The sequence below is a fragment of the Yoonia rosea genome (assembly GCF_900156505.1).
Classification (GTDB): Bacteria; Pseudomonadota; Alphaproteobacteria; order Rhodobacterales; family Rhodobacteraceae; genus Yoonia; species Yoonia rosea.
This window is the reverse complement of sequence record NZ_FTPR01000004.1, coordinates 1-57,671: the sequence shown is the minus strand read 5'-3', so window position 1 is coordinate 57,671 and position 57,671 is coordinate 1. Positions and strand designations below refer to the sequence as shown.

The window sequence follows — 57,671 nt, the reverse complement described above, 5'->3', positions numbered from 1 at the left end:
ACGTCGAAAATCAGCGCAGAATTCCGGCCCAATCCGAGCCTGCCGATGGATGACTACGATGCAACGCTGGACTGGGCGCGCAACAATACCGCGTCGATCTATCACCCGACAGGCACCTGCAAGATGGGTCAAGGCAAAGAGTCTGTAGTTGACGCGCGGCTGCGGGTGCACGGGATTGCAGGACTGCGTGTCGCGGATTGTTCGATCATGCCAGAAATTGTATCTGGCAACACAAATGCGCCCGCGATCATGATCGGGGAAAAGGCCTCTGACCTGATCCTGGAAGATGCATAGGAAGACACCTTGAGACCACGGCAATCCATGCAGATGTTTGACTGGATCAACTGGATTGCCATCTTGGCCGTTGGCGTTTTTCTTGGCCTGGCGATTAATGGCCTTGTGGACCTTGCGGCTGTAGGCGCATGGGGCAGTATCGTGGTGATATTGGGGCTATGCGCAGGGGGGCTGGTTTTTTACTTCCTCATCGAGCGCGTGATCAACTTTATTTCCATCGGGCGGTTCTCAGCCCCGCAACAACTCCAAAAGCCGCGCAAGCCGCTGGCACTTTTTTTTGCCCTGCCGATCGGGATCATCATCGGCGTGATCGGAGCACAATTCGGATTGGGCGATCTGCTGCTCTAAGACATGACCGGCAGATTCAAACCGCTGGATTGACACCGCCACTTGTCAACTCAGCCCTTGACCCCTCCTTCGGAATCGCAAACACTATAGATGATGGTTCCCGGTCGCCGAAAATGCGTCTGGGATGAAAAGGGAATACGGTGAGGAAGAGCCAAAGCGCGCCGAATCCGTGACTGCCCCCGCAACTGTGAGCGGCGAGCGACCCCGATGATCACCACTGAGCGCAAGTTCGGGAAGGATCGGGTAAGCAGCGACCCGCGAAGTCAGGAGACCTGCCATCAAAGGGTGCCGAGAGGTGCCGCGAGAAACTCAAACCGGGCGGGGTGTCCGGAGCGGAGAACATGATGGTGAACAAGGCTCTATTGGCCGCACAAACATGCCCTTTCGTCCCCCCGCTTATGCGCGGAGGGCTGCATGGACCGGACAACACAACACCGCATCACGGTCTGCACATCGTGTAGACATAAAGGGACGGAATGCCGCCCCGGATACGAACTTATTGAAAAACTGCGCAAAGCGATTGCCGCAGCGGGCGATAGCATTGCCGAAGACTTTGCCATTTCGGGCGTTGCCTGCATGGCAGGCTGCGACCGCCCCTGTACGGTCGCCTATCATGGCACACAAAAGGCGACCTATCTTTTCGGCGATATCACACCCGAGGATGACATCGACGACCTCGTCGACTTTGCCAAACAATACGCTGTGCTGCACGACGGCTGGTGTTCCTCGGTGGACCGGCCCGGCAAATTGCGCAAATCGACACTGGCCCGGGTGCCAGCCGCAATGATCGCCCTGCAAGACAGCAAGGTGCTTGCGTCATGAGCGGCGCACATCTGAAGGTAACCGACGCAAGCTGGCGCCCCCACCGGCGCATGGACCCCGTTCTGCACCCGACAAGTTTTGAGATCGCTGCAGGCCGTGTGCTTGGCATCGTCGGGCCCAACGGCGCGGGCAAATCCACGCTGTTGCGCCTGCTCTATCGCTACCAAGCGCCCAGCACAGGGAGGGTAGAAATCAACGGTCAAAACATCTGGGCCATGCCCGCCCGTAAAACCGCACAGCATGTCGCCGCCGTTCTGCAAGAACAGGCTGCTGCCTTTGGTCTGAGCGTGCGTGAAATCATCGCGCTCGGGCGCACGCCGCACCGCGAAGGCTATGCCAGCGCAGGCACCCAAGACCGTGCGGTCATCGACGAGGTCATCGCCCTGCTTGATCTGCGAGGGCTTGAACACCGCGATTTCAGTACGCTTTCGGGGGGCGAACGCCAACGTGTCATGGTCGCGCGTGCGCTGGCGCAGCAACCGCAAATCCTGATCCTGGATGAACCGACAAACCACCTTGATATCCGCCACCAACTCGAAGTGCTTGCGCTCATCCGGCAGCTTGATCTGACCATCGTCGTGTCACTGCACGATCTCAACATGGCCGCCAATATCTGCGACGATATTCTTGTGCTGGAAAACGGCCACCCCCGTGGCTTCGGCTCGCCTGACGCTCTGCTGACCGAAACACTGGTCTCTGACACGTTCCGGGTGAATGCCCGCCGCGAAAAGCTCGCACCTAGCGACTCCAGCCACCTGTCCTTTCATCTGCCAACCTAAAGAACCCCACACATGAAATTGTACCTGACAACCGCCATCCTCAGCTTCGCGGCAACCAGCGCCTTTGCCCAAACCACCGTCCAAAGTTGTGAGCGCACGGTGACTTTCGACGCCCCACCAAAAGCCGCCGTGTCCAATGACATCAACCTCACCGAAATGATGCTGGTGCTGGGCCTGACTGACCGCATGGTCGGCTACACAGGCATTTCCGGCTGGAACAAACTTGACGAAACCATGCGCGCAGGGGTCGCTGAACTACCTGAACTCTCCGAACAATACCCCTCCAAGGAGGTGCTGATCGGTGCAGAGGCGGATTTCTACTTTGCGGGTTGGAACTATGGCATGCGTGTGGGTGGCGAAGTGACCCCCGAAACGCTCGCTCCCTTTGGCATCGCGGTGTATGAACTCACGGAAAGCTGCATTCACATCGGCGGAACAGGCGCGCGGACCGCGGCCTCAATGGATGACATGTACAATGACTTGCGCAATCTTGGCGCAGTCTTTGGTGTGTCTGACCGCGCAGAGGCCCTGATCGCTGGCTACCAAGCCGACCTCGCCACCTACCTTGCCGATCTGCCACCCCTGCCCGACGCCCCGCGCGTCTTTGTTTATGACAGCGGCGAGGATGCGCCCTTTACGGCAGGCCGCTATGCCATGCCGAACGCGCTGATCGCAGCGGCGGGTGGTGAGAACATCTTGGATGATCTCGACAAAAGCTGGACCACCGTCGGCTGGGAGGCCGTTGTCGCGGCAAACCCCGAAATTATCGTCATCGTGAATTATGGCGAAGTGACTGCTGCGCAAAAACGCGACTTCTTGGTGTCCAACCCCGCCTTCGCAAACCTTGACGCTGTCAAGAACGACCGTTTTGTCGTGCTTGAGTATGTCGAGGCAACGCCGGGCCCGCGCAACATCGAAGCCGTGAAGACACTCGCTGCAGCATTCCGCATCAATTAACAGATGGATGAGGCGCGCAGACTGACCACTACGCTCAACCCCCAGAAGGCGCGACTTCGGCTGACCTTCGGGCTGGGGTCTGTCTTGCTGTTTCTATCGCTCTCCACGGCGGTCAGTGTCGGTGCGGTTTCGGTCCCGCTTCCGACGGTCTGGGGGATATTGCTGCATAAAGTAATGCCTTTTCTGATCACCCCTGATTGGTCCGCCGGGCGCGAGGCCATCGTCTGGGACATTCGCTTTCCCCGCGCGATCCTGGCCTGTCTGGTTGGCGCCGGCCTCGCCATCGTCGGGGCGAGCCTGCAAGCGGTCACGCGCAATCCGCTGGCCGACCCGCATCTCTTGGGTATCTCTGCTGGCGGGGCGTTCGGCGCGATCCTCGCGCTTTTGCACACAGGGCTTTTCCTCGGCCTGCTCACCGTGCCGCTGATGGCCTTTCTTGGTGCACTCGGCGCTACGCTTCTCGTGCTCGGCGTTGCCCAATTCGCCACTGCCACCTCCGCAGACAGACTGGTGCTGGCTGGCGTCGCGGTATCGTTCATTGTGATGTCCGCCGCGAATGTCCTGATCTTTCTGGGCGATCCTCGCGCTGTTCACACCGTCGTTTTCTGGATGCTCGGCGGCCTCGGTCTCGCCCAATGGAGCCAGTTGATTTATCCGCTGGCGATCCTTCTGGTTTGCGGTGCCTATCTTTGGGCCAACGCTGGCAACCTCAACGCAATGACGATCGGGGATGAGACCGCCGCGACTTTGGGCATTCCCGTCGGCCGGTTTCGCCTGACGATCTTCGTGGTCGGCGCGCTGATCACCGGCGTCATGGTGGCTTTTTCAGGCATCATCGGCTTTGTCGGCCTGATGATCCCCCATATCGTACGCCTGATTGTCGGCGGCGATTACACGCGCGTCCTGCCGGTCTCGGCACTTTTCGGCGCGATTTTTCTGCTTTGGGCAGATATCTTTGCGCGCACGGTCATGGCCCCCGATGACATCCCTATCGGGATCGTCACCGGTTTGATCGGCGGGCTGTTCTTTATCTGGCTACTGCGGCGCAATCCGCTTTAGCCGCATTTGGAATAGCCGCAGGACCCGCAGGTCATGCACCCCTCAACCATGCGCAGGTCGTAGGATCCACACGACGAGCACGCCTTGCCGCGCGGTCCACCGTTGATGGCAACAACGTCCGCCTGCGGATCGGCCTTCAGGCCCATGCCCTCACCTGCCAGAAAACCGGTAGCGACCATGTGTTTTTCAATGACGCCACCAATCGCAGCCAGAATAGACGGCACATATTTACCCTGCATCCAAGCGCCACCACGCGGATCGAATACGGCCTTGAGTTCCTCAACCACGAAAGACACATCGCCACCGCGCCGGAACACCGCCGAGATCATGCGCGTGAGCGCCACGGTCCAGGCAAAGTGTTCCATATTCTTGGAATTGATAAACACCTCGAACGGGCGCCGATGCCCCGCAATCACCAGATCGTTCACGGTGATGTAAATCGCATGCTCGCTATCGGGCCACTTCAGTTTATAGGTCGCGCCCTCCAACTCTTGCGGGCGGTCCAGCGGCTCGGACATGTAGACGACTTCAGCCCCTTCACCCTCTTGCCGGACCTGCGCCGGAACTTCGGACGGTGACGCCTCTTGCGAAACCGACAGGACGGATCCGGTCACATCATTCGGACGGTAGGTGGTGCAGCCTTTGCAGCCCTGATCCCATGCAGCCATGTAGACCTCTTTGAAGTCATCGAAGCTGATATCCTCGGGACAGTTGATTGTCTTGGAGATCGAGCTGTCGATCCACTTCTGTGCCGCCGCCTGCATGCGCACATGATCCAGCGGGGCGAGCGTTTGTGCATTCACAAAATAGTCGGGCAAAGGTGCATCACCTTTCAGATCACGCCACAACTGAACCGCGTAATCCACAACCTCTTCCTCGGTGCGCGAACCGTCTTTTTGGAGAACCTTGCGCGTGTAGGCATAGGCAAACACAGGCTCGATCCCGGACGACACGTTACCTGCATAAAGGCTGATCGTGCCGGTCGGCGCAATCGACGTCAAAAGTGCATTTCTTATGCCATTTTGACGGATTGCATCTTTTACGTCGTCATCCATGTGTTTCATTGCGCCGCTGGCCAGAAACTTCTCCGCATCGAACAGCGGGAAAGACCCTTTTTCTTTCGCAAGCTCAACAGAGGCCAGATAGGCCGCACGCGCAATCTGGTGCATCCATTTATCCGTCTGCGCTGCCGCCTCTTCCGACCCGTAGCGCAGGCCGACCATCAACAGCGCATCGGCCAGACCCGTAACGCCCAGACCAATGCGACGCTTGGCCTTGGCCTCGGCCTGCTGTGCCTCAAGCGGGAACCGCGATGCGTCCACCACATTGTCCATCATCCGCACCGCTGTCGCGACGAGATCGGTCAGAGCACCCTCATCCAGAGTGGCCGCATTTTCAAACGGGTTACTGACCAGACGCGCCATATTGATCGAGCCCAGCAAACATGCCCCGTAAGGCGGCAAAGGTTGCTCGCCGCAGGGGTTTGTTGCCGCAATTGTTTCACAATAATTGAGGTTATTCATCTGGTTGATCCGGTCGATGAAAATCACACCCGGTTCAGCGTAATCATAGGTCGACCGCATGATCGCATCCCACAGATCACGCGCCTGTACCGTGCGGTAGACCTGTCCGCCAAAGACCAGATCCCACGACCCGTCTGCCTTCACCGCATCCATAAACGGATCGGTAATCAGCACGGACATGTTGAACATGCGCAGACGCGCAGGATCGGATTTAGCCGTGATGAAATCTTCTACATCAGGGTGATCGCAGCGCATTGTCGCCATCATCGCGCCGCGGCGCGAACCGGCCGACATAATCGTGCGGCACATCGCATCCCAGACATCCATGAAGGACAGCGGACCAGAAGCATCTGCCGCCACGCCCATCACGCTCGCACCCTTGGGGCGGATCGTCGAGAAATCATAGCCGATCCCGCCGCCCTGCTGCATGGTCAGCGCCGCCTCTTTGAGCATGTCAAAGATGCCCCCCATGCTGTCAGGGACCGTGCCCATGACAAAACAGTTGAACAGCGTTACCGACCGCGCCGTGCCAGCCCCTGCCGTGATCCGGCCCGCAGGCAGATATTTGAAATCCGCTAGCGCGTCGTAGAATTTGCCTTCCCATGCTTTGGGATCAGCCTCAACCGCAGCCAACGCACCGGCAATACGCTTCCATGTGTCTTCGACCGTTTCGTCGATCGGCGTACCGCCCGCATCCTTGAACCGGTACTTCATGTCCCAGATTTGTTCAGCAATAGGGGCGGAAAACGCGGTCATGGCGGGGAATCTCCTCATCGGTACTGGCAAGGCCTGCATCTTACGTGTTGGGTGTTGGGTTGGAAACGACTAAATCAGACCAAAATTGCCGCAGTTGAAAGTACCATATATAGCGGTTGATCTCAAGCGGGCCACCACATAAACCTTTTTTCAGCCAAGCCTTGCCGTGCAGCCTATCCACGTTATCTACCACTTATCCCGGGGGGGATTGATGTCGAAAACCGTCCACATCCTGAAGCTCTCTGTCGGCACCGAAACGGTCGCCGATCTCTCTGCATGGCAGGCAACGGCGCGTGCGCAGACCCAAGACGGGCTGCCACGCCACATCACCCGCATGTGGCCGAAACGGGCTGAAGAGATCCTGAATGACGGTTCGATCTTCTGGGTTATCAAAGGCGTGATCCTTTGCCGTCAGCCCATTGCGCGACTTGATGAATACATCGGCGGCGACGGCATCCGCCGCTGCGCCATCGTATGCAAACCGGGCCTGATCCGCGTCGAGGCCACACCTAAACGCGCCTTTCAGGGCTGGCGGTATCTGACCGTAGACGACGCCCCCCGCGACCTGCCCGAGGGCCGGCAGGACGAAGAGGCCCTGCCACCCGAACTTTCCAAGGCTCTTGCTGCCATCGGTGTCCGCTAGGCAGGCGGCAAACCCTGTGCCATGATCCGTGCAGGAGGAGCCCTGCATGACCATTTTCACAAGTCCATACCCCGACGTCCCTGCGACAGACCTGACGATCACCGAGCGTGTTTTCCAAAACCTTGAAAGCCGCCCCAACGACGTTGTGCTGACAGATGGCCCCAGCGGGCGCAGCATGACCGCCGCCGCATTCATGGATCAGGTCAAGCGCATGGCGGGAGGATTGGCCGCAGCAGGCTTTGGCGCAGGGCATACGGTGGCAATCATGGCCCCCAACATGCCCGAGTATTGCGTGGTCTTTCACGCAGTCGCCTGGGGTGGCGGGACAATCACAACGCTGAACCCGACCTATACCGCGAGCGAGGTCGCGCACCAGATGCGCGATGCCGGTGCCGAACTTCTTTTTACGATCCCCGACTTCATGGAGACGGCGCAAGCAGGCGCAGGCGACACCGCGGTTATCGCCATTGGCACGTCGGAGTACGCAGCCCTTTTCCGCGATCCCATTCCAGCGCAAGTTCCTGTGGACCTTGACGCATTTACCGTGGTTCTGCCCTATTCCTCTGGCACAACCGGCCTGCCCAAAGGTGTCATGCTCTCGCACCGCAATCTTGTGATCAATGTCGATCAATCCATCGTCGCCGCCGATTTTCAGGCGGGCGAAGTGACTGCCGCCTTCCTGCCGTTCTTCCACATCTACGGTATGACCGTTCTGATGAATATCCATCTCGGCGGCGGCGGCGCGTTGGTGACAATGCCGCGCTTTGACCTGCCGCAATTCCTGCAAATCAGCCAAGACTACAAGGCCCAGCGCATGTGGGTCGTGCCCCCTGTCGCCCTTGCACTGGCCAAACATCCGCTCGTCGATGACTATGACCTATCAGGGCTGCAAGAGGTATTCATCGCCGCTGCTCCTTCCGGCGCCGATCTCTCCGACGCGATTGCAGCGAGGCTGGGCTGCAACGCGCTGCAAGGTTATGGCATGACCGAACTCAGCCCCGTCTCCCACGTGGTTCCGCGCCATGCGCCGCGCTCTGGTGCGGCAGGCATCACCGCGCCCAACACCACTTGCCGGATCGTCGATATCGAGACCGGACAGAACCTGCCCGCAGGCGCAGAAGGCGAGCTCTGGATCAAAGGGCCGCAGGTCATGCAAGGCTATCTCAACAACCTGCAGGCCACCGCGCAAACCATCACAGATGACGGCTGGCTGCGGACCGGTGACATCGCGAAGATTGACGAAGATGGCTATATGTTCATCACCGACCGCCTGAAAGAACTGATCAAATACAAAGGCTTTCAGGTGGCTCCGGCAGAGTTGGAGGCCACGTTGGTCGCCATGGACGGCATCACAGATGCTGCGGTTGTGGGCCTGCCAGACGATGAAGCGGGCGAACTGCCTGTCGCCTTTGTCGTGGCGGGCGATCTTGCCCCCGATCAGGACACCATCAACGCCCATATCGCGGCACGCCTTGCCACCTATAAGCAGCTCCACCAGGTCTATTTCGTGGATGAGATCCCGAAATCCGCATCCGGCAAGATTCTGCGACGTTTCTTGCGGGACAGATTGCAGGGCTAACACTGGACGCCCCGCCCGTGCCTTCTATAGTCAGCCACGACAATGGCATCCAAGGGCGCAGTATGAAACCAGCATCTTCCCGCGCGGCCCGCAGGCGCGCCCAGAAAGGCAATACGCCAGGCGCGATCACTGTGGCCGATATTGCCGGGCGGGTGGCCAAAGCCAAGGTCAAAGGCGCAGGCAAGCCGCAGGAGGATCGCGCCAAACGCATCCTCACTTCTTTCCTGCAAACCGCTCAAACCTACGGTATGCCCGTCAGTGAGGTCGTTGCGGAAATGGCCAGCGGGAAAGCCGCATGGCGATTGGGCCACGCCGTCCGCGACGAGATCATGAAAGCCCCACCCGAGGCCGTGACAAATGCGGCCTGCACCCAAGGATGCGCCTTTTGCTGTATCCTCTCAGGTGGCGAGGGTGGCGTGATCACGGCCTTTGAGGCTACGCAACTCCACCAAGCCGCAAGTCCGCTTGCGGGCCAACCCGATGGCCGTGCGTGGCACCCAGAGGCATGCCCCGCACTTGACCCCGAAACACGCAGTTGCCGCGCCTACGAGGCACGCCCGATGATCTGCCGTTCATTTCTGTCGACGGATGCCCTTGCCTGCGAAAGCAATGCCGCAGGCGGGACAGAGAAAGGTGCAGGCCTTCTCGGTAGCCACCTGGATTATCTGGTGATCCATGCCCTGTGCCGGCAAGCTTTGAAAGGCATCACACAGGTCCACAGCTATAGCATGGCGGCAACTGCCGCATCGGCAGTGGCTGGCGATGACACTGAAACCGGTCTCGCAAAAGCCCGCCACAAACCTTCGGCGCTCGACACCGCCTGCCGTGACGCGGTCAGGGCTGCGCAGGCCTAGATCCCCAGCACCAACTGCAGCGCCTTCAGCTTCTTGCGTTGCTCATCGGTCCAGTCATTGCGCCGCCCGCGAAACAGGGTCGCCTGGGACGCATGAATCAGCCCGTCATCCAAGATCTTCAAACCATTGGCGCGCAGTGTTTCACCGGTCGAAGTGATATCGGCAATCGCCTCGGCAGTCTCATTCTTGACCGTGCCTTCGGTTGCGCCCTGACTATCCACAATCTGATAATCTGCCACGCCCTGCTCGCGCAAAAATTCACGCACCAGACGGTGGTATTTCGTCGCGATCCGCAGCCGGAACCCGTGTTTTTGTCGAAACGCTGCCGCCGTTGCATCCAGATCATCCAGCGTATTGACATCAACCCAGGCCTGCGGGACCGCGACAATCAGATCAGCCCCGCCAAAGCCCATCGGCGCAAGTTCCGCAACACGGCTGTCCCAATTGGCCAGCTTCTCGCGCACCAGATCAGACCCCGTCACACCGAGATGAATATTCCCTGATGCCAACTCACGCGGAATTTCTCCCGCTGACAACAGCACCAGTTCAAGCCCCTCAAACCCGTCAACGGCTGCCGCATATTCACGATCAGAGCCTGATTTACGCAGGCTGATCCCACGCGCACCAAACCAGTCAAAGGTCTTTTCCATCAACCGCCCCTTGGACGGCACACCCAGTTTCAACATCAGCGTAACCCCACAGCCAGATCGGGGCGAATCACGCCACCCACCGCAGGCACTGCACGGCCCTGACCCAATCGCGCCGTCAGCGCATCATAGCGGCCACCGGACGCAACAGGCGGCTGGTCCGGACGATCAATGGCGTAAAACCCGAAAACAAACCCGTCATAGTACTCCAGCGACGTGCGCCCGTAACTGCCTTCGAACTCGAGACTGGCGACATCAACACCGTGCTTGGACAGGGCTTCAAGTCGGGCGTTCATGGTGGCAACCGCATCACCAATTGCAGGCATATCGACTGCCATATCGCGCAGGGCACTCAGGACGTTTGGAGCCGTTTCGCGCAGACCCAAGATCGCATCGATCACCGCAATCTCTTCGGTGGCAATCGGCGGTGCCGCTGCATCGGCACGCAGGGCATCAATGCGCGCCTGCACTTCTACACGGGTGCGCAACCCGATTTCGGGCCCTGCCTGTGCAAAAGGATCATCCGCAGCCAAAAGCGCGGCACGGGCAGGCGTTACGGCCGCGCTGCCAAACCGCTTCAACAAGGCGCGAAACCGCTGCGGCCGCCAGATATGCCGCATGAGCGCCGCCTTGCGATCATCAGTCGTCTGCAGCCCGCGCACCGCCGCCATCAGCACCCCGATATCACCCGTGGCAGCCCGCACAGGCAGCCCGGCAAGCCCCTGTGCGATAGCTGCAAAAACCTCGGCATCGGCACCTGCGGGATTTGCACCGTCAAACACCTCATAGCCCACCTGCACAAACTCATTCGCGCGGGTTTCGTCGGTTTCCTGCTTGCGGAATACCTTGCCGGAATAGGTATAGCGCGCAGGATCTGCACGGGCCTCCATATGCATCTGCACAACTGGGACCGTAAAATCAGGGCGCAGTACCATCTCGCCGCGCAATGGATCAGACGTCAGATAGGCGCGCGCGCGGATATCCTCGCCGTAAAGATCAAGAAGGGTCTCTGCCGATTGCAGCACGTCGGCCTTGATCACCTGCGCCCCTTTGGCGGCAAAGAGATCACGCAGACGCCGCGCCTCGGCCAATGTATCAGTTGAGGTTGGCATCAGCTGTGCTCGGCCAAAATTTCGCGCACCTTCGCAAGCATCTGGTCGCGCGGCACCTCGTATTGGCTGGGGCGGTCCTTCCACTCTTCCAGCGTCGCGTTCTTGGCAATCTCGGCACCAAGGATCAGGTCCTTGATCTGCACGATGCCTTTGTCGAATTCATCACTGCCCGCGATGATCGCGACAGGCGACGCGCGCTTGTCGGCATATTTCAACTGATTGCCAAAGTTCTTGGGGTTGCCCAGATAGACCTCCGCGCGGATAGGTTCGCCGCCATCGTTCGGATTCCGAAGCTCGGCCACCATGGTTTGATAGTCCGCCATCCGGTCGCGATCCATGACCGTGACGACGACCGGCCCCATTGCCGTCTGATCCATGCGCCCCTTAGCGCGCAAGGCGGCCAGCAAACGGTCCACACCAATCGACACACCGGTCGCAGGCACTTCCTGCCCCGTAAAGCGTTTCACCAGATCATCATAACGTCCGCCGCCAGCAACGGAACCAAAGTTACGCGGACGGCCCTTTTCGTCGGTGACTTCAAAGGTCAGCTCAGCCTCATAGACAGGGCCGGTGTAGTAGCCGAGACCACGAACGACAGAGGGGTCAATCTCGATCCTCTCAGCTGTATAGCCTTGCGCCTCTAACAGCGCCGCGATGGTTTCGAGCTCTTGCACACCCTCTAGACCAATCGCTGATCCGCCCACCAGTTCATTCAACCGTGCAACAGTCGCCGCACCGGTGTCGCGCTTGGCTTCCATGAAGCCCATCACGACCTCGGCCTGCGCATCCGCCAGCCCGGCACCCTTGGTAAAATCACCACTGGCGTCCTTGCGGCCTTCACCCAACAGTGCCCTCACACCATCCGCCCCCAGCCGATCCAACTTATCAATCGCGCGCAGCACAATCCCGCGCTCGGCCTCTTTGTCGTCACCGGACAGTCCTGCGACTTCCATCACCCCGTTCAGAACTTTGCGGTTGTTCACGCGGATAATGTAATCCCCGCGCTCGATCCCCACCGCTTCCAGCGTGTCTGCCAGCATCGCGCATATCTCTGCATCTGCGGCCACGGACCCCGCCCCGACCGTATCGGCATCACACTGGTAGAACTGCCGGAACCGCCCCGGTCCCGGCTTTTCATTGCGCCACACAGGGCCCATTGCATAACGGCGGTAAGGTGACGGCAGATCATTGCGATACTGAGCCGCGACACGCGCCAAAGGGGCCGTCAGATCATAGCGGAGTGCCAGCCAGTCGTTATCTTCTTCCCATGCAAAGACACCCTCATTCGGGCGGTCTACATCGGGCAGGAACTTGCCCAGAGCCTCGACCGTTTCAACGGCGGACGTTTCCAAGGCATCAAACCCGTAGCGATGATAAACCCCCGCAATCGTGGCCAGCATTTCATTGCGCGCAGTCACGTCCGCGCCGAAATAATCCTGAAACCCTTTGGGCGTCTGCGCCTTGGGGCGGGGCTGTTTCTTGATCTTGGCCATGCACTTGATCCTGCCGGTCACTTCTGTTCAAGCGCCGTTTAACCCGCCATTGTGACAGGGGCAATGCACCCCAGGCACAGTTCAAAGCATTGCCCTGACATCATCTTGCCAAAAATACTCAAATTCCGACCACCGACACAATCCGCAGCGCGGCCCTTTTCGCGGCATCGTTGCAGCGCTATGATGCGGCTATGACAAACATCACGCACCTTGAAGAAAAGATCGCACACCTGACCCGAACAGTCGAAGACTTGTCGGATATCGTCGCCCGGCAGGAAACCGAATTGGCTGTGGCGCAACGGCGTTTGGCGATGCTGATGGAACGCGAAGCAGGGCGCGAAATGGATGCAGGTGGCACGGTCCCCTTGGCCGACCAGCGACCGCCGCACTGGTAGACGTATATCCCGACGTGGTAAGGTTTTGGCGAAATGTGCCTTGGATGGTATAGACGTTCCAAACACGCCTTTTGAACCAAGCCGTGAAAGCCCCCTGCGATGAATGCCATCTCTTTCTTTCTCGCCTTCGCACTGACCTTGACCGCCCCGGTGATCGCGACGGCCCAAGATGACACGCGGACCGTACAGGTCCGCTTTGCGGCCGGAGGCTCTGGCACCACGCTCACTGACACGGTCACAGGACGTGACGTCGTCCTCTATACAATCGGGGCCGAGGCGGGCCAACGTATGACCGTCACTCTCACCCCTTCAAACTTGGCCACGTATTTCAATCTCTACGCTCCCGGCGCTGGCCCCGGGGGTGAAGCAATGGCTGTCAGCCAGATGACACCAGAGCTGAATGCCTTCGACGGGGTCCTGCCCTTATCAGGCGAATATACGGTCTCGGTCTATTTGATGCGCAGCGCCGCGCGGCGGGGTGAAACATCTGACTATACGCTGACCATCGGCATCAATGGCGACACAGGCGTCGTTGTTCAGGGTGATTTTGCCGACGGGCTGCAGGGCGGGCCCGATTTCTATCAGGTCGCGACATCCGGCAGTACGCTGAACCTGCGCGCGGCCCCGTCTCTGGAGGCGGACCGTCTCGCCCGCCTGTCCAACGGTCAAATCATGCGCAACCTGGGATGCCGCATGGCCGAAGGAGGGCGCTGGTGCAAGGTTGCGACGCTGGCTGATCCCGGCATTGAGGGTTGGGCCGCAGGCAAGTTTCTGATCGAAGGCAGCAGTCAAACCAAACCTTCGGTCCGCCCGTAGGCAACGCATCGCGCCCCTGATCATCCTTCGCGCAAAATGGCACGGATGGCATAGTGCCTCTTACAGATAAGCACCACAACACTATCGCGGCGCAATCAAGCTAGTGCCGAAGATGGATCATCTGCGCAATCATACGGCCCTCAGCGGACTTCAAGCACATACGTGCCAATGGTCCGAACCCGGCGAAATCCTGTTCCAGCTCCGGAAACAGCGCGAATATTTCGTCGCGTTGCGCATCATCCATGCCGGAGATGCCCACATGTCCAGGATGGAAGCTCTCACAAGGCGCGCCATCAGCATAAACAATTTCATGCTGATCGAACATCATGTGAAAATAGGTCACCGTGCCACCTTCACGGCGCAGAATTTTCTTATCATCAACCAGATGCTTCGCCGCCACCAGCACCTCTGGGACGCCGAACAACAACTCGGCCTGCCAACCACTCAGCATCACACGGTGCTGCGGCGACAGAACAAGCGGCCGGTCGTTGCCAAGCACATCTGCGGCAATCTCGATCGGCGCGAACCGGCCAACAGCATCAACGGTCCGCGACCCGATCCAGCGGATCGGCTGCAGGCCATTGTCCTTTGTGCGCACCAGATCACCGACGCGCAGAACCTGCACAGCAACCTGCCCTTCATTCGTCTCGATCATCGTATCATGCGCAAAACAAACGATATCACCGGTAAAGTCACCTAGACCGACCGCGCCTGACCGAATGCCGTTGTCACTGTTGCCCGAGAACGAAATCACCACGCTGACAACAGGTGAGCCGAAGGTTACCGAAATAGAGTCCGCAGCCCCCGGGCCGTCAACCGCGGCGGAACTGGTATCATTCGCAGCGACTGTATTTGGGTCTAACAGGACGTGATAAGTTTCCAAATTCGAAAAAATCGGCGTAACCGGATTCCCGTTTGCATCCAATGCCGTGATCGTCACGACATCCGACCAAGCATTCCCATTCGCATCGAGGTCGAAAATTTCGAAAGACAGATTCTTGACCCCGTCATCGAAATCCAAGGCGAGGTTGGCCGATTCTCCTGCGGGGACGCGCTGAGCAAAAATTGACCCACCAAAATTGTTAAAATAACCCGGATTATTTGCACCTGCCGAGCTTGATGCCGTCGACGTAAACGTCGTCGAATTTCCTAGCCCCGGTCCAGACGTATTGGTGAGCGTCGTGGTCCCGTTCGGGCTTGAAAAGGTTGTCCAGTCAAAAAGAAATGGCATCGCGGCTACCTAGTTAAAAATACGTTTTGCACTCTATTACATTTAATTTAGACCATGTTAAGGAGCTGTGGAACTATCCTAGACTAAAAGAGATAAACAGCGCGCTAATCTGCCACATTTTTCACAGCGCAAGCACGAATAGGGTTAAAAAATGGCAATTGTGACACTGCCACGCGAAACATCTGAACGGTTGAGCCCACGGATTGAAGCGCTTAGCCAAACGCATCCGGTCGAACTTTTTCCGGCAAGCAACATTGTCATGGGGATCGTTTTCACAACCGCAGAAACCAAGGAATTCGGTGGTGAAGGGGGCGAAGCTATGGTTCTGGCCGTAAAGGATATGGCCGCACTCAGCGCCGCGATTCCCGAATTCGAAGACGAACGCAGGAATTATTGCGTGATCAATCATGCGAAAGCCATCGCAAGGCTTGATCCCTTTGCCTAGGCGTCTTCCACTTCGATCACACCGCCCAAGCTGCGTAGCGCACCTTTGATCTGCGGGTTGACCGGAAATTCCTCGCCCAGATCAAGCTCGACCTCTCCGGGAAGATCGTCGCGCATCAAACAAAAATAGATTGGTCCTCTTGAGGCACGTACAGACCCTTTGGCAGCGTTCCCGAGCACAGTGGCGACCGATCCGATCACGTCTGGCCCGTCAATGAATACCCGCAGACCTGCACCACCTGCATCAGCCACCATCGCATCCACAGGACCGACCGAACGACCCAACAGCTTGAGCTGATCGGCCTCCATCGTGGCCTCACAGGTCATGACGACCTGACTGCCGGTTTCAAGAAATTCACGGGCGTTTTCCAAGACATCCGAAAACAGCGTCACCTCATATTGGCCCGTCGGATCAGACAGTTGCGCAAAGGCAAAGCGGTTGCCGCGCGCCGATTTACGTTCTTGCCGGCCCGACACGGTACCGGCCATCTTCACCACACAGGCCCCACGTTCGGCCTTGGCGATCACTTCGTCCAGCGTCAACACCTGCTTGCGCTTCAGCGCGCCCATATAGTCATCGAGTGGGTGGCCCGACAGATAAAACCCGATGGCCTTGAACTCTTCGGCAAGCCGCTCGGCAGGCAACCAATCTGCGCCATCCATCAGCCGTGGCTCCGGCAGATCCTCGCCCGCATCCCCGAAGAGCGACACCTGATTTGAGGATTTTTGATCATGGATTGCAGCAGAATAAGCGGTCAGCGCATCAAGGCTCAGCATCACGCGGCGGCGGTTCGGGTCAAGCACATCAAAGGCCCCTGCCCGCGCCAGCATCTCAAGCGGGCGCTTTCCGATACGTTTCAGATCACAGCGGCGGGCAAAGTCGTATAGGTTCACAAATGCGCGGTCCGCGCGCCCTGCAACGATCAACCTCATCGCCTCGACGCCCACATTTTTCAGCGCGCCCAGCGCATAGACAAGCTTTTGATCCTGAACGTCAAAGGTTGCCTGACTGCGGTTCACGCAAGGCGGGGTATATTCAATACCCAACCCCTTTTTGACCTCTTGGAAATAAACGCCCAGTTTATCCGTGAGGTGGATATCGCAATTCATCACGCCAGCCATAAATTCGACAGGGTGGTTCGCTTTCAGCCATGCCGTTTGATAGCTGACCACCGCATAGGCCGCCGCGTGGGATTTGTTGAAGCCGTAGTTGGCGAATTTTTCCAAAAGGTCGAAAACCTCGCGGGCTTTCTTGGGGTCTACCCCGTTGGCCTTGGCGCCTTCCTCAAACTTCGGGCGTTCCTTGGCCATTTCCTCGGCGATCTTTTTACCCATCGCGCGGCGCAGCAAATCCGCGCCACCAAGCGAATAGCCCGCCATAACCTGCGCGATCTCCATCACCTGTTCCTGATAGACGATGATGCCTTGGGTTTCTTTCAGGATATGGTCAATCGACGGGTGGATCGATTCCAGTTCCTTTTGCCCGTTCTTGACCTCACAATAGGTCGGGATGTTCTCCATCGGGCCGGGGCGATAGAGCGCCACAAGCGCCACGATATCTTCGATGCAGGTTGGTTTCATGCGCTTGAGCGCATCCATCATACCGCTGGATTCCACCTGAAACACGGCCGTGGTTTTGGCGCTGGAATACAGCGCATAGGATTTTTCATCATCCAGCGGGATCGCCCCGATGTCATATTCAAACCCTTCAAGCGCGTCGTAAAGCTTGGTGCCATCTGCGGCGATATTCAGCGGACGGCCAGTCTTTTTGACCAGTTCCACCGCGTTCTGGATCACAGTCAGAGTTTTCAGGCCCAGAAAGTCGAATTTTACCAACCCTGCCTGCTCAACCCATTTCATGTTGAATTGGGTGGCGGGCATGTCTGAACGCGGGTCCTGATAAAGCGGCACCAGTTCATCCAGCGGACGGTCGCCAATCACGACACCCGCCGCGTGGGTTGAGGCATTGCGGAGCAGACCCTCGACCTGCTGGGCATAGGTCAGCAGGCGGTCAACAACCTCTTCATTCTTGGCCTCTTCGCGCAGGCGGGGTTCATCGGCCAGCGCCTTTTCAATTGAAACGGGTTTCACGCCTTCCACAGGGATCATCTTGGACAAACGGTCCACCTGTCCGTATGGCATCTGCAGCACGCGGCCCACGTCCCGCACGGCGGCCTTGGACAAGAGCGCACCGAAGGTGATGATCTGCCCGACCTTATCGCGCCCGTACTTTTCCTGCACGTAGCGGATCACCTCTTCGCGGCGGTCCATGCAAAAGTCGATGTCAAAGTCAGGCATCGACACACGTTCAGGATTGAGGAACCGTTCGAACAGCAGTGAATAGCGCAGCGGATCAAGATCAGTGATCAACAGCGCATAGGCAACCAAAGACCCCGCGCCAGACCCACGGCCCGGCCCGACAGGAATACCCTGATCCTTGGCCCATTTGATAAAGTCGGCAACGATCAGAAAGTAACCGGGGAACCCCATGCCTTCGATGATCCCAAGCTCGAATTCGAGGCGTTTTTCGTATTCCACCACCTCGGCCGCATGGGGAATCACCGCCAAACGCGCTTTTAGCCCCTCTTGCGCCTGACGCCGCAATTCGGCCACTTCGTCATCGGCAAATTTGGGCAGAATGGGCGCGCGCTTATAAGCTTTGAATGCACAGCGTTTTGCGATCTCGACCGTGTTTTCAATCGCCTCGGGCAGATCGGCAAACAATGTTGCCATCTCTTGCGGTGATTTCAAATAGTGCTGCGGCGTCAAACGGCGGCGTGGCTCTTGCTGGTCGACATAGGCGCCTTCCGCGATACAGATCAGTGCGTCATGCGCCTCGTACAGTTCGGTCTTGGGGAAATAGACGTCATTTGTGGCGACCAGCGGCAGGTTTTTCGCGTAGGCCATTTCAATATGCCCGCGCTCCGAGAGCCTTTCGGCCTCGGGCAATCCATCGCCCGGGTGACGCTGCAATTCGACATAAAGCCTGTCAGGGTAAATCGCGGCAAGCCTGTCGAGGAACGCCTCGGCCTTTGGCCGCTGGCCTTGGCGCAACAGACGGCCCAATGGCCCATCAGGGCCACCTGACAGACAAATCAGACCCGTGTGGTACTGCGCCAGTTCTTCAAGGGTGACCTGCGGCAACTGTCCTTGCGCATCCAGATAGGCGCAAGAATTCAGCTTCATCAGGTTCATATACCCCGCTTCGGATTGCGCCAGCAGCACGATGGGCGCGGGTGCTTCGGGCCGTTTGCCCGGCTCGGCGGGCATATAGGTCACGTCAAGCTGACAGCCGATGATCGGTTGCACCCCCGCTTTCGCTGCCCCTTCGGAAAATTCAAGCGCATTGAACATGTTGTTGCTGTCGGTCACCGCGACAGCGGGCATGCCCATTCCGGCAATCAAACCGGGCAGCTTTTTGGTCGGGATCGCGCCTTCCAGCAGGGAATATTCCGTGTGGACACGCAGGTGAATGAATCGGGGGTCAGCTGTCATATCCGCAAGGTAGCGAATGCCTGCGCCGCTGCAAGCGTGGAAGCGAGTCTTGGCTTATTACTTAGCAATATGACTAACTATATTGACAATGACCGCATTGCGGCAAATGCTCGACCGTATGACCAAGCAACTTGATTCCTTTTTCGGCGCCATGTCCGACCCCACCCGCCGCGCAGTTATCGAACGGCTTGCCTCTGGCCCCGCGAGTGTCAGCGAATTGCACAGCCCGCATAAAATGGCGCTACCCACATTCATGCGGCACCTCAAAGTCCTCGAAGAGACGGGAATTGTCCGTTCAATCAAAAAGGGGCGCGTGCGGACCTGTCATATCGAAGCAGCGCCGTTGATCGCAGCGCAAGGCTGGCTCGCGTGGCAACGCGAGATTTGGGAGAACCGGATGAACAACCTCGACGCACTGGCGCACCAGATAGCCGCAAAAGAAAAGGACCATTGAATGCCACTTGATACAAAATCTTTCGATATGCACCGTTTGCTTCCCCTGCCGGCGGACCGACTGTGGCAGGTTCTGACAGATGCCAAAGAGCGCGAGAAATGGAACGGGCCGGATGCATCTACCCTGTTGGAAACCGATGCCGCCGATCTGCGTGTCGGCGGAGTGGATGTGCACCGGTTCGGGCCTGTTGATGCGCCCGAGTTTCTTGTGGAAACCCGCTGGTACAATCTCGCAGCACCGGAACGCGCCGTGTTTACAGAGACTCTGATTTTCGGCGGTGAAGCCGTGTCTACAAGTCTTGTCACCTATCTGCTGGAAAGTAAGGGCGCACAAACCGCATTGAACATCACCGTCGCAGTCTCGTCCTTTTCCGGTCCCGATACGCTTGATGAAGTACAGCATGGCTGGGCGGGCGCATTGGAGACCCTGACAAGCTTTGCCAAAAGCATCGGGCAACCGACCTAGCTAACTGCTACCAGAATAGGCATCTGCCGACTTATCCCGCAGGGTTCTTGTAAAATGCCTTGCCAAACGATCCCGACACGGGTTTCATAACGTCTGAAAAAGGGCTGATGTCTACGTCGCATCGACATCGTCGCGCCCTGACAGACATTCGGTAAGGCGACGGGTTTAAATCATGAACGTCACGTTTCTTCTCAACGGGGAAACCGTGCAGGTGGAAGCGGAACCGACCCGCACCTTGCTCGAATGGCTGCGCGAGGATCAGGGTCTTTGCGGCACCAAGGAAGGCTGCAACGAAGGCGACTGCGGGGCCTGCACTGTCATGGTGACGGACGCGGACGGGGCGCGTGCGCTCAACGCTTGTATCCTGTTCTTGCCGCAACTGCATGGCAAGGCCGTGCGTACCGTCGAAGGCATCAGCGCCCCTGACGGGACCCTGCATCCTGTCCAGCAGGCAATGATCGAACATCACGGATCGCAATGCGGGTTCTGCACACCGGGGTTTATAGCGGCGATGGTAACCGGGCATCTGCAAGGGCGCACCGATCATGATGATGTGCTGGCGGGGAATCTGTGCCGCTGCACCGGTTACGCACCGATCGTTCGGGCGGCGCAGGCGGCAGAGGCCGCAAAGGTGCCCGCATGGATCAAAGATGAGATCCCCGCTGTTGATGGCGTCCCAGACGCGCCGGAAACCCTGGATGCGTTGGCCGGTTGGTACGCCTCCAACCCTGACGCGACACTGATTGCGGGTGCGACGGATGTCGGCCTTTGGGTCACCAAACAACTGCGCGACCTGCCCAAAGTCGCTTTTCTGAACCGCTGCAAACCGCTGCGCGAGATCACCGAAACACAGGACGACATTCATTTCGGGGCTGCCGTCACAATGACAGAAGCCTTGGCCGTCATCCGCAAAACGCACCCTTCCTACGCCGAAATGATCCGGCGTTATGGTTCGGAGCAGGTGCGCAATGCGGCGACCATCGGCGGGAATATCGCGAACGGCTCGCCCATCGGCGACAACCCACCCGCACTCATCGCACTTGGCGCCACCTTGCACCTGCGCCATGGCACCAAGACGCGCGATTTGCCAATTGAGGATTTCTTTATCGCCTATGGCAAACAAGACCGCGCCCCGGGCGAGTTGGTAACCGGCGTAACGCTGCCCAAAAACGCACCCGCGCTGCGCTGCTATAAAATCTCGAAACGCTTCGATCAGGATATCTCGGCCGTTTGCGGCTGCTTCAATGTCACGGTTGTGAACGGCGTCATCAGCGAGGCACGTATCGCCTTTGGCGGCATGGCGGGCACCCCGCACCGCGCGCATGGGGTTGAGGCGGCGCTCATCGGCCAACCGTGGACCTCTGCGACAATCACAGATGCCGCTGGCCTCTTCGCGCAGGATTACACACCCATGTCCGACATGCGCGCCAGCGCAGACTACCGCCTGAAGGTCGCGCAGAACCTGCTGCAGCGCTATTTTGCGGACCTCAGCGGTCAGGCCACCTCTGTCCTGGAGGTGTCAGCATGAGCGTTGCCAAACCCCTGCCACATGATGCCGCCACCCTGCATGTAATTGGGGCTGCGCGTTACATCGACGATATCCCGACACCAACTGGCACACTGCATCTGGCTTTTGGCATGGCCGAGATCGCCTGCGGCACCGTGCGCGCGATGAACCTTGAAAAGGTGAAGAGCGCTGCCGGCGTTGTCGCTGTGCTGACGGCAGGTGATCTGCCCTTTGCCAATGATGTCTCGCCATCGGCGCATGATGAACCGCTGCTGGCGACGGGGCGTGTGCATTATTACGGTCAACCCCTCTTTATGGTGGTCGCACACTCGCATCTGGCGGCGCGCAAGGCTGCGCGGTTGGCGACCATCGACTATGCCGAAGAAACGCCGATCCTGACAATCGACGATGCGATCGCCGCCGATAGCCGCTTTGAAGACGGCCCCCGCATCTGGACCAAAGGTGATGTGGAAAGCGCCCTGAACACTGCGCCACACCGCATCACGGGAACGATCACCATGGGCGGGCAGGAACATTTCTACCTTGAAGGCCAGGCCGCTTTGGCCCTGCCGCAGGAAGGCGGGGACATGGTCGTGCAGAGTTCGACCCAACACCCCACGGAAATCCAGCACAAGGTGGCCGAGGCACTGGGCGTTCCCATGCATGCCGTGCGCTGCGAAGTGCGCCGCATGGGGGGCGGGTTCGGCGGCAAAGAGAGCCAGGGCAATGCGCTCGCGGTGGGTTGCGCCGTGGCCGCGCGGCTGACAGGCAAGCCTTGCAAGATGCGTTATGACCGTGACGATGACATGATGATCACCGGCAAGCGGCACGATTTCAGGATCACCTATGACGCAGGCTTTGATGGTGAGGGGCGCCTCACAGGCGTTGATTTCACCCAGATGACGCGGTGCGGTTGGGCGCTTGATCTGTCACTCCCCGTGGCCGACCGCGCGATGTTGCATGCCGATAACGCCTATCATCTGCCTGTCGCGCGGATCACTTCGCACAGGTTCAAGACCAATACACAATCCGCCACCGCCTTTCGCGGGTTCGGCGGCCCGCAGGGGGTTTTGGGGATCGAGCGGGTGATGGATCATATAGCGGCCGAACTGGGCCTTGATCCTGTCGTGGTGCGTCAGCGCAATTACTATGCCGGAATACAGGCCGAAGGGCCGGGAACCGGCAAGCGGTTTGGTGCGGAACATTCGCCCAAACCCGCCGTTCAGACCACGCCCTATCACATGCCCGTCAAGGACTTTATCCTGCACGAGATGACCGAGGCGCTGCTGGCGTCTTCCAACTATCATGCGCGCCGTGCCGCCATCGCTGAGTGGAACACAGGCCAGGAGGTGCTAAAGAAAGGCATTGCCTTCAGCCCTGTGAAATTTGGTATTTCATTCACGCTGACCCACCTCAATCAGGCAGGCGCGCTGGTCCATGTTTATCAGGACGGCTCGGTCCATATGAACCACGGCGGGACGGAAATGGGCCAAGGGCTGTTTCAGAAGGTGGCGCAGGTCGCCGCCCACCGCTTTGGTATAGACGTTTCGGCGGTCAAGATCACAGCAACGGATACGGGCAAGGTGCCCAACACCTCGGCCACGGCGGCGTCATCAGGGACGGATCTGAACGGGATGGCGGTGGCCAATGCTTGCGATATCCTCCGCGCGCGGATTGCGGCCTGTCTTGCAGAACTGCACCAGACGGATGCCGCCAGCGTGCGTTTTGAGAACAGTCGCGTCTTTGTCGGTAATGCCGAGATGACGTTCGCCGAAGCCGCGCAGACCGCTTACCTGAACCGCGTCAGCCTGTCGGCGACCGGCTTTTACAAAACGCCCGATCTGGCGTGGGACCGCATCAAGGGCACCGGCACACCGTTCTTCTATTTCGCCCAAGGTGCAGCCGTAACCGAGGTGGTGATCGACACGCTGACAGGGGAAAACCGTATTCTGCGCGCCGACATTTTGCATGATGCGGGCGCATCGCTGAACCCCGCGCTCGATATCGGACAGGTCGAAGGCGGCTATGTCCAAGGTGCCGGTTGGCTGACCACGGAAGAGCTGGTTTGGGACGACAAAGGGCGGCTGCGCACCCATGCGCCAGCGACCTATAAAATCCCCGCCTGTTCGGACCGGCCCGATGTGTTCAACGTGGCTCTTTGGGATCAACCCAACCCCGCGCAGACGATCTACCGCTCCAAAGCGGTGGGTGAGCCGCCTTTCATGCTGGGCACATCCGCGTTTTTGGCTTTGTCCGACGCGGTGGCGGCTTGTGGCCCGACATACCCTGACCTGCAAGCACCGGCGACCGCCGAAGAGGTGCTGCGCGCCATCAAAAGGGCGCGCGCATGACAGCGATCCGCATCACCGTGACCAAGACCGCAGGGTCTGTCCCGCGCGAGGCAGGGACACAGATGCTCGTCTGGGCGGACCGAACAGAAGGCACCATCGGGGGCGGCACGTTGGAATGGGAGGCCATGCTTGAGGCGCGCCGCATGTTGCGCGATGGCCGAAGCAACCACAGTGCCACGATGCCGCTTGGCCCTGCGTTGGGCCAATGTTGTGGCGGATCGGTCAGCCTGTTGTGGGAAGAGGCGGAGGCGATGACCACTCCCCCTGCCCGTCCGTTGTGGATTTACGGGGCAGGTCACGTCGGGCGCGCTTTGGTCAATGTGATGGCGCCTTTGCCGGATTTTACCATCACTTGGGTGGATACAGGCGCAGAGCGTTTTCCAGAAACGGATGTCACAACCCTTGTCGCCAAAGACCCTGCCCTGATTGTCAAACATGCTCCCCTTGATGCCGATCACCTGATTCTCACCTATAGCCATGAAATCGACCTCGCCCTCTGCCACGCACTGCTGAACCATGGATTTCACAGTGCCGGATTGATCGGTTCAGCGACAAAATGGGCACGATTCAGATCGCGCCTCGCGGCATTGGGGCATGCGCCGGCACAAGTCTCGCGCATCGCGTGTCCAATCGGGGATCCCGCGCTTGGAAAACACCCTGCGGCGATTGCACTTGGCGTCGCAACTGCGATGATTAGCCCTCAGGCACGCCAGACAAGGGAGCGCACTGCATGACGGAACCGCTGTTGCGCCTTTGGGGGCTGACCAAAGCCTATCCCGGTGTCGTCGCGAACAAAGACGTCTCGTTTGATATCGGGCGCGGCGAAGTCCATGCGCTCTTAGGTGAGAACGGGGCAGGCAAATCGACACTTGTCAAAACCATCTATGGATTGGTCAAACCTGACAGCGGGACGATGACATTGGAGGGAGAACCCTTCCAGCCCGCCGAACCCCGCGCGGCCCGCGCGGCAGGCGTTGCAATGGTATTCCAGCATTTCTCGCTTTTCGATGCGATGAACGTGGCCGAGAACATCGCGCTTGGCATGGAAAACCCGCCGCCACAGGCCGAGATTGCAGCGCGGGTGCGGCAGGTGTCGGATCAATACGGTCTGCCGCTTGATCCGGACAGGATCGTGGGTGAACTGTCGGCAGGCGAGCGCCAAAGGGTCGAGATTATTCGCTGCCTTTTGCAGGACCCCAAGCTTTTGATCATGGATGAGCCGACATCGGTCCTTACCCCGCAAGAGGTGGCAATCCTTTTCGAAACGCTGCGAAAGCTGAGCCGCGAAGGCACGGCGATCCTCTATATCTCGCATAAACTTGAGGAAATTCGCGCACTTTGTGACAATGCCACGGTCCTGCGGCTTGGGCAGGTCGTCGGCACCTGCGATCCGCGCACAACCTCGGCACGGGATATGGCTGAACTGATGGTGGGCAGCACGCTGCATGTGCCGCACAAAGAAGACAAGCCTGCAGGTGAAACCGTTCTGGCACTCAAGAACCTGAGCGCGAAAGCACCGCATCGTTTTGGCACGCCTTTGCGGGATATCGTCTTGGAGGTGCGCAAGGGCGAGGTGCTGGGGATTGGTGGCGTTGCAGGCAATGGGCAGGATGAGCTGGTCGCGGCCTTGTCAGGTGAAATGAAGACGGCAAAGGCAATGATCCACTATAAGGGTCAGCCTATCGGCCACCTTGCCCCCAACGCGCGGCGCAAGATCGGCATTCTCGCTGCTCCAGAAGAACGGATGGGCCATGCCGCAGCACCTGATATGAGCCTCACGGAAAACGCAATCCTGACAGCTATGACGCGCGAGAAACTGACAACAAACGGGTTTCTGCATTGGGCCAAAGCACGGAAATTCGCCGAAGGGGTGATTGCCGCTTTTGACGTGCGCACGCCGGGGCCGCAAAATGCGGCAAGGTCACTGTCCGGCGGAAACCTGCAGAAATTCGTAATCGGACGCGAGATCATGCAAGCCCCCGAGGTACTGGTCGTGAACCAGCCGACATGGGGTGTTGATGCCTCTGCTGCCGCCGCGATCCGGCAGGCGCTGCTTGATCTGGCAGCCAAAGGTGCGGCCGTGATTGTGATCAGTCAGGATCTGGACGAGTTGATGGAGATTTCGGACCGCTTTGCTGCTTTGAACGAAGGGCGTCTTTCGGCGCCGCGATCCGCAGCCGGGCTGACGGTGGAAGAGATTGGCCTGATGCTGGGTGGTGCCCATGATATGGAGGTAGCGCATGTTGATGCGTAGGGCCTCCGGCGGAAGTTTGATTGGACATGGAAAGTCAGGGGGCTGCACATGATTATGCTGGAAAAGCGCCCGCAGCCTTCGCGTGCATGGACCTTTGCGACCCCGATTGTCGCGGTCCTCTTGACAATGTTTTTTGGGGGACTGCTGTTTGCCGCCCTTGGGCAAGATCCGCTTGTCACAATCCGGACGATTTTTCTGGATCCACTGTTCTCGGAATTTGCATGGTTCTATCGTCCGCAGCTTTTGATTAAGGGCGCGCCTTTGGTGCTGATCGCGATTGGTCTGTCTTTTGGCTTTCGCGCGGGCATCTGGAACATCGGGGCCGAGGGGCAGTATATCGTCGGTGCGATTTGCGGGGCCGCTGTGGGCCTCGCCTTCTATCCGATGGAGAGTTTCATCATCCTGCCATTGATGGTTGTCGCGGGCGCTTTGGGCGGGCTGTTGTGGGCGATGATCCCCGGCTTGCTGCGGGTCAAATTCGGCACCAACGAAATTCTTGTGTCGCTGATGCTAGTTTATGTGGCCGAGCAACTGCTGGCCTCAATGGCACTGGGTGCTTTGCGCAACCCCGAAGGTATGGGCTTTCCCGGCAGCCGGAACCTTGCGCAATATCCCTCTGCTTCAAGCTGGATCACACAATCGGCAGGCATGCACTGGGGGGTCGTTACGGCCCTGATCGCGGTGATCTTTGCCTATATCGCCCTGTCACGACATCTCTTCGGGTTCAACGTGCGCCTGTCGGGGCAAAGCCCGCGTGCCGCGCGGTTCGCAGGGGTGAACCCGGGCAAGCTGATCCTGATCTGCATGGGGATCTCGGGGGCTTTGGCAGGGCTTGCGGGGTTGTTCGAGGTTGCGGGACCTGCCGGGCAGGTCAGTATCGACTTTAACGTGGGCTACGGGTTTACCGCAATTATCGTGGCGTTTCTGGGGCGTCTGCACCCTGTTGGTATTTTGCTGGCAGGCGGGCTGATGGCACTGACCTATATCGGCGGCGAGATTGCCCAGTCAAACCTTGGCCTACCAATTGCCGCGATCCAGATTCTGCAAGGCATGTTGTTGTTCTTCCTGCTCGCGGTGGATGTGCTGACCAACTACCGGATCACCTTGGCAAGAAAGGCGCACTGATGGACCTCTCTTCGATCAACCCCGTCCTTTTGCTCGCCTCCCTGATGGTCGCAGCAACGCCGATCATGCTCGCCGCAATAGGCGAGTTGGTGGTCGAACGTGCCGGCGTTCTGAACCTTGGCGTTGAGGGGATGATGATTACCGGGGCCGTCTGCGGCTTTGTCGTGGCGGTCGGCACCAATTCACCCTGGATGGGATTTGCGGGCGCGGCTGTTGGCGGTGCGCTTATTTCACTCATCTTTGGCTTTCTGACCCAGTTTTTACTGTCCAATCAGGTGGCAACCGGCCTTGCGCTGACGCTCTTCGGGCTGGGGCTGTCGGCGCTCATGGGCCAAGGCTATATCGGGATCAAGGCGCCCGCCTTTCCGGATTGGTATATCCCGATATTGGGCGACATTCCGGTGATTGGCCCGATTGTATTTCAGCACGATCCGATGGTTTACGTGGGGCTCGCGCTGGTTGCCGCCGTCTGGGGATTTTTGCGCTATTCACGTGCAGGGCTGATCCTGCGCGCGGTCGGTGAAAACCATGAAGCAGCCCATGCGCTGGGGTATCATGTTATCCGTGTCCGGATGCTTGCCATCATGTTCGGCGGGGCCTGTGCGGGCTTGGGTGGTGCCTACCTCAGCCTTGTGCGCGTGCCGCAATGGACCGAAGGCATGACCGCGGGTGCGGGCTGGATCGCGCTGGCCATCGTCGTCTTTGCAAGCTGGCGTCCGGGGCGGCTTTTGCTGGGTGCCTATTTGTTCGGCGGCGTCACCGTGTTGCAGCTTAACCTGCAAGCAGCAGGCGCGGCCATTGCGGTCGAGTATCTTTCTATGGCGCCCTATCTAGCCACTATCGCGGTTCTGGTTATTATGCGGGCTGGACGTGCGCCCGGGTCACTGGGCCAATCTTTCCATGCCTCACGTTGAGGCGACAACAAGACCACCAAGGGGAAACACATGACAACGAAAACACTACTGGCCAGTGCTGCGCTCGCACTTGGCCTTGCAACAGGGGCCATCGCCCAAGACACCACGACCGTTGGCTTTGTCTACGTCGGGCCGATCGGCGACGGCGGCTGGACATATGAGCACAACAAAGGCCGTCTAGCCGTGGAAGAGCATTTTGGCGACGCGGTTGAAACCGTCTTTGTGGAAAGCGTGCCAGAAGGCCCTGACGCAGAACGTGTGATGACACAGATGGCGCTGCAAGGTGCTGACCTGATTTTCACCACATCCTTCGGCTATATGGATGCAACGATCAACGTCGCGGCCCAGTTCCCTGACGTAAAGTTCGAGCACGCCACAGGGTATAAGCGCGCTGACAACGTATCGACCTATTCGGCACGTTTCTATGAGGGCCGCGCAGTGCAGGGCCATATTGCGGGCCAAATGACCGAAAGCAACATCATCGGCTACATCGCGTCCTACCCGATCCCCGAAGTTATTCGCGGTATCAACGCAGCCTACCTGCACGCGAAGGAAGTGAACCCTGACGTCGAATTCCGCATCATCTGGGCCTACACATGGTTTGACCCTGCAAAAGAAGCCGAAGCCGCCAATGTTCTGATCGAACAAGGCGCTGACGTGATCCTGCAGCACACAGATTCGACGGCACCACAGGCCGCAGCGCAGGCCGCTGGCAATGTTGTGACATTTGGTCAGGCATCCGATATGGCGGAGTTCGCACCCTTCCCACGTGTATCATCCATCATCGACGACTGGGCACCTTACTACATCGCCCGCACGCAAGCCGTGATTGATGGCACATGGGAAAGCATGGACACTTGGGACGGCATTGGCCCAGGCATGGTCGGCATCGGTGAAATCACCGACGCGGTGCCTGCTGACGTCAAAGCCTCTGCCGAGGACCTGATCGAGCGCCTGCGCACTGGCGAATACCACGCTTTTACAGGCCCGATTAACCGTCAGGACGGGTCTGTCTGGCTGGCCGATGGTGAAGTCGCTGACGATGGCACTTTGGCAGGTATGAACTTTTACGTTGAAGGCATCACTGCTGAAATTCCGCAGTAAGCGACATCACGCGTGAACGAGAAACCCCGCCAGTCTGGCGGGGTTTTTTTTGACATCAGGATAATGCGGACCGCTTACTTACACGAAAAAATCTTAAAAAATTTCACGCCTTCGCCGCGATTAAGCCTCAATTCCTCTTTCTAAGAGTGACGTAGGGAAAGCGTCCTTTCCCATGTGAGTGAGGGGTTCTGAACGCTGCGGGGGGTCGTGTAATCCGGGCGTCATAACTCAGTTATGTAAATTCGGCATGTTACGCCGACACCTGGAGTACGGTCCATGACCTGTATAACGACGAACGACGTCTTTTTTTCCCGCATCATCAAATCAATCCTGACGGCAACTGTGACAAGCCTTGCGTTTTCGACATCGGTTCACGCCGATAACCAAGCCTCTGCTTTGTCCGGCCTGATCCAACCCGCACAGTTTGTAGAAGACAACGGATCAAGCGAGCGCATCGACTTCTCGGGTAAACTGCGCATGCTTAGCCAACGCATTGTCGCGGCATCATGCTATTTGCAGGCCGGGGTCGAAACACAGGCAAGCCGCGACACTTTGGCGACCGCCACCGCAGAGTTTGCACTGATCACCGACGCGCTTGAATTCGGAAATCCAGACCTTGGCATCATTGGTGTCGAAGAGCACCGCAAGACGCTGGCAGGTATCGCAAAGCTCCGTGAACTATGGGGTCCCATCTCCGTACTGGCAGATAAGGTCGAGGCCGGCGACGGGTCTGTCGCCGACATCACCGCAATCGCTGATCAAAGCGCGCCTTTGCTGGAGATTGCCCAACGGTTGGTGGTGCAGATAACCGGCCAATACGCGAGCCAAACTTCTGTTTTGCAGAGCGACGCGATCGCAATTGATCTTGCAGGACGGCAGCGCATGCTTGCGCAACGTATTTCCAAGAACATCTGTCTGATTGCCTCTGGCGTGAATGTCGAACCCAGCAGCGCCGATTTGGTGGCGACCGACGAGATTTTCAGGAACACGCTCTATGCCTTGCGTTTCGGCCTGCCCGAGGCTGGCATTCAGCAGGCCAAGAACAACGATATCGCGGATGGCTTGACTGTTGTTGCCGGAAATATGGAGACGTTGTCCCCCCTGATTGCAGAAATCGCAGCCGGCAGAACCCTCGATCCGGGGCAACTGGGGGTCGCCTTTCTGACAGCTAACCTCATGACCGGCAATATGAACAGGGCTGTGGGGCTCATTTCGGAAGCATCCAAACTGTCGCTTTGATCACCACCAAAGGCCCCGCTCTTGCGGGGCTTTTTTCTCGGCCATAGGTGACTGTGGGCGATCCCGGTCAACGTCTTCCACAACGCACAGCGCTTCTGAAACACCCCAACGACCAAGGCTTCATCCGAGACCGGTAAAGCCGGATCCTGCGTTTCGCTGATGTCCTCGGCCCGCTTGGTTATGCCCCCCACAAGACATGCGGTCAGGTTCACTGACACAGGGCAGACGATGAAGATAAATCATGGCGTCCTTTGCATTGCCCCTGCCCCTTTGCATGGTTATCTAAGGCGGAACCCTGACTTTATCGGAGCGTCCCCAATGGCTGCCAATCAATTCGTCTATTTCATGGACGGCGTGTCCAAAACCTATCCTGGCGGGAAAAAGGTTTTTGAAAATATCCGCCTGAACTTTCTGCCTGGCGTGAAAATCGGCGTCGTCGGTGTCAACGGCACCGGTAAATCGACACTGATGCGGATTATGGCCGGTCAGGACAAGGAATTCAGCGGTGAGGCGTGGGCCGCCGAAGGCGCGCGTGTGGGGTACCTGCCGCAAGAGCCCGAACTTGATCCGAACCTGACCGTGCGTGAAAACGTGATGCTGGGCGTGGCCGACAAGAAGGCGATTCTTGATCGCTACAACGAAGTTGCCATGAACTACTCGGAAGAAACCGCCGACGAAATGGCCCGGCTTCAGGATGAAATCGACAGCCAGAACCTCTGGGATCTGGACGCGCAGATTGATATCTCGATGGAGGCCCTGCGCTGCCCACCCGATGATGCAGACGTCACCACACTTTCAGGCGGTGAAAAGCGCCGTGTCGCACTTTGCCAGCTCTTGCTGGACGCACCTGATATGCTGCTGCTCGACGAACCGACCAACCACCTTGACGCGGAAACCATCGCATGGCTGCAACAGCACCTGATTGACTACAAAGGCACGATCCTCATCGTCACCCACGACCGTTATTTCCTTGATGCGATCACCGGCTGGATTCTGGAACTCGACCGCGGCTCTGGCATTCCGCATGAAGGCAACTATTCAAGCTGGCTTGAGGCCAAAGCCAAGCGGCTGGAGCGCGAAGCAAAGGACGACAAATCCAAGCAACGCACCCTGCAACGCGAACTGGAATGGATGCGCCAAGGTGCTAAAGCGCGGCAGGCGAAATCCAAGGCACGGATCGCGGCCTATAACGAAATGGCCAACCAGTCCGAGCGCGAGAAAATGGGCCGCGCCCAGATCATCATCCCCAACGGTCCACGGCTCGGATCCAAAGTGATTGCGGTGGATGGTCTGAAAAAGGCCATGGGCGACAAGCTCTTGATCGAAGGCCTCAGCTTTGATCTGCCCCCCGGCGGGATCGTCGGCGTGATCGGCCCGAACGGTGCAGGTAAATCCACGCTGTTCTCGATGCTGACCGGTCAGGCCCAGCCTGATGAGGGCACCGTTGAATATGGCGAAACCGTCAAACTGTCTTACGTCGACCAGTCGCGTGACGCGCTGAACCCTGACAGCACGGTTTGGGAAGAAATCACAGGCGGCGCAGAGATTATTGAACTTGGCGATGCCTCGATGAACAGCCGCGCCTATTGCTCGGCCTTCAACTTCAAAGGCGGGGACCAGCAAAAGAAGGTAGGGCTCTTGTCGGGCGGTGAACGCAACCGCGTGCATATGGCCAAGCTGCTGAAATCAGGCGGCAACGTCCTGCTGCTTGACGAACCAACCAACGATCTGGACGTGGAAACGCTCCGCGCGCTCGAAGACGCGTTGGTCGATTTCGCGGGCTGCGCCGTGGTGATCAGCCACGACCGCTTCTTCCTTGACCGGATTTGCACGCATATCCTTGCCTTCGAGGGCGACGCCCATGTGGAGTGGTTCCAAGGCGCGTTTACCGACTACGAAGAAGACAAGAAGGCACGGTTGGGCGCAGATGCGCTTGAGCCGAAGCGGATGAAGCATAAGAAATTCGTGCGCTAAAGCCGCCCGATTGATGCCGCGTTAATCGTCCGCCCAGGCGTGGATCAGATTTTCGCGCATCAGTCTTTGTGCCAAGGTACCTCGCGCGATCGAAATCTGCGCGAGGTATTGCGCCTTTCGCTCTGCGTAATCGCGTGCCGCATCAACGGCCTGCTGCGTTGAGACTGACGCAAAACGAATCTTCTGACCCGCGCGCAGCTGGGTCAGCCGGTCTGTGTCACATGAAATCACAGTCGCTATCTTTGGATAGCCGCCCGTTGTTTGATGATCCGCGAGAAGAACTGTCGGCACACCGTCGCCCGAGACCTGAATGGCCCCACGCACAATCGGCTCTGACGGGATAGACAAAGCGCGCTCCATCTCGAGGGTCGGGCCATTCAGCCGCATCCCCATCCGGTCGTAGGCATCTGACAGGGCGAAAGGCGCGCTTAAAAGGTGCTCTATCGCTTCAGCTGTAAAATACTGGTCCTGCGGGCCCAGCACGACGCGCATCGCGCCGTCAGATGCAAAGTCCGGCTGCGCGATCTCGCCCTCGCGCTCTTCGCGCACAGCCGCATCAGCCACGACAAGCGCTTGTCCGCCTTGCACAACACCCCCACCAAAGCCAGAGGATGCGTGAGTGGCTTGACTTCCAAGCCATGTCTCAGACGCCAGATCACCCGCGAAAGCCAGATAGGCCCAACTGCCTGCCTTGCCCGCACGGATTGCCAGCTTCTCGCCTTTGCGGATTGTCAGGATGGTCCATGAACTTGTCTTTTGCCCTGCATGTTCGACGACAAAATCACCACCGGTGATCGCCACGCTGACCGATCCTTCGGTGCATTGCAGCATCAGACCACCAAGGGAAATCTCGATCGCGTTCGAGCCTGCCTTGTTGCCAAGTGCTGCATGGGCCGCATCAAAGGCCAGACGATCCATCGGGCCGGACGCCGCCACACCATAGCGCATGTGACCCGGACGGCCCACATCCTGCATTGTGACCAATGGCCCTGCAAATGAGACAGAGAATTTTGCGCTAGCCATCGACCTTTTCCTTGCAAAGCTCTTCATAGGTTTTGAGGTCAACACGTTCAAACACCACCCGATCACCCACATCAAAAAGGAACGGATGGTCTGGGTTTCCTGTGAAAATCGGAGTCGGGGACCGCCCGATGATCGACCAGCCTGTGGGCATCGTCAGCGTTGTAATCAGACATTGTGGCCCTGCGATAATCACACTACCAGCGGGCACACCGCGCACGGGGGCGGGCTTGCGCGGCACTTGGATCGCCTCTGGTACCCCGGACAGATAGGCGTAACCGGGCGAGAACCCATACATTAGAACATGAAAATCCCCCGCAAGATGCGCGTTGATGACTGCCTCCTGCGACAGCCCTGTCGCCGCAGCAACGGCTTCCAGATCAGGGGCGAAAGGGCCCTCGTAGCAGACCTGAACCTGTCGTTCGACGCCAATGATCTTCTGGCTTTCCAGACCTTCAAGCTGTGTCCGCAGATGGCTTTCAACAGCACCGTGGTCCGTCTTGATCGGGTCAAACGACACCAGAAGATTGACTAGCGCAGGCACCGTTTCAATCACGCCATCCGGCACATCTGCTGCGATTGCCTGATCAAGCGCAATGACAGCCGCATGGGCCTCTTCGCTGATTGCATCAGAGAAAGTCACCAGCAAAGCATGATCAGCTACGGGTTTAAATCGAGGTTCCATAAGCATCCTTAGGGCGCGATAAACGGTCTGAACGCGACACCCTGCGCTGTGAGATAGTTAGAAATTGTGCGTGTCATGTCCACAGCCCCCGGGCTGTCACCATGCACACAGATCGAATGCGCTGCAAGTTTGATAGGGTCGCCATCCACCACTGGCATCAGACCGCTTTGCAGAAAGCCCATCAAACGCGCGGCGGCCTCCGTCGCGTCGTGGATCATCGCACCTTCTTGGTTGCGCGGCACGAGCTGCCCCGAGGAAAGATAGCCGCGATCAGCAAAGATTTCCGAAAACACAGGCACGCCTGCGGCCCGTGCGGCCTCTTCGCTTTGAGTGCCAGAGATGGCGAGGATGGCCAATGCGGGATCAATCCTCTGCACAGCCGCGACAAGGGCATCTGCGACCGTACGATCCCGCGCTGCTAGATTGCCCAGCGCCCCATGCGGTTTGACGTAGGTCACAGGCACCCCAACCAGTGCCGCGACCCCCATCAGCGCACCGATCTGTGCGGCACACATCCGCCCGATCTCATCCGGTGACATGGGGATCACACGGCGGCCAAAGCCTTCGCGATCCGCATACCCCGGATGCGCGCCAACGCTCACCCCGTTTTGCTTGGCCTGCATCAACGTCCGGTACATCGTCTCTGGATCGCCCGCATGCCCCCCGCAGGCGATACTGGCCGAGGTGACCAGCGTCATCATCTGGCTGTCATCACCCATGGACCACGGGCCAAAGCCTTCTCCAAGGTCAGCGTTCAGGTCAATCTGCATCGCCTCCGGCCCTTATTGCAGGAAGTTAGGAAGGAAAAGTGCGATGCTTGGGAAAGCGATGAGAAGAAATGCCATCGCAAGCATGGTCAGGCAATAGGGCAAGGCCCCCAGCATCACTTCGTTCAGGCTGCCCGATTTGCGCGCGCCCTGCACAACATAGAGATTCAGACCTACTGGCGGTGTGATCAGGGCCATCTCGATCAGGACAATCATCAGGATACCGAACCAGATCACATCATAGCCCTGCGCAACCACCAGCGGCACGATGATCGGAATGGTCACAACCATCAGAGACAGGGTTTCAATGAAGAACCCCAAAACGATGTAAAGCACGACCACGACAAGGATCGTCTTAAGCGGTGTTAAGCCAAGCCCCGTCATAAATTCTGTCAGTTCCCGCCCGAGCCCCGCAGAGGCCAGCGTGAAATTCAGGAACGACGCACCAATCACGATCAGCATGATCATTGATGTGATCTTGACTGTCCCCGTCAGACTTTGCAGCAACATGTCCCAAGACACACCACCGAAGGCCAGCGCAATCAAAAATGCGCCCGCCACACCAACGGCTGCGGCCTCGGTCGGGGTGGCCCAGCCACCGTAGATCGACCCCACGATCAGGCCGAAAAGGATCAGGATCGGGATCAGGTCAATCAATGCGCGCAGCATCTGCGGGAATGGAAACGTGCGGCGCACGCCACCCAGATCAGGCCGGATCATGCAGATAATCGCCGTCACGACCATAAAGGCAATCGCCAGCGCAATACCGGGGATCAACCCCGCAAGAAAGAGCTGCGGAATAGAGGATTGTGTCAGGAACCCGTAAACGATCAGGTTGATCGACGGTGGTATCATAATGCCCAGCGTCCCACCCGCAGCGATCGCACCGGAAAAGAGTTTGGGATCATACCCCAGCTTCTCGGCCTGCGGCATGGCAACAGTCGCCACCGTGGCAGCCGTCGCAACAGATGACCCCGAGGTCGCCGAAAACATGGTCGCGGTGGCGATATTGGCATGCACCAGACCACCCGGCAGCCAAGACACCCAGCGGTCAAGGGCGGCATAGGTCCGCGTTGCAACACCACTGCGCACAAGGATTTCACCCAGCAGTACAAAGAACGGGATGGCAATGAGGGTAGCCGAATTTGATGACGACCACACCATATTCCCAAGGCCACGCGTCAGGGGAAAATTGGAAAAGAAGATATCAATCCCGAACCCCAACAGAAACAGGACGATCCCGACAGGAATGGAAAGCGCAAGCAGCCCCAAAAGGCCGATAGACACATAGCCGATCATTGCAGTGTCTCCTGCTCAGCGAAGGCACCAATGATGCTTTCTGTTTCGGCATGTCTGCGTTTGGCCAGCAAGCTAAGCGCGCAAAGCGTCGTGATCGTGGACATGGCCGCAAACCAGACCCAGCCCGCAAACCATGGCAACTGCACCCAAGCCAGTGGCGTCTCAAGCGGCGTGTTCGCGCGCGATCCATTGGTGATGGACCGTTCGACAACCGGCCATGCTTTGATGGCGATCGTGATGATCACACCGGACATGATGATCATCGAAAAGACATCAAACAGCGCCTTTCCGAAGGATTGGAATTTCGTGCGCAGCAGATCAATGCGGACATGCCCCAGCTCAAGCAGCGTGTAGGACATGCCCCAAGAGGTCGCGAGCGCCATCGCATAACCCGCGATCTCTTCTGTGCCGCCAAGGGACGAGCCGATCTGGCGCATGATAATATCCACGAGCACAAAGGCAGCACACAGGAGCAGGCCGAAACCCACGACCAGCGCCACGCCTTTGTTGATCACCCGCAGACGATGAATCAGCTTAAATTCCATCTCAACACGTCCCCTGACTTTGCTTTTAGTTGATTGTCACACCAACAACGGCGCCGACGCTTTCATTCCAACGGGCCGCCCAATCACCACCTGCGCGCTCTGCCCATTCAGGAAGAACTTCGGTTGTCAGGATGTCGCGTGCCCGCGTAAAGTCTGCGTCGCTCACCTCAACCAAGGTCATGGAGCGCGCATCACCTGATGGGCATTCACCATTGCCTGTCAGGCAGGCAATGTCATTGACCAATGCGTCTTGGGCGCTGGCCCATGCCGGATCTTCAAAACCGGTGACAATCTCGCTTGAGATCAGCGCTTGGTCATCCGCACTCAGGCTGTTCCATTTATCCAGGTTGATCGCAGTCACGACCGAGTCCCAACCACCAAGCGGAATGGGCAGCAAGTGCGTGGAAACTTCCCACCAACCCGCGCTATAGCCCGAACCGGCACCTGTGACGGCACAATCGACAACGCCGTTCTGCAACGCACCCGGCACTTCGGCGAAGGAAACGTTCACGCCTTCCGCGCCAAGTGCTTCCAGCAACTTCGCGGTCATCCGGCCAGAGGCGCGCACCTTCAGACCCTCAAGATCGGCCAGATTTGTGATCTCGTGGTTGCAGAAAACGACCTGTGGTGGGTAGGGCGCAATCGCAAGTACGTGCGAATTGAAACGGTCGCGATAGATGTCAGAGACCATCGGGCGGGCAGCATCGACCATTGCACGTGCCTCATCAGCAGTCAGCGCAACCAGCGGCACATCCAGACCTTCCAGTTCAGGCGCATCGGCAACGGCATAGTCGGCCACTGTCATCGCGACGTCATAAACGCCCTGACCCAGCAGTGGATAAATATCACCAAGACCGAGGCTCATCTGGTTATGGGTCGTCAGTTCAACATTGATGCCGCCACCCGACGCTTCCGGCAATGTCGTGCTCCAGAAGGGTGCCTCATATTGGTTGTGCAGAGGCAGGCTGGACCAGCTTCCGACGACGGACAGATCTTCGGCTATGGCGGGTGATGCGAGTGCGGTGGTCGCCGCGAGGATGGATATGACTTTCTTCATAGTTTTTGTCTCCTTGTTGGGTCGTTTGTTTATTGTTTTAGAATTGTTGTTTCGGCGTCCTCGGCCACATCGGCGATAAGCATATGACCGGGCGAATGCGTGATGCAGAGCGGCAGCCCGGCGTCCAGCAGGACGTTCTGAGGTGTCACACCGCAGGCCCAGTAAACCGGCACTTCGCCAGCTCTGATTTCAACCGCATCACCCCAATCAGGCTGCATCAGATCCGCAATCCCGATCTTTTCCGGATCGCCGACCGCAATCGGCGCGCCATGAGCCTGAGGGAAACGGCGACTGATTTCATGCGCTTGGGCAACCTGATGTTCCGGAATGGGGCGCATGGTGACAACCATTTGACCGTGAAACCGACCCGCCGGCACCAGATCAATCTTGGTGCGAAACATCGGAACATTCAAACCTGTCTCGATATGACGCACAGGAATGCCAGCGCGCAAGAGCGCATTCTCAAAGGTAAAGGAACACCCCAGTGCGACCGTAACAAGATCATCAGTCCATTCATCGCTGATATCGGTGACCTCATCGGCCAGCGTGCCATCGCGGAAGATGCGATATTTGGAAACATCAGTGCGGATATCAATGTTTTGGCCCAGCGTCGGCAGCGCTGGATTGCCGGTATCGCTTACACCGACAACCGGACAAGGCTTGGGGTTGCGCTGGCAAAACCGCAAGAAATCGAGCGCATAACGTTCTGGCAAGATCGCAAGATTGCATTGTAATTTACCGGCCGCCAAACCTGCGGTGTGCCCTGCATATGATCCTGACCGGATCGCCGCGCGTGCATCAACCGCGGTGGCGGTGACCAGATCGATGTGGGAAACAGATTTCGCGTTCATGGCAGCCCCGCTCTTCTTGATAAAGCATCACATGTTAGGGCTGTTCCATGCAAATTATCATTTTATATCGTTACCTATAAAATTTTCTTATTCACCTGACGTGCCGTAGATCCCAGTCTTGCGCGACAGTGCGGGCAATCTCTGCACTCGTTTCAATAAGAAAACTGCGCGGTTCGGACAGATATGAGGCTGTGAAGTCCAGTGGACTCGGGCGAAAGCCCGGATCGAATTCAACAATCTGACCCGCCGATAGCAGATCATTTGCCAACGCGCGCGGATAGGGGCCAACGGCGATTCCTGCTGCGATCATCTTGAGGCTCGCAGACAGAGACGCCGACGAATAAACCCGCAGCTTGGGTCCGATGCGGCGTGATAGTTCCGACATCAGTTCGCGGTGCGGCCGGGTCTGGCTGGAATATGAAATGATCGGGATCCGGCTGAGATCCTCCTGCGGGTTTGAAGCGGCACGGTACCAGTGCAAATGGAAAGCTGGCAGAGCAACGTTTTCGATCGAGAATTCGGACACGGGCCCCATCAACAGTGCCAAATCAAGTTTGCGGTCAAGCAGATCAGCGCGCAGGTTAAGCGAAATATCAACTGCCAGATCCACGTTGACGCGCGGGTACTGCTGGCTGAAGGCTTTCAGGAAATCGGGCAGCCAAGCCTGAGCGATCGTTTCCGAGGCGCCCACGCGAAACAGCCCTTCTGTTTCAGACGGGTTCGCGACGCGCTGTTTGATCTCCTCTTCGACGAACAACATCTGCTCGGCATAAGACAGGAGCAACGCGCCATGTTTTGTTAGAACCGGTTCCCCCAAGCCACGCTCAAAAAGCGGAACCCGGAGTTCCTGTTCGAGGTTCGAAATGCGCGTTGAGACAGCAGGCTGTGACAGGTTGAGCCGTTCAGCCGCTTTGCGAAAGCCACCAAGACGCGCCACCCAGAGAAAGGTTTTGATCTGATCAAATGTCATAGGCCATCCATATAATGGATCACGACGGGCGCAAAATGATAATGCAGGCAAAATCTGCCCGCTGATCTCTGTGGCACGTCAATGGCGCAAACGCACAACAAAAAAGGCCCCCGCAAAGCGAGGGCCTTTCTTTGCTCAGAGAGACGCTTGTTTATGCGTCGTCCTCGGACGTCTCAACGGCGGTGCCAAAGACCTGATCTTCCTCGGACTGCGCTGGCATCTCCATCGGAGCTGCAAGGCGTGCGGCCTCTTCAGCTTCCTCGCGGCGTGCTTCAATCACGACATTGTCGCGATCTGCAGCAACACGGCGGATTTGCTGTGTTGCACCACCGGTACCGGCAGGGATCAGACGGCCCACGATCACGTTCTCTTTCAGGCCGATCAGCTTGTCGCGCTTACCTTGCACGGAAGCTTCGGTCAGAACGCGTGTCGTTTCCTGGAACGATGCCGCAGAGATGAACGAACGGGTCTGCAACGACGCCTTGGTGATACCCAACAAGATCGGCTCGCCTGTCGCAGGGCGGTCGCCCCGTGCAAGTGCCTTCGCGTTGGCTTCATCAAACTCGGCCTTATCGACGTTCTCGCCTTTCAGCAGAACGGTGTCACCGCTGTCCTGAATCTCCCACTTCTGGAGCATCTGGCGCACGATAACTTCGATGTGCTTGTCGTTGATCTTCACACCTTGCAGGCGATAAACGTCCTGCACTTCGTCGATCATATAGTCCGCAAGGGCCTCGACCCCCATAACCGCAAGAATATCGTGCGGGGCTGGGTTGCCGTCCATGATGTAGTCACCCTTCTGGACAAAGTCACCTTCCGCAACCGGAATGTGCTTGCCCTTGGGCACCATGTATTCGACCTTCACGTCTGCATCATCCGAAGACTCAATCGCGATGCGGCGCTTGTTCTTATAGTCCTTGCCAAAGCGCACGTAGCCATCGATTTCAGCGATGATTGCGTGATCCTTTGGACGACGGGCTTCGAACAGTTCGGCCACACGTGGCAGACCACCGGTAATGTCTTTCGTCTTGGCACCCTCACGTGGGATACGCGCGACAACATCACCCGCTTTGATCTCTTCGCCGTCTTCAACCGACAGAACCGCATCCACAGACATTGGATACGCAACGGGGTTGCCGTCCTCTTTGAGGACAACTTCGCCATCCTTGCCAAGAACGATGATCTTCGGAGCAAGCTCATTGCCCTTCGGTGCCGCACGCCAGTCAGACACGATGCGCTGGGTCATACCCGTTGCATCGTCGGTGTCTTCACGGACTGCGATACCGTTCACCAGATCAACGTATTTGGCTGTACCAGAGGCCTCGGCGATGATTGGAAGTGTATAGGGATCCCATTCAAAGAGTTTATCGCCGCGCAGCACAGATGCGCCCTCTTTGACGAACACTTTGGAGCCATAGCCGACCTTGTGGGTCGCGCGCTCTTCGCCCTCTTCACCAACAATCGCGAGAACCATGTTCCGGCCCATCACAACCATTTCGCCAGCTGCGTTCTCAAGCAGCTGAGCATTACGGTATTCGATCTTACCAGGCTGTGAGGCCTCGAGGAACGACTGCTGGCCACCTTGGGCAACACCACCAATGTGGAACGTCCGCATTGTCAGCTGTGTACCAGGTTCACCGATGGACTGTGCCGCGATGATACCAACAGCTTCGCCGATGTTCACGCGGGTACCGCGGGCCAGATCACGGCCATAGCACATCGCACAAACGCCATCTTCGCTTTCACAGGTCAGCGGGCTGCGGATACGCATTTTGCCAATCGCGGCCATGTCGATCATGTCGGCCTTGCGCTCGTCGATCAGCTCGCCTGCTTCGACGATCACTTCGTCCGTACCCGGCTTAATGACGTCATCCGCAGACACACGACCCAGCACACGCTCGGCCAGTGATGCAACGACTTCACCATCGTTCACGGCGGCTTCTGCGGTGATCGCACGCTCTGTTCCGCAATCGACCTCACGGACGATGCAGTCTTGGGCGACGTCCACTAGACGACGTGTCAGGTAACCCGAGTTCGCAGTCTTCAACGCCGTGTCCGACAGACCCTTACGGGCACCGTGGGTCGAGTTGAAGTACTCAAGAACGGTCAGACCTTCCTTAAAGTTCGAGATGATCGGCGTTTCGATGATCTCGCCGTTCGGCTTGGCCATCAGACCGCGCATACCGCCCAGCTGCTTCATCTGTGTGACCGAACCACGCGCACCGGAGTGGGCCATCATGTAAACCGAGTTCGGCTCACCTTCGGCACCATCCGCCAAGAGCGGTGTGGTGGAGATCGTGGTCATCATCGCGTCGGTGACTTTGTCGTTGGCCTTTGACCAGGCATCGACAACTTTGTTGTACTTTTCGCCCTGTGTAATCAGGCCGTCCATGTACTGCTGTTCAAAGTCTTTGACCTGCTCGCGTGTCTCGTCGACCAGTTCCCACTTGGTATCGGGAACAACCATATCGTCCTTACCGAACGAGATGCCTGCCTTGAACGCTTCGCGGAAGCCCATGGTCATGATCTGGTCACAGAAGATGACAGATTCTTTCTGACCACAGTAGCGGTAGACGGTGTCGATGACCTGCTGCACTTCTTTCTTGCGCAGCAGACGGTTGACCAGCGCAAACGGCGCCTTGGCATTGAGCGGAAGCAACGCACCCAGACGCAAACGGCCCGGTGTGGTCTCAAACCGCGTCATGACTTCGTTGCCTTCGTCGTCGATCTGTACCATCCGCGCCGTGATCTTGGCGTGCAGATGCACTTCACCCGCGGTCAGCGCGTGCTCGACTTCTTCGATATCGCTGAAAGACATGCCCTCGCCCTTCATGCCGTGACGCATGATGGTGGTGTAGTAGAGACCAAGGATCATATCCTGTGACGGCACGATGATTGGCGCACCGTTCGCAGGCGACAGCACGTTGTTTGTCGACATCATCAGAACGCGGGCTTCCAACTGGGCCTCAAGGCTCAGCGGGACGTGAACCGCCATCTGGTCACCGTCAAAGTCAGCGTTAAACGCAGAACAGACCAGCGGGTGCAGCTGGATCGCCTTACCTTCGATCAGAACCGGTTCAAACGCCTGAATGCCCAAACGGTGCAGCGTTGGCGCACGGTTCAGCATGACAGGGTGTTCGCGGATCACCTCATCAAGGATATCCCAAACCTCTGGACGCTCTTTTTCGACCAGTTTCTTGGCTTGCTTGACTGTGCTGGACAGACCCTTGGCTTCAAGGCGCGAGTAGATGAACGGCTTGAACAGCTCGAGCGCCATCTTTTTCGGCAGACCACACTGGTGCAGCTTCAGTTCCGGACCGGTCACGATGACCGAACGACCCGAGAAGTCGACGCGCTTACCCAAAAGGTTCTGACGGAAGCGACCCTGCTTACCCTTCAGCATATCGGACAGCGATTTCAGCGGGCGCTTGTTGGCACCCGTGATCACGCGGCCACGACGGCCATTGTCGAACAGCGCATCAACAGATTCCTGCAACATCCGCTTTTCGTTCCGCACGATGATGTCAGGTGCGCGCAACTCGATCAGACGCTTCAGACGGTTGTTGCGGTTGATCACACGACGATAAAGATCGTTGAGGTCAGACGTCGCGAAACGGCCGCCATCCAGTGGGACCAGCGGGCGCAGTTCTGGCGGGATCACAGGGATCACGGTCAGCACCATCCACTCGGGGCGGTTGCCGCTTTCAAGGAAGCTTTCGACGATCTTCAAACGCTTGATGATCTTCTTGGGCTTCAATTCGCCTGTGGCCTCTTTCAGATCGGCGCGCAGTGTCTCTGCCTCCGATTCCAGATCAATCTGGGCCAGCATTTCGCGGATCGCTTCAGCACCGATGTTGGCCTGGAATGCATCCATGCCATAAAGGTCCTGTGCGTCGTTGAACTCTTCCTCGGTCATCAACTGGCCATAAGTCAGGTCAGTCAGGCCGGGTTCGATCACGACGTAGTTTTCGAAGTACAGGATGCGCTCAAGATCGCGCAGCGTCATGTCCAGCATCAGGCCGATGCGGGATGGCAGCGACTTGAGGAACCAGATGTGTGCGACGGGTGCTGCCAGTTCAATGTGGCCCATCCGCTCGCGGCGAACCTTTTGCAGCGTAACTTCAACACCGCATTTTTCGCAGACAACGCCGCGATACTTCATGCGCTTATACTTACCGCACAGGCATTCGTAGTCCTTGATCGGGCCAAAGATACGCGCACAGAACAGACCGTCGCGCTCTGGCTTGAACGTACGGTAGTTGATGGTCTCGGGCTTTTTGATCTCTCCGAAGGACCACGACAGGATCCGCTCGGGAGATGCCAGCGACACCTTGATTTCATCAAACGTTTTTGCCGGTGTGAGCGGGTTAAACGGGTTGTTTGTCAGTTCCTGGTTCATCTTCAATTCCTTGAATTGGGGTGCGTTGGGGAGGGAGGCAGACTTTCATCGAAAGTCTGCCTGCAAAGTCTCGATGAGACTTTGACTATTCCTCATCCTCCGCATCCAGGAGTTCCATGTTGAGGCCGAGACCCCGGACTTCTTTCACGAGCACGTTGAACGACTCCGGCACGCCGGCCTCAAAGTTGTCCTCGCCTTTGACGATGCTTTCGTAGACCTTCGTCCGCCCTGCCACGTCATCCGACTTCACAGTCAGCATTTCCTGCAAGGTGTAAGCCGCGCCATATGCTTCCAGTGCCCAGACTTCCATTTCCCCGAAACGCTGGCCACCGAACTGGGCTTTACCACCCAGAGGCTGCTGCGTGACAAGGCTGTAAGGCCCGGTGGAACGTGCGTGGATCTTGTCGTCGACAAGGTGGTGCAGTTTCAGCAGGTATTTCACGCCTACGGTCACTTTGCGCGAGAACTGCTCGCCCGTGCGACCGTCGAAAAGAACCGACTGACCCGAGGTGTCGAAACCGGCACGCGTCAGCGCATCGTTCACGTCAGCCTCTTTTGCACCGTCAAAGACTGGTGTCGCAATCGGCACACCATTGACGACATTACCTGCTGCCTCGACGAGGTTTTCCTCATCCATGCCAGCGATGCCTTCTTCATAGACATCATCGCCATAGGCAATGCGCATCGCCTCACGCACGGGTGTCAGATCACCGGAGCGGCGGTATTCACCCAGCGCTTCGTCAATCTGGATACCCAGACCGCGTGCGGCCCAGCCCATGTGTGTTTCAAGGATCTGACCGACGTTCATGCGCGATGGCACGCCCAGCGGGTTCAGACAGAAGTCCACTGGTGTACCGTCCGCAAGGAACGGCATGTCTTCCATCGGCACAACCTTGGAAATAACACCTTTGTTGCCGTGACGACCGGCCATCTTATCGCCGGGCTGCAGCTTGCGCTTCACAGCCACAAAGACTTTGACCATCTTCATCACGCCTGGTGGCAGATCATCGCCGCGGCGCACTTTCTCGACTTTGTCCTCGAACCGCGCATCCATAGCACGTTTCTGGATTTCGTACTGTTCGTTCAGTGCTTCAACGATTTTCGCATCATCTTCGTCTTCCATGGCAAGCTGCCACCACTGTCCACGGGACAGATCGGCAACGCTTTCCTCAGAGACAATCGAACCAGCCTTAAAGCCTTTTGGCCCTTTGGCAGCTTTCTTGCCAGAGATGATGTCCCACAAACGTGCATAGATGTTGCGATCAAGGATCGCCAACTCGTCGTCGCGGTCACGGGCAAGGCGTTCAACCTCTTCACGCTCGATCTGCAGGGCACGTTCGTCTTTTTCCACGCCATGGCGGTTAAAGACGCGGACCTCAACCACGGTGCCAAAGTCACCGGGGGGCAGGCGCAAGGATGTGTCACGCACATCGGATGCTTTTTCACCAAAGATGGCGCGCAGCAGTTTTTCCTCTGGCGTCATCGGGCTTTCGCCTTTTGGTGTGATCTTGCCCACAAGGATATCTGCAGGGCCAACTTCGGCACCGATGTACACGATCCCCGCTTCGTCGAGGTTGCGCAGGGCTTCCTCACCGACGTTAGGAATATCGCGTGTGATTTCCTCTGGCCCAAGCTTTGTGTCACGGGCGGCGACTTCGAATTCCTCGATGTGGATCGAGGTGAAGACGTCGTCGCGCACGATACGCTCAGAGATCAGGATGGAGTCTTCGTAGTTGTAACCGTTCCACGGCATAAACGCGACGACCACGTTCTTACCAAGGGCCAATTCACCGATATCGGTGGACGGACCGTCAGCAATCACCTGACCTTTTTGCACCGTATCACCCACTTTCACCAGCGGACGCTGGTTGATGCAGGTGTTCTGGTTCGAACGCTGGAATTTGCGCATACGGTAGATGTCGACGCCTGCGTCACCCAGCTCAAGGTCGGATGTCGCACGGATCACGATACGCTGCGCATCGACCTGGTCGATGATGCCGCCGCGTTTCGCCATGATCGCCGCACCACTGTCGCGCGCAACCACTTCTTCGATACCGGTACCCACCAATGGGGCCTCGGCCTGCAGAAGTGGCACCGCCTGACGTTGCATGTTCGAGCCCATCAAGGCGCGGTTGGCGTCGTCGTTTTCGAGGAACGGGATCAGGGACGCCGCAACAGAAACAAGCTGCTTTGGCGACACGTCGATCAGGTCCACGTTTTCACGCGGGGACAGTGTGTAGTCACCATTCTTGCGGGTTGAAACCAGTTCATTATTGAACGACCCATCAGGTGCCATATTCGCGTTGGCCTGCGCCACAGTGTGACGCATTTCCTCGGTCGCGGACATGTAGGACACTTCGTCCGTCACCTTGCCGTCTGTGACCTTGCGATAAGGTGTTTCGATAAAGCCGTATTTGTTCACGCGGGCAAAAGTGGCAAGCGAGTTGATCAGACCAATGTTCGGACCTTCCGGTGTTTCAATCGGACACATACGGCCGTAATGGGTTGGGTGCACGTCGCGCACCTCAAAGCCCGCACGTTCGCGTGTCAGACCGCCGGGCCCAAGCGCGGAGAGGCGGCGCTTGTGCGTCACTTCTGACAGCGGGTTGGTTTGGTCCATGAACTGCGACAGCTGCGAAGAGCCAAAGAATTCACGCACCGCAGCCGCGGCTGGCTTGGCGTTGATCAGGTCCTGTGGCATCACAGTGTCGATTTCGACAGAAGACATACGCTCTTTGATCGCGCGCTCCATGCGCAGCAGACCAACGCGATACTGGTTTTCCATCAATTCGCCGACAGAACGCACACGACGGTTCCCAAGGTGGTCGATATCGTCGATATCGCCCTTGCCGTCACGCAGTTCGACAAGTGCTTTGATACAGGCGACGATGTCTTCCTTGCGCAGGGTGCGCATGGTGTCTTCGGCATCCAGATCAAGACGCATGTTCATCTTCACGCGGCCCACAGCGGACAGGTCATAGCGCTCGCTATCAAAGAACAGCGTGTCGAACAGCGCAGACGCGCTATCAACGGTCGGTGGCTCACCCGGACGCATGACGCGGTAGATATCCATCAGCGCGGTTTCGCGGTTCATGTTCTTGTCCGACGCCATCGTGTTGCGCATATACGCGCCCACGTTGATGTTATCGATATCCAGAACAGGGATCGTCTTGATACCCGCATCGACCAGATCCTTGAGTGTACCGCCGATGACTTCGCCATCTTTGTCCATCTCGAGTGTCAGCTCGTCACCGGCCTCAACGTAGATCGCACCGTTTTCCTCGTTGATGATATCTTGTGCAACGAACTTGCCGACGATGTTTTCATAAGGCACCAGCAGCTCTTTGACGTCGCCCGCATCAATCAGCTTCTTGACCGAGCGCGGCGTAACCTTTTCGCCGGCTTTCGCGATGACTTCGCCGGTTTTCGCATCAACCAGATCAAAAGCAGGACGTGTGCCACGAACACGCTCCGGGAAGAACTTGGTTGTCCACGCCTTGCCCTTTTTGTCCAGCTTGTATTCGACGGTGTCATAATAGGCATTCATGATGCCTTCCTGATCCAGACCCAGCGCATAAAGCAGTGTCGTTACAGGCAATTTGCGACGACGGTCGATCCGGCAGAACACAAGGTCCTTGGCGTCGAACTCAAAATCAAGCCAGCTACCGCGGTATGGGATAATGCGGCAGGCAAACAAAAGTTTACCCGAAGAATGGGTTTTGCCCTTGTCATGGTCAAAGAAAACGCCGGGCGAGCGGTGCATCTGCGATACGATGACACGCTCGGTGCCATTCACAACGAAGGTACCGTTCGGTGTCATCAAAGGCATATCGCCCATGAAGACGTCTTGCTCTTTGATGTCCTTGACCGACTTCGCGCCTGTGTCTTCGTCCACTTCAAACACGATCAGACGGAGGGTCACTTTCAGCGGCGCGCTGTAGGTCATATCGCGCTGCTGGCATTCCTCGACATCGTATTTCGGCTTTTCCAGCTCGTACTTGACGAATTCAAGAACGGCGGTTTCGTTGAAATCCTTGATCGGAAACACCGACTGGAAGACACCTTTGATGCCTTCGCCGTCAAGTGGCGTGTCGCTGTCGCCGGAGCGCAGGAACAGATCATAAGAGGATTTCTGAACCTCGATGAGGTTCGGCATTTCAAGCACTTCACGGATTTTGCCGTAGTACTTACGCAGGCGTTTCTGACCAAGGAAAGTAGAAGCCATGTGCGGTGTCACCTTTTGTTTGTCTCTCGAGTTCCACATCGCCCGGGCCGCGACGCTTCACCCATTTGACCGGGGGTTCTAAAGTCTATTCGTGGCTGCCGTCCCACCGGCACCCTCCCGACTTTTGGAACCTACCCAAGAGGACGGTCAACGCATTGGCCGACCTCTAAGACAGGTTTGGCTGGACCCGCAAATGCGAGTCCAGCCTTGTTTACAGGGCGAATTGTGCTTCGCCAAAAGCGGGCTTAGGCCAGCTCGACCTCGGCGCCAGCTGCTTCCAGCTTTGCTTTGATCTCTTCGGCTTCGTCCTTGGACGCGCCTTCTTTGATTTTGCCACCAGCTTCGACGAGGTCTTTGGCTTCTTTCAGGCCAAGACCTGTGATGCCGCGGACTTCTTTGATGACGTTGATTTTGGATGCGCCAGCGTTCTTGAGAACGACGTCGAATTCTGTCTTCTCTTCTGCAGCCGCACCAGCGTCACCAGCAGGACCAGCCATCATAACAGCGCCACCGGCTGCTGGCTCGATGCCGTAGTCGTCCTTCAGGATGGTTTTCAGTTCTTGTGCTTCGAGAAGTGTCAGACCAACAATCTCTTCAGCCAGTTTTTTCAGATCAGCCATTTTATGCTTTCCGTTCGTTTTAAGTGTGTTCCAACGTGAGGGCACGCCCCCAAGTCAATTCAGATGCTTTATGCAGCTTTCTCTTCGATGGTTGAGAGAATGCTTGCGATGTTCGAAGCAGGCGCGCCAATGGCCCCGGCGATGTTGCTTGCAGGTGCACCGATGCAGCCCACGATAGAAGCAATAAGCTCCTCGCGTGATGGCATACCGGCAACCGCTTTCACACCAGCGACGTCCAGCGCTGTATCGCCCATAGCACCGCCGAGAATGACAAGTTTTTCATTCTCTTTGGCATACTTGTCGACAACCTTCGCCGCAGCGACGGGGTCTTCAGAGTAAGCGAGTACAGTCATGCCTTCGAGGTATTGGCCGATGCTTGCGCATGGCTTGCCCTCGAGGGCGATTTTGGCGAGCTTGTTCTTGGCAACGCGTACGGAACCGCCCGCTTCACGCATGTGCGCGCGCAGGTCCTGCATTTCAGCAACTGTCATGCCTTCGTAGCGGGCAACCACTACAACGCCAGAGCTTTCAAAGATCTGGCCGAGATCGTCGACCAGCTGTTCTTTTTGTGCTCTATCCACAGTTTTACTCCAAGTTTGGCACCGGATTTGATCCCGGCACCGGCTCTACTTTTGTCAAACGGCTCAGGCCGCCCAACAGTCTACAGTCCATGTGCAAACGGGGCGAGCCAGAGGGAACCGAGGAGAGCCTCAAGAATTCTGGTCTTCCCGTCTCAGGCAGGAATTAATGGCATAAGGCCAACCCACCGTCTCGGACGAATAAAGGCCCAGACGAATCAATCGCGCGGGCCTGCGGTATCGCTTAGAGTGTATTGCCCCCAAAGCCAAGTCCTGCGCTACAATTTATTGAGGTTTTGCGGCGAATGCCGCCGATGCGCAGGGATCGCGCCAATCGAAATAGCGTATTTAGTAGGACGCAAAGCGCGCGCGCCACTCCAAAACGCAAACGGCAGGCCAAACGGCCTGCCGAAATCTGCATCTGTCTAGATTGATTTAGACGTTGCCGGTCGCAGACGCGACATCAACAGATACGCCCGGGCCCATTGTTGAGCTGACGGAGATCTTTTTCATGTAGGTGCCTTTTGCGCCCGTCGGCTTGGCTTTGCCAACCGCGTCAACAAAAGCTTTCATGTTCTCTTCGATCTGCTGTGCAGAGAAAGAGGATTTGCCGATACCGGCGTGAACCACACCAGCTTTTTCCGCTTTGAACTGAACCTGACCACCCTTTGCTGCTTCCACAGCTTCCTTGATGTCCATGGTCACTGTGCCAACGCGGGGGTTTGGCATCAGGTTACGTGGGCCCAGAACCTTACCCAAACGACCGACGATGGCCATCATGTCAGGTGTCGCGATGCAGCGGTCAAAATCGATCTTGCCGCCCTGAACAGTTTCCATCAGGTCTTCTGCACCAACGATATCCGCGCCAGCCGCTTTCGCTTCTTCCGCTTTATCGCCGCGTGCGAATACAGCAACGCGCACGGTTTTACCTGTGCCGTGTGGCAGATTCACTGTACCACGGACCATCTGGTCGGCGTGACGTGGATCAACGCCCAGCACCATTGCGATTTCGATGCTTTCATCGAACTTTGCTGTGGCGTTGTCTTTGACCAAAGCAGCAGCTTCGGTGACGGTGACGTTGTGTTTCTCTGCGAATGCAGCGCGTGCTGCAGTTGTACGCTTACCAAATTTTGCCATTACTTCACCTCGATGCCCATAGAGCGAGCGGAACCCGCGATGATCAGCATTGCGCCTTCGATGGACGTCGCATTGAGGTCCTTCATTTTGGCTTCTGCGATTTCACGCACCTGCTTGCCTGTGATTGTACCAGCAACATCCTTGCCAGGTGTCTTGCTGCCAGACTTCAGGTTCGCGGCCTTCTTGATGTAGTAAGACGCAGGCGGCGTCTTGATTTCCATCGTGAACGACTTGTCCTGATAGTATGTGATCACTGTCGGGCACGGGGCATTCTTTTCCATGCCTTCTGTCTTGGCGTTGAACGCTTTACAGAATTCCATGATGTTGATGCCGCGCTGACCCAATGCTGGGCCGACTGGTGGGGACGGGTTAGCAGCGCCTGCAGGGACCTGCAGTTTAAGCGTACCCATAATCTTCTTGGCCATGAAGCCATCTCCTATTCCAACGCCCTTTGGTCGCGACCGCAGGGCTTTTCGTTGTGTGGTCCGGTCCGGCGCACGCGTGCACCTCGCCTCCCACATGAGTGCCGCCCACAAGGCGACAAGTGCGCCGTTTAGTCGGACACCCCCCGTTTAGCAAGTGGTTTTCGGCACGAATGCGCTGAAAAATACAACATCGCGGCAGCCAATAACGCGCACGTGATCCACCACGAAGTTGCCTTTAGGGAAACCGCAATAAATTGATCTCAAAGGAAAGCGCGATGACCTATACAAAAGCTCAGATCATTTTTCACTGGCTTACTGCTGCCGTTCTGATCGTGATGGTGTTGACGGGCCTCGCGTATACGTATGATTGGCTTGACGCAGACACGATGCAGCTGCACCAGATCGCAGGCCAGATCTTGATCGTTGTGGTGGTCGCCCGCCTCATCGCCCGCTTCCGGCATCCTGCAACACCGGCCGCCAAACCCCACCACCCGCTCGAGGCGGTCATGGCGAAAATCGTTCATGCCGGGCTTTACATATGCCTTATCGCCTATCTGGTGACCGGGTATATCGCCGCCTCGGGCCTGCGCGATCCCCTGCTGATCGCCGCCGTTGACCAAGGCCTTGCGCGCTCGGACACGGGCGAATGGTTTCTTGAGGCGCATTTTACGCTGAAATGGATCCTTTTGGCCCTGTTTGCCATCCACATCATCGCCGTTCTGAAACACCGGTTTTGGGACAAGGACTTGCCTTTGTCGAATATGACCCTCACCCCACGAAAGGAATGACCATGCAAAAAATGACCCGCCGCCATGTGATGACGACAATTTCCAGCACAGCCGTTTTACTCTGCCCTGCGATCTTGAATGCGCAGACGAATTTCGAGGCCGCATGGGCCGGCCTGCCAGAAGACCGCCCCACAGGTGAGAACCAGTTGATTACAGTCTCTGCGGGCGCAGCCGAGGTCGAGATTTCGGCGTTGCAACCCGGTGAGGTCGCCGTGATCGCGCGCCCGACAGATGACGCAGAGTTTTCGGCAACAGGCATGATGCAATACGTGGCGGTGCACCGGCGCACGGCAGAGCAGGTCGCCTTTGGCGCGGCGAATGATCGGGCGGGGACGGTCCAGAACCCCGAATATTTTGTCGTGAACCTGCTATGTACGCATCGTGGCAAGGCCATTGGCCTGACGGGGAACCCTGAGGCGCCTTTCGCTTGCCTTGACCGCGGATCGCGGCACGGATCGGTCTATAATGCCGTCGGCATGGGGGTCGCAGGCGCATCAGAAGGCGAGTACCTGTCGATCCCTGACTATACGCTGACAGTAGACGGCCCACAGGTTGTGCTGTCGCTGGCCTAAAGAACACAACAGCAGAAACAAAAAAGGGGAGCGTCGGACGCTCCCCTTTTTCAATTGCTGAGGTCGCCGTTACTGCTTGGAGACCTGCGTAAATTCAAGCTCGACCGGTGTGGCGCGGCCAAAGATAGAGACCGTCACCTTCAGGCGCTGGTTCTCTTCGTCCACTTCCTCGACCATGCCGTCGAAATCTTCGAACGGACCATCGTTGACTTTTACCTTTTCGCCAATCTCGAAGTGGATGAGTGTGCGTGGCGCATCTTCACCCTCTTGGACGCGACCAAGGATTGCCTGTACTTCGGCATCGCGCATCGGCATCGGGCGGCCTTGGGGGCCCAAGAAACCTGTGACGCGGTTGATCGAGTTGATCAGGTGATACCCTTCGTCCGACATTTCCATATGGACCAGAACGTAACCCGGCATAAAGCGGCGCTCGGCGGTCACTTTCTTGTTGCGGCGGATTTCGATCACTTCTTCGGTCGGCACCAGAACCTCATCGATCTGATCGCTGAGCCCCTGCTCTTCTGCCTTTGTGCGGATCGCTTCTGCAATCTTCTTCTCAAAGTTTGAGAGAACGCTTACCGAATACCAACGTTTGGCCATCTGTCAGAGCACCTTGTCGTCACGCAGCCAAAAGGCCGCAATTGCATTTCAGTTCGGCAGTTGAACCGCCAGTCCCGAAAATAAAAGCGGCGTGCAACTTGATTCGCCGCACGCCATTTTCGGAAGTTGTTGGCTCATACCGCTGCCTTACAGAGTTTTCAAGAGGCGGGCGGGAAAAGCGACGTATTAGCTGCCAAAGTAAGTCAGAACGCCATTCAGACCTGTCCGGATCAGCAGATCGACCAGAAAGAAAAAGATCGCCGTCAGCGCCGCCATAATGAACACCATGATCGTGGTCATCACCACTTCACGGCGGGTCGGCCATACGACTTTGCCCACCTCTGAACGGACTTCCTGGATGAACTTAACGGGATTGGCGAGTGCCATGGCTGATCGTCCTTTGTAAAAACATGACGGACTTACGGCCTCTGACCCGCAAATTCAAGCCCGTAAGGAAGGCTGCGTGATCGTGACACGTCAAAGTAGCTCAGGGCGCAGCAAGGTTACGCCATCCATTTGCGCAATCTCCGCAATCTGGCGCGCATAGGTCGCATCGCTCATGGCGTGATCCTTTTCCGAGAACCCGTCAAAAGGCGCATAGCCATCTTCGACGGCAAGTGCTTTGCGGGCCGCTCTTGCACTATTCTGTCCGGTAAGATCGCCCGCCTGTTCCAACACCTGCGCGACAGCAGCGGCAGACAAACCACGGTTCACACGTCGCCGCGGTGGCCGCACCGAAGCAGCGGCATCTTGCCCGACCAATCCGGCAATGATATGCGGAAAGACGGCACCATAGTCCTCGTATCGCCAAACCGTGACAGAGCCTACGCCATGGGACGTACGCAGGCGGCGGACCAGCTCAACCCAATCCACTGTCTTCATGCCATGGGTTTTTACGTAGGACTTGAACGGCTGCACTCTCCCGCCCAACAGAAGCTGGCAATAGGCTGAATTCAGAAAGGCCGTCGGGCGGCGCAGAGCAAGGTGGACGTCAATGTTCTGGCCAATTGCTGCTGACAGCCCCGTCAGTCGCGTATCGGCGACCTTGTATCGCCGCTTCATCTTGCCACCGTTCGGCGTGTTCAACGCACCGATAAAGTTTTCCTCGCTGAAAACCAACCGATGGCCATCCTTGCGCAGCCGCGCCAATTGCTCGGCCGCTGGACGTTTGACCATACCATCCGGCGCTTGATGTTTGAGCCCGAAGAGCGATTGCAAAGACCGCCCCGGCAACCGTAGCGTATCGGGGCCGTAATACTGCACGCCCTGCCCTGCCAATTGATCCGCAGCAGATTTCAGCGCGCGTTGCAGATGTGTGGTGGCAGTCTTGTGCGCTCCGATATGGAACGCGACAGAAAGAGGCGTCGCTGACATGGAAACTCTCTAACCTCCGCGCACCAGCGTGTCGGTGATCTGGTCTGGCAGGGGCACCAGGACTTGAACCCGGGACCTACGGTTTTGGAGACCGCCGCTCTACCAACTGAGCTATACCCCTATGACCGAGTAGCGAGGTAGTCCGAAACTCAGGCGGGATCAAGAGGGAAGGTGCCATGAAACCGCCGGACCGTCCGATTTCGGTTTGGGAACGGTCTGCGCCGACACAAGATCGGCGCAATCCATATCTAAGCAGCCGCAACCGGCCGAATTTTCGTAACCGTCAATGGGCCTTTAGCGGGAAGCGACCACCACCGGCCCAAAGGCTGCGTGATCAAGGGCCACTTCGTAGTCCGCATCGTAGTGACCCAGAAGCGATGGAAACAGATCTACGTCTGTCAAATAAACATCGTAGCTGGCATCGTACGATCCAAAGACGGCTGCACCGACTTCAATGCCATTCTCGGCAAGAACGGCTTCATAGTCAGCCTCATACAGGCGGCTCTTTTCATTGTTCAAAACAACTTCTGCAAAAGCAGGGCCAGCAGCAACGCTGACGGCAACAAAAAGCGCAATAGATTTCAAAGGGGTCATTGTAGGCTCCGTAACTCGATAAAAAATAAAACATGGAAAACACACCATGAGCACGGCGACGTGATAGAGGGCCAAAGTGGCGGGCTTATGCCAAAATCATGCGGTTTTTAGTCGAATTGTGTTCATATGCGGCGCGTTCAGGACGCTCGCAGCTTGTGTTCAGGTGCAGACCTGCGAAAACAGAGGCTGACCCGTAACCAAAGGCACGGCCCCAGATGTCACTGCGCAGACGCATCGAGAAATCCGAACGGTTCGTGAACGCCGTTGGACGTTTGGTGTTGCTCTATCTCAATCTGGTACAGCGCACGACACGGTGGCAGTCCGAGGGCGTTGACGAATTGCGTGCCGCAATGGCGGAAGGGCCTGTCCTGCTCGTAATGTGGCACAGCCGGCTCATGATGATCGCGCATCACTGGCCCGTTGAAAGCGGATCACTCTCGAGTTTGCATGATACCTCACCAATCGCGCGGGTCGTCGGGGCGGTTCACCAGCTGTCGGGGCTGCGCCCGATGAAAATGTCCGCCAAGGTTTCAAATATCGTGGCGTCACGCACTGTGCTGAAGCGCGTGAAGGACGGCGTGAGCATCGGGCTGACAGCTGATGGTCCCCGTGGGCCTGCATTGCAGTTAAAGGATCCGCCGCTTGAATGGGCGCGCGCAACAGGGTTGCCGATTTTCTGCTACGCTTTTTCAACCACCCGTCAGCGACGCGCGCAGTCATGGGATAGGTTACTGATACCAAGGCCATTCAGCAAAGGCGCCTATGTTTTCGCCCGCTTTCCCAAAAAGGTACCACGCAAGCCGGACGCGGCCGAATTGGAAAATCTCCGTGAGGAGATCGCCCGTTTCATCGACGCCAATACCGCGCGTGCAGATGCGATGATTGATCTGCCGCACGGCCCCTAAACTGTCGCGCGGCTAAAGAACAGCAAACACACCGCAGCCGCAAACGACATCACTGCCCCGGCAATGATCATCATTCCCGCGTCAGCCAATCCACCGCCCAATCGGGGGCCCACCATCATCACGACATAGGAGATCGTAAAAAAGACGCCGACCCCCAGAGACCGCGATTTCGGCGTCAGCACATCTCCGGGCAAGGTCATCGCCGGCCCCGCGCCCAATGCGAACAAGATGCCCGGCGCAAAATACAGTCCGATCAGAAAGCCGATATCTGCCAATCCGATACTGAACGCCTCCATCAAGAGCGGCGACAGCGCGGCAACGGCCTGAAACTGGAAAGCCATTGTAAGCCGAGCGAAAAACAGGATGGCCAGAATCAGCCCGCGACCAGCGGTCATGCATGACCCTTCCCGACATTCACCCTTGGCGCAACTGAAACGCAGATCATAACCCACGGCCACTGGGCCGTCAGTGCAGGTGCGTTTGCGCGGTGACGCAGCTGACTTTACGCGGTACCGCTCCGAAGCTTGGCCAAGTCAGCGCCGACAATCGTGGCCTCTTGGGTAACAATCCTGTCGATCTCCCAATCCCACCACGCAATCCCAAGCAAGGCTGCAATCGTCTCATCGTCAAACCGCATCCTGCTGATTTGCGCGGGGTTGCCCCTGACAATCGCGTAGTCGGGGATATGTCCGCCCACAACTGCACCCGCCGCAACGATCACGCCGTTGCCAATCCGGGCACCGGGCAGAATGGTAGCGCCTTGGCCGATCCAAACGTCATTGCCGACAATTGTATCGGGGCCGGGTTCAGGCATGGAAGGGCCGTCCGGACCTGCTCCAGTGAAAATCATAAAGGGAAACGTCGAGAATCCATCGTAGCGGTGGTTCGCGGAAGAGGTGATGAAAGTGACACCATCCGCCAACTGGCAAAATTTCCCGATCCGAAGCTTCTCGGGCGAAAACGCATAGAGGTAGGGCGCGAGATGGAGCGCCCAATCATCGGGCGGCTTATGCGCGCTGGCATAAGTGTAGTCGCCAATCTCGAACCGCGGATGATCAACAGCCGCGGAAAGAAAGACGGTGCCTTCGTGTGCGTTGCCGTCAGGCAGAATAACCGGATTTCGGGTTTCGGGGGTTGGAAAGGTCATGGGACATCCTTGTGCTGAGTTGAGAAAAGGTCACAGCGTTGAATGATCCATGTCGGCCTCCAATGGTTACGCGAACCGGCTAGCACATATCAGCAAAAACCAAAAGGCCGCCCCGATTGGAGCGGCCTTTGTTATTCATAACACCGTCGTGGGTTCTCGGCGATTGCGGCGCAATCACCTGCCACCCACTTCAAAGATTGTTATTCAACAATCTTTGATACAACACCGGCGCCGACGGTGCGGCCGCCTTCGCGGATCGCAAAGCGCAGGCCGTCTTCCATCGCGATCGGTGCGATCAGCTCGACGTTGAACTTCAGGTTGTCGCCAGGCATCACCATTTCGGTGCCTTCGGGCAGAACAACTGTGCCGGTCACGTCAGTGGTCCGGAAGTAGAACTGTGGACGGTAGTTCGCGAAGAATGGTGTGTGACGACCACCCTCTTCCTTGGTCAGAATATAGGCCTCTGCCTCGAACTTTGT

53 protein-coding genes, 1 tRNA gene and 1 riboswitch (1 of these 55 running past the window's edge) are annotated in these 57,671 nt (G+C 57.6%); of the genes, 26 read left to right on the top strand and 28 right to left on the bottom strand.

Features of this window, described 5'->3' with window-relative positions:
- The 6 genes from B0B09_RS16470 to B0B09_RS16445 form a co-directional block, all read left to right on the top strand.
- Positions 1-294, top strand: the 3' end of a protein-coding gene (locus tag B0B09_RS16470) for a GMC family oxidoreductase (RefSeq protein ID WP_076661018.1). It extends 1,317 nt beyond the left edge of the window; only the last 294 of its 1,611 coding nucleotides appear in the window; the start codon falls outside the window, past its left edge; its stop codon occupies positions 292-294.
- Between the two features lie 9 nt (positions 295-303).
- Entirely contained in the window at positions 304-642 is a 339-nt protein-coding gene (locus B0B09_RS16465) for a hypothetical protein (protein WP_207552169.1), read from the top strand.
- 77 nt (positions 643-719) lie between these two features.
- A riboswitch (cobalamin riboswitch) is annotated at positions 720-936 on the top strand.
- A gap of 120 nt (positions 937-1,056) precedes the next feature.
- Complete coding sequence (locus B0B09_RS16460) at positions 1,057-1,464, top strand: DUF1636 family protein (RefSeq protein WP_055296160.1); 408 nt, start codon at positions 1,057-1,059, stop codon at positions 1,462-1,464.
- Positions 1,461-2,243 carry an ABC transporter ATP-binding protein gene (locus tag B0B09_RS16455; RefSeq protein WP_076661016.1) on the top strand — a complete coding sequence of 261 codons (783 nt, stop codon included), beginning with the start codon at positions 1,461-1,463 and terminating at the stop codon, positions 2,241-2,243. Before B0B09_RS16460 ends, B0B09_RS16455 begins: the two co-directional genes overlap by 4 nt.
- A 12-nt stretch (positions 2,244-2,255) precedes the next feature.
- Entirely contained in the window at positions 2,256-3,200 is a 945-nt protein-coding gene (locus tag B0B09_RS16450; protein WP_076661015.1) for an ABC transporter substrate-binding protein, read from the top strand.
- A 3-nt stretch (positions 3,201-3,203) separates the two neighbouring features.
- Complete coding sequence (locus B0B09_RS16445; protein WP_076661014.1) at positions 3,204-4,259, top strand: FecCD family ABC transporter permease; 1,056 nt, start codon at positions 3,204-3,206, stop codon at positions 4,257-4,259.
- Here B0B09_RS16445 and B0B09_RS16440 read toward each other — a convergent pair.
- Complete coding sequence (locus B0B09_RS16440; protein WP_076661013.1) at positions 4,256-6,538, bottom strand: adenosylcobalamin-dependent ribonucleoside-diphosphate reductase; 2,283 nt, start codon at positions 6,536-6,538, stop codon at positions 4,256-4,258. The genes B0B09_RS16445 and B0B09_RS16440 overlap by 4 nt on opposite strands.
- 211 nt (positions 6,539-6,749) lie before the next feature.
- On the opposite strand from B0B09_RS16440, the gene B0B09_RS16435 reads away from it, so the two are divergent.
- From B0B09_RS16435 to B0B09_RS16425, 3 genes are all read left to right on the top strand, one after another.
- Positions 6,750-7,181: a DUF1489 family protein gene (locus B0B09_RS16435; RefSeq protein ID WP_076661012.1), complete on the top strand. Its 432-nt coding sequence runs from the start codon at positions 6,750-6,752 to the stop codon at positions 7,179-7,181.
- A gap of 46 nt (positions 7,182-7,227) precedes the next feature.
- Positions 7,228-8,760 (top strand): AMP-binding protein, encoded by a 1,533-nt coding sequence (locus tag B0B09_RS16430; RefSeq protein WP_076661011.1) that lies wholly within the window; start codon positions 7,228-7,230, stop codon positions 8,758-8,760.
- 62 nt (positions 8,761-8,822) lie between these two features.
- A complete protein-coding gene (locus B0B09_RS16425) occupies positions 8,823-9,614 on the top strand; it encodes a YkgJ family cysteine cluster protein (protein WP_076661010.1) in 792 nt (263 codons plus the stop codon).
- On the opposite strand, the gene hisG is transcribed toward B0B09_RS16425, so the two are convergent.
- Genes hisG through hisS form a run of 3 tightly spaced genes read right to left on the bottom strand, consistent with a single transcriptional unit; the run spans position 9,611 to position 12,866 of the window.
- Positions 9,611-10,300, bottom strand: a complete 690-nt coding sequence (gene hisG, locus B0B09_RS16420) for an ATP phosphoribosyltransferase (protein ID WP_076661009.1) — start codon at positions 10,298-10,300, stop codon at positions 9,611-9,613. The two genes, B0B09_RS16425 and hisG, sit on opposite strands and share 4 nt — an antisense overlap.
- The gene (locus B0B09_RS16415) at positions 10,300-11,373 is read right to left on the bottom strand and encodes an ATP phosphoribosyltransferase regulatory subunit (protein WP_076661008.1); all 1,074 of its coding nucleotides are present in this window, start codon (positions 11,371-11,373) and stop codon (positions 10,300-10,302) included. The genes hisG and B0B09_RS16415 overlap by 1 nt, the downstream gene beginning before the upstream one ends.
- A complete protein-coding gene (gene hisS / locus B0B09_RS16410) occupies positions 11,373-12,866 on the bottom strand; it encodes a histidine--tRNA ligase (RefSeq protein WP_076661007.1) in 1,494 nt (497 codons plus the stop codon). Before hisS ends, B0B09_RS16415 begins: the two co-directional genes overlap by 1 nt.
- 191 nt (positions 12,867-13,057) lie before the next feature.
- On the opposite strand from hisS, the gene B0B09_RS16405 reads away from it, so the two are divergent.
- A complete protein-coding gene (locus tag B0B09_RS16405; protein WP_055296238.1) occupies positions 13,058-13,261 on the top strand; it encodes a SlyX family protein in 204 nt (67 codons plus the stop codon).
- A gap of 99 nt (positions 13,262-13,360) precedes the next feature.
- Positions 13,361-14,077, top strand: coding sequence for an SH3 domain-containing protein (locus tag B0B09_RS16400; RefSeq protein ID WP_084190886.1), 717 nt, complete (start codon positions 13,361-13,363; stop codon positions 14,075-14,077).
- A 100-nt stretch (positions 14,078-14,177) separates the two neighbouring features.
- On the opposite strand, the gene B0B09_RS16395 is transcribed toward B0B09_RS16400, so the two are convergent.
- The gene (locus B0B09_RS16395; protein WP_076661006.1) at positions 14,178-15,308 is read right to left on the bottom strand and encodes a Hint domain-containing protein; all 1,131 of its coding nucleotides are present in this window, start codon (positions 15,306-15,308) and stop codon (positions 14,178-14,180) included.
- Between the two features lie 151 nt (positions 15,309-15,459).
- On the opposite strand from B0B09_RS16395, the gene B0B09_RS16390 reads away from it, so the two are divergent.
- Entirely contained in the window at positions 15,460-15,753 is a 294-nt protein-coding gene (locus tag B0B09_RS16390; protein ID WP_076661005.1) for a hypothetical protein, read from the top strand.
- Here the strand turns inward: B0B09_RS16390 and dnaE are convergent.
- On the bottom strand, positions 15,750-19,247 hold the full coding sequence (gene dnaE / locus B0B09_RS16385) for a DNA polymerase III subunit alpha (protein WP_076661004.1): 3,498 nt from the start codon (positions 19,245-19,247) through the stop codon (positions 15,750-15,752). The genes B0B09_RS16390 and dnaE overlap by 4 nt on opposite strands.
- Positions 19,248-19,365: 118 nt before the next feature.
- Here dnaE and B0B09_RS16380 point away from each other — a divergent pair, with 118 nt between their 5' ends.
- The 11 genes from B0B09_RS16380 to ettA all read left to right on the top strand — a co-directional run bounded on the left by B0B09_RS16380 (position 19,366) and on the right by ettA (position 32,634).
- A complete protein-coding gene (locus B0B09_RS16380; RefSeq protein ID WP_076661165.1) occupies positions 19,366-19,701 on the top strand; it encodes an ArsR/SmtB family transcription factor in 336 nt (111 codons plus the stop codon).
- Entirely contained in the window at positions 19,702-20,166 is a 465-nt protein-coding gene (locus B0B09_RS16375; protein ID WP_076661003.1) for an SRPBCC domain-containing protein, read from the top strand. It abuts the gene before it with no gap.
- A gap of 172 nt (positions 20,167-20,338) precedes the next feature.
- On the top strand, positions 20,339-21,694 hold the full coding sequence (locus B0B09_RS16370; protein ID WP_076661002.1) for a xanthine dehydrogenase small subunit: 1,356 nt from the start codon (positions 20,339-20,341) through the stop codon (positions 21,692-21,694).
- Positions 21,691-24,024: a xanthine dehydrogenase molybdopterin binding subunit gene (gene xdhB / locus B0B09_RS16365; protein WP_076661001.1), complete on the top strand. Its 2,334-nt coding sequence runs from the start codon at positions 21,691-21,693 to the stop codon at positions 24,022-24,024. Before B0B09_RS16370 ends, xdhB begins: the two co-directional genes overlap by 4 nt.
- Positions 24,021-24,758, top strand: a complete 738-nt coding sequence (xdhC, locus tag B0B09_RS16360; RefSeq protein WP_076661000.1) for a xanthine dehydrogenase accessory protein XdhC — start codon at positions 24,021-24,023, stop codon at positions 24,756-24,758. Before xdhB ends, xdhC begins: the two co-directional genes overlap by 4 nt.
- Complete coding sequence (locus B0B09_RS16355) at positions 24,755-26,278, top strand: ABC transporter ATP-binding protein (protein ID WP_076660999.1); 1,524 nt, start codon at positions 24,755-24,757, stop codon at positions 26,276-26,278. The genes xdhC and B0B09_RS16355 overlap by 4 nt, the downstream gene beginning before the upstream one ends.
- A 48-nt stretch (positions 26,279-26,326) precedes the next feature.
- Complete coding sequence (locus B0B09_RS16350; RefSeq protein WP_076660998.1) at positions 26,327-27,403, top strand: ABC transporter permease; 1,077 nt, start codon at positions 26,327-26,329, stop codon at positions 27,401-27,403.
- Positions 27,403-28,317 carry an ABC transporter permease gene (locus B0B09_RS16345; protein ID WP_076660997.1) on the top strand — a complete coding sequence of 305 codons (915 nt, stop codon included), beginning with the start codon at positions 27,403-27,405 and terminating at the stop codon, positions 28,315-28,317. Before B0B09_RS16350 ends, B0B09_RS16345 begins: the two co-directional genes overlap by 1 nt.
- Before the next feature lie 30 nt (positions 28,318-28,347).
- Positions 28,348-29,421 (top strand): BMP family ABC transporter substrate-binding protein, encoded by a 1,074-nt coding sequence (locus tag B0B09_RS16340; RefSeq protein ID WP_076660996.1) that lies wholly within the window; start codon positions 28,348-28,350, stop codon positions 29,419-29,421.
- Between the two features lie 276 nt (positions 29,422-29,697).
- Positions 29,698-30,660, top strand: coding sequence for a type IV pili methyl-accepting chemotaxis transducer N-terminal domain-containing protein (locus B0B09_RS16335; protein WP_076660995.1), 963 nt, complete (start codon positions 29,698-29,700; stop codon positions 30,658-30,660).
- Positions 30,661-30,978: 318 nt separating this feature from the next.
- Positions 30,979-32,634: an energy-dependent translational throttle protein EttA gene (gene ettA, locus B0B09_RS16330; protein WP_076660994.1), complete on the top strand. Its 1,656-nt coding sequence runs from the start codon at positions 30,979-30,981 to the stop codon at positions 32,632-32,634.
- Positions 32,635-32,655: 21 nt separating this feature from the next.
- On the opposite strand, the gene B0B09_RS16325 is transcribed toward ettA, so the two are convergent.
- From B0B09_RS16325 to rplK, 14 genes are all read right to left on the bottom strand, one after another.
- Positions 32,656-33,657, bottom strand: coding sequence for a 5-oxoprolinase subunit C family protein (locus B0B09_RS16325; protein ID WP_076660993.1), 1,002 nt, complete (start codon positions 33,655-33,657; stop codon positions 32,656-32,658).
- Positions 33,650-34,339 carry a 5-oxoprolinase subunit B family protein gene (locus B0B09_RS16320; protein ID WP_084190885.1) on the bottom strand — a complete coding sequence of 230 codons (690 nt, stop codon included), beginning with the start codon at positions 34,337-34,339 and terminating at the stop codon, positions 33,650-33,652. Before B0B09_RS16320 ends, B0B09_RS16325 begins: the two co-directional genes overlap by 8 nt.
- Before the next feature lie 8 nt (positions 34,340-34,347).
- On the bottom strand, positions 34,348-35,109 hold the full coding sequence (locus B0B09_RS16315; protein ID WP_076660991.1) for a LamB/YcsF family protein: 762 nt from the start codon (positions 35,107-35,109) through the stop codon (positions 34,348-34,350).
- Between the two features lie 12 nt (positions 35,110-35,121).
- Positions 35,122-36,405 (bottom strand): TRAP transporter large permease, encoded by a 1,284-nt coding sequence (locus tag B0B09_RS16310; RefSeq protein ID WP_076660990.1) that lies wholly within the window; start codon positions 36,403-36,405, stop codon positions 35,122-35,124.
- The gene (locus tag B0B09_RS16305; protein WP_076660989.1) at positions 36,402-36,950 is read right to left on the bottom strand and encodes a TRAP transporter small permease subunit; all 549 of its coding nucleotides are present in this window, start codon (positions 36,948-36,950) and stop codon (positions 36,402-36,404) included. Before B0B09_RS16305 ends, B0B09_RS16310 begins: the two co-directional genes overlap by 4 nt.
- 25 nt (positions 36,951-36,975) lie before the next feature.
- Positions 36,976-38,007 carry a TRAP transporter substrate-binding protein gene (locus tag B0B09_RS16300; protein WP_076660988.1) on the bottom strand — a complete coding sequence of 344 codons (1,032 nt, stop codon included), beginning with the start codon at positions 38,005-38,007 and terminating at the stop codon, positions 36,976-36,978.
- 29 nt (positions 38,008-38,036) lie between these two features.
- Positions 38,037-38,858 carry a putative hydro-lyase gene (locus B0B09_RS16295; protein WP_076660987.1) on the bottom strand — a complete coding sequence of 274 codons (822 nt, stop codon included), beginning with the start codon at positions 38,856-38,858 and terminating at the stop codon, positions 38,037-38,039.
- A gap of 91 nt (positions 38,859-38,949) precedes the next feature.
- The gene (locus B0B09_RS16290; protein ID WP_055296192.1) at positions 38,950-39,828 is read right to left on the bottom strand and encodes a LysR family transcriptional regulator; all 879 of its coding nucleotides are present in this window, start codon (positions 39,826-39,828) and stop codon (positions 38,950-38,952) included.
- Positions 39,829-39,979: 151 nt separating this feature from the next.
- Positions 39,980-44,227: a DNA-directed RNA polymerase subunit beta' gene (rpoC, locus tag B0B09_RS16285; RefSeq protein WP_076660986.1), complete on the bottom strand. Its 4,248-nt coding sequence runs from the start codon at positions 44,225-44,227 to the stop codon at positions 39,980-39,982.
- An 85-nt stretch (positions 44,228-44,312) separates the two neighbouring features.
- On the bottom strand, positions 44,313-48,452 hold the full coding sequence (gene rpoB / locus B0B09_RS16280) for a DNA-directed RNA polymerase subunit beta (RefSeq protein WP_076660985.1): 4,140 nt from the start codon (positions 48,450-48,452) through the stop codon (positions 44,313-44,315).
- 245 nt (positions 48,453-48,697) lie between these two features.
- Positions 48,698-49,072 (bottom strand): 50S ribosomal protein L7/L12, encoded by a 375-nt coding sequence (gene rplL, locus B0B09_RS16275; protein WP_076660984.1) that lies wholly within the window; start codon positions 49,070-49,072, stop codon positions 48,698-48,700.
- A gap of 68 nt (positions 49,073-49,140) precedes the next feature.
- Positions 49,141-49,653 carry a 50S ribosomal protein L10 gene (rplJ, locus tag B0B09_RS16270; RefSeq protein ID WP_055296196.1) on the bottom strand — a complete coding sequence of 171 codons (513 nt, stop codon included), beginning with the start codon at positions 49,651-49,653 and terminating at the stop codon, positions 49,141-49,143.
- Between the two features lie 432 nt (positions 49,654-50,085).
- Positions 50,086-50,787 (bottom strand): 50S ribosomal protein L1, encoded by a 702-nt coding sequence (gene rplA / locus B0B09_RS16265; RefSeq protein ID WP_055296197.1) that lies wholly within the window; start codon positions 50,785-50,787, stop codon positions 50,086-50,088.
- On the bottom strand, positions 50,787-51,212 hold the full coding sequence (gene rplK / locus B0B09_RS16260; RefSeq protein ID WP_055296198.1) for a 50S ribosomal protein L11: 426 nt from the start codon (positions 51,210-51,212) through the stop codon (positions 50,787-50,789). The genes rplA and rplK overlap by 1 nt, the downstream gene beginning before the upstream one ends.
- A 275-nt stretch (positions 51,213-51,487) precedes the next feature.
- Between rplK and B0B09_RS16255 the strand changes: the two genes are divergently transcribed.
- Both B0B09_RS16255 and B0B09_RS16250 read left to right on the top strand, forming a co-directional pair.
- Positions 51,488-52,000, top strand: a complete 513-nt coding sequence (locus B0B09_RS16255; RefSeq protein WP_076660983.1) for a cytochrome b — start codon at positions 51,488-51,490, stop codon at positions 51,998-52,000.
- Between the two features lie 2 nt (positions 52,001-52,002).
- Positions 52,003-52,572 (top strand): Rieske (2Fe-2S) protein, encoded by a 570-nt coding sequence (locus B0B09_RS16250; RefSeq protein WP_076660982.1) that lies wholly within the window; start codon positions 52,003-52,005, stop codon positions 52,570-52,572.
- A gap of 69 nt (positions 52,573-52,641) precedes the next feature.
- Here the strand turns inward: B0B09_RS16250 and nusG are convergent, their stop codons facing one another.
- The 5 genes from nusG to B0B09_RS16225 form a co-directional block, all read right to left on the bottom strand.
- Positions 52,642-53,172 (bottom strand): transcription termination/antitermination protein NusG, encoded by a 531-nt coding sequence (gene nusG, locus B0B09_RS16245; RefSeq protein WP_055296201.1) that lies wholly within the window; start codon positions 53,170-53,172, stop codon positions 52,642-52,644.
- 186 nt (positions 53,173-53,358) lie between these two features.
- Positions 53,359-53,559: a preprotein translocase subunit SecE gene (gene secE, locus B0B09_RS16240; protein ID WP_055296202.1), complete on the bottom strand. Its 201-nt coding sequence runs from the start codon at positions 53,557-53,559 to the stop codon at positions 53,359-53,361.
- A gap of 90 nt (positions 53,560-53,649) precedes the next feature.
- Positions 53,650-54,546, bottom strand: coding sequence for a hypothetical protein (locus B0B09_RS16235; RefSeq protein WP_076660981.1), 897 nt, complete (start codon positions 54,544-54,546; stop codon positions 53,650-53,652).
- 45 nt (positions 54,547-54,591) lie between these two features.
- Positions 54,592-54,667: transfer RNA gene (locus B0B09_RS16230), tRNA-Trp, on the bottom strand.
- 173 nt (positions 54,668-54,840) lie between these two features.
- Positions 54,841-55,140 carry a hypothetical protein gene (locus B0B09_RS16225; protein ID WP_076660980.1) on the bottom strand — a complete coding sequence of 100 codons (300 nt, stop codon included), beginning with the start codon at positions 55,138-55,140 and terminating at the stop codon, positions 54,841-54,843.
- Between the two features lie 215 nt (positions 55,141-55,355).
- On the opposite strand from B0B09_RS16225, the gene B0B09_RS16220 reads away from it, so the two are divergent.
- Entirely contained in the window at positions 55,356-56,045 is a 690-nt protein-coding gene (locus B0B09_RS16220; protein ID WP_076660979.1) for a lysophospholipid acyltransferase family protein, read from the top strand.
- Here the strand turns inward: B0B09_RS16220 and B0B09_RS18075 are convergent.
- The 3 genes from B0B09_RS18075 to B0B09_RS16205 form a co-directional block, all read right to left on the bottom strand.
- Complete coding sequence (locus B0B09_RS18075) at positions 56,042-56,440, bottom strand: hypothetical protein (RefSeq protein WP_076660978.1); 399 nt, start codon at positions 56,438-56,440, stop codon at positions 56,042-56,044. The genes B0B09_RS16220 and B0B09_RS18075 overlap by 4 nt on opposite strands.
- 107 nt (positions 56,441-56,547) lie before the next feature.
- On the bottom strand, positions 56,548-57,192 hold the full coding sequence (locus B0B09_RS16210; RefSeq protein WP_076660977.1) for a CatB-related O-acetyltransferase: 645 nt from the start codon (positions 57,190-57,192) through the stop codon (positions 56,548-56,550).
- A 200-nt stretch (positions 57,193-57,392) separates the two neighbouring features.
- A partial coding sequence (locus tag B0B09_RS16205) for an EF-Tu C-terminal domain-related protein (protein WP_446001694.1) occupies positions 57,393-57,671 on the bottom strand: 279 nt, incomplete at its 5' end.

Bases quoted from the DNA above. Each gene is read 5' to 3' on its own strand.
- B0B09_RS16425 (WP_076661010.1), top strand. From the start codon at position 8,823: ATGAAACCAGCATCTTCCCGCGCGGCCCGCAGGCGCGCCCAGAAAGGC.
- B0B09_RS16445 (WP_076661014.1), top strand. From the start codon at position 3,204: ATGGATGAGGCGCGCAGACTGACCACTACGCTCAACCCCCAGAAGGCG.
- B0B09_RS16460 (WP_055296160.1), top strand. From the start codon at position 1,057: ATGGACCGGACAACACAACACCGCATCACGGTCTGCACATCGTGTAGA.
- B0B09_RS16290 (WP_055296192.1), bottom strand. From the start codon at position 39,828: ATGACATTTGATCAGATCAAAACCTTTCTCTGGGTGGCGCGTCTTGGT.
- rpoB (WP_076660985.1), bottom strand. From the start codon at position 48,452: ATGGCTTCTACTTTCCTTGGTCAGAAACGCCTGCGTAAGTACTACGGC.
- B0B09_RS16390 (WP_076661005.1), top strand. From the start codon at position 15,460: ATGGCAATTGTGACACTGCCACGCGAAACATCTGAACGGTTGAGCCCA.
- secE (WP_055296202.1), bottom strand. From the start codon at position 53,559: ATGGCACTCGCCAATCCCGTTAAGTTCATCCAGGAAGTCCGTTCAGAG.
- hisS (WP_076661007.1), bottom strand. From the start codon at position 12,866: ATGGCCAAGATCAAGAAACAGCCCCGCCCCAAGGCGCAGACGCCCAAA.
- B0B09_RS16350 (WP_076660998.1), top strand. From the start codon at position 26,327: ATGATTATGCTGGAAAAGCGCCCGCAGCCTTCGCGTGCATGGACCTTT.
- ettA (WP_076660994.1), top strand. From the start codon at position 30,979: ATGGCTGCCAATCAATTCGTCTATTTCATGGACGGCGTGTCCAAAACC.
- B0B09_RS16440 (WP_076661013.1), bottom strand. From the start codon at position 6,538: ATGACCGCGTTTTCCGCCCCTATTGCTGAACAAATCTGGGACATGAAG.
- rplA (WP_055296197.1), bottom strand. From the start codon at position 50,787: ATGGCAAAATTTGGTAAGCGTACAACTGCAGCACGCGCTGCATTCGCA.
- B0B09_RS16235 (WP_076660981.1), bottom strand. From the start codon at position 54,546: ATGTCAGCGACGCCTCTTTCTGTCGCGTTCCATATCGGAGCGCACAAG.
- B0B09_RS16370 (WP_076661002.1), top strand. From the start codon at position 20,339: ATGAACGTCACGTTTCTTCTCAACGGGGAAACCGTGCAGGTGGAAGCG.
- B0B09_RS16220 (WP_076660979.1), top strand. From the start codon at position 55,356: ATGTCACTGCGCAGACGCATCGAGAAATCCGAACGGTTCGTGAACGCC.
- rplL (WP_076660984.1), bottom strand. From the start codon at position 49,072: ATGGCTGATCTGAAAAAACTGGCTGAAGAGATTGTTGGTCTGACACTT.
- B0B09_RS16405 (WP_055296238.1), top strand. From the start codon at position 13,058: ATGACAAACATCACGCACCTTGAAGAAAAGATCGCACACCTGACCCGA.
- B0B09_RS16345 (WP_076660997.1), top strand. From the start codon at position 27,403: ATGGACCTCTCTTCGATCAACCCCGTCCTTTTGCTCGCCTCCCTGATG.
- dnaE (WP_076661004.1), bottom strand. From the start codon at position 19,247: ATGACAGCTGACCCCCGATTCATTCACCTGCGTGTCCACACGGAATAT.
- B0B09_RS16255 (WP_076660983.1), top strand. From the start codon at position 51,488: ATGACCTATACAAAAGCTCAGATCATTTTTCACTGGCTTACTGCTGCC.
- B0B09_RS16375 (WP_076661003.1), top strand. From the start codon at position 19,702: ATGCCACTTGATACAAAATCTTTCGATATGCACCGTTTGCTTCCCCTG.
- B0B09_RS16210 (WP_076660977.1), bottom strand. From the start codon at position 57,192: ATGACCTTTCCAACCCCCGAAACCCGAAATCCGGTTATTCTGCCTGAC.
- rplK (WP_055296198.1), bottom strand. From the start codon at position 51,212: ATGGCCAAGAAGATTATGGGTACGCTTAAACTGCAGGTCCCTGCAGGC.
- nusG (WP_055296201.1), bottom strand. From the start codon at position 53,172: ATGGCCAAACGTTGGTATTCGGTAAGCGTTCTCTCAAACTTTGAGAAG.
- B0B09_RS16315 (WP_076660991.1), bottom strand. From the start codon at position 35,109: ATGCAGATTGACCTGAACGCTGACCTTGGAGAAGGCTTTGGCCCGTGG.
- xdhC (WP_076661000.1), top strand. From the start codon at position 24,021: ATGACAGCGATCCGCATCACCGTGACCAAGACCGCAGGGTCTGTCCCG.
- B0B09_RS16455 (WP_076661016.1), top strand. From the start codon at position 1,461: ATGAGCGGCGCACATCTGAAGGTAACCGACGCAAGCTGGCGCCCCCAC.
- B0B09_RS16250 (WP_076660982.1), top strand. From the start codon at position 52,003: ATGCAAAAAATGACCCGCCGCCATGTGATGACGACAATTTCCAGCACA.
- xdhB (WP_076661001.1), top strand. From the start codon at position 21,691: ATGAGCGTTGCCAAACCCCTGCCACATGATGCCGCCACCCTGCATGTA.
- B0B09_RS16435 (WP_076661012.1), top strand. From the start codon at position 6,750: ATGTCGAAAACCGTCCACATCCTGAAGCTCTCTGTCGGCACCGAAACG.
- rpoC (WP_076660986.1), bottom strand. From the start codon at position 44,227: ATGAACCAGGAACTGACAAACAACCCGTTTAACCCGCTCACACCGGCA.
- B0B09_RS16335 (WP_076660995.1), top strand. From the start codon at position 29,698: ATGACCTGTATAACGACGAACGACGTCTTTTTTTCCCGCATCATCAAA.
- B0B09_RS18075 (WP_076660978.1), bottom strand. From the start codon at position 56,440: ATGACCGCTGGTCGCGGGCTGATTCTGGCCATCCTGTTTTTCGCTCGG.
- B0B09_RS16300 (WP_076660988.1), bottom strand. From the start codon at position 38,007: ATGAAGAAAGTCATATCCATCCTCGCGGCGACCACCGCACTCGCATCA.
- B0B09_RS16450 (WP_076661015.1), top strand. From the start codon at position 2,256: ATGAAATTGTACCTGACAACCGCCATCCTCAGCTTCGCGGCAACCAGC.
- B0B09_RS16380 (WP_076661165.1), top strand. From the start codon at position 19,366: ATGACCAAGCAACTTGATTCCTTTTTCGGCGCCATGTCCGACCCCACC.
- B0B09_RS16355 (WP_076660999.1), top strand. From the start codon at position 24,755: ATGACGGAACCGCTGTTGCGCCTTTGGGGGCTGACCAAAGCCTATCCC.
- B0B09_RS16415 (WP_076661008.1), bottom strand. From the start codon at position 11,373: ATGCCAACCTCAACTGATACATTGGCCGAGGCGCGGCGTCTGCGTGAT.
- hisG (WP_076661009.1), bottom strand. From the start codon at position 10,300: ATGTTGAAACTGGGTGTGCCGTCCAAGGGGCGGTTGATGGAAAAGACC.
- B0B09_RS16395 (WP_076661006.1), bottom strand. From the start codon at position 15,308: ATGCCATTTCTTTTTGACTGGACAACCTTTTCAAGCCCGAACGGGACC.
- B0B09_RS16305 (WP_076660989.1), bottom strand. From the start codon at position 36,950: ATGGAATTTAAGCTGATTCATCGTCTGCGGGTGATCAACAAAGGCGTG.
- B0B09_RS16310 (WP_076660990.1), bottom strand. From the start codon at position 36,405: ATGATCGGCTATGTGTCTATCGGCCTTTTGGGGCTGCTTGCGCTTTCC.
- B0B09_RS16225 (WP_076660980.1), bottom strand. From the start codon at position 55,140: ATGACCCCTTTGAAATCTATTGCGCTTTTTGTTGCCGTCAGCGTTGCT.
- B0B09_RS16295 (WP_076660987.1), bottom strand. From the start codon at position 38,858: ATGAACGCGAAATCTGTTTCCCACATCGATCTGGTCACCGCCACCGCG.
- B0B09_RS16320 (WP_084190885.1), bottom strand. From the start codon at position 34,339: ATGGAACCTCGATTTAAACCCGTAGCTGATCATGCTTTGCTGGTGACT.
- B0B09_RS16430 (WP_076661011.1), top strand. From the start codon at position 7,228: ATGACCATTTTCACAAGTCCATACCCCGACGTCCCTGCGACAGACCTG.
- B0B09_RS16400 (WP_084190886.1), top strand. From the start codon at position 13,361: ATGAATGCCATCTCTTTCTTTCTCGCCTTCGCACTGACCTTGACCGCC.
- B0B09_RS16340 (WP_076660996.1), top strand. From the start codon at position 28,348: ATGACAACGAAAACACTACTGGCCAGTGCTGCGCTCGCACTTGGCCTT.
- B0B09_RS16325 (WP_076660993.1), bottom strand. From the start codon at position 33,657: ATGGCTAGCGCAAAATTCTCTGTCTCATTTGCAGGGCCATTGGTCACA.